Annotated in this window: 41 protein-coding genes (2 of these 41 running past the window's edge); 19 read left to right on the top strand and 22 right to left on the bottom strand. The window is 69.2% G+C overall.

Going from position 1 to position 57671, the window contains the following annotated elements:
- On the top strand, window positions 1–1697 hold the 3' portion of the coding sequence (tssF, locus tag JUB13_RS07855) for a type VI secretion system baseplate subunit TssF (protein ID WP_207478250.1). Its footprint begins 178 nt before the window's first position; the window shows 1697 of its 1875 coding nt (coding positions 179–1875); its start codon lies off the left edge, out of view; the stop codon is at window positions 1695–1697.
- The gene (gene tssG / locus JUB13_RS07850) at window positions 1661–2767 is read left to right on the top strand and encodes a type VI secretion system baseplate subunit TssG (RefSeq protein ID WP_207478249.1); all 1107 of its coding nucleotides are present in this window, start codon (window positions 1661–1663) and stop codon (window positions 2765–2767) included. Before tssF ends, tssG begins: the two co-directional genes overlap by 37 nt.
- A gap of 22 nt (window positions 2768–2789) precedes the next feature.
- Here the strand turns inward: tssG and JUB13_RS07845 are convergent, their stop codons facing one another.
- From JUB13_RS07845 to tssH, 3 genes are all read right to left on the bottom strand, one after another.
- Window positions 2790–4781 (bottom strand): type VI secretion system Vgr family protein, encoded by a 1992-nt coding sequence (locus tag JUB13_RS07845; RefSeq protein ID WP_207478248.1) that lies wholly within the window; start codon window positions 4779–4781, stop codon window positions 2790–2792.
- Window positions 4782–4811: 30 nt separating this feature from the next.
- Window positions 4812–5846, bottom strand: coding sequence for a LysR family transcriptional regulator (locus JUB13_RS07840; RefSeq protein WP_207478247.1), 1035 nt, complete (start codon window positions 5844–5846; stop codon window positions 4812–4814).
- 249 nt (window positions 5847–6095) lie between these two features.
- Complete coding sequence (gene tssH, locus JUB13_RS07835) at window positions 6096–8720, bottom strand: type VI secretion system ATPase TssH (RefSeq protein WP_207478246.1); 2625 nt, start codon at window positions 8718–8720, stop codon at window positions 6096–6098.
- 541 nt (window positions 8721–9261) lie between these two features.
- On the opposite strand from tssH, the gene JUB13_RS07830 reads away from it, so the two are divergent.
- The 3 genes from JUB13_RS07830 to JUB13_RS07820 all read left to right on the top strand — a co-directional run bounded on the left by JUB13_RS07830 (window position 9262) and on the right by JUB13_RS07820 (window position 14139).
- Window positions 9262–10857, top strand: coding sequence for an HMG-box domain-containing protein (locus tag JUB13_RS07830; protein WP_207478245.1), 1596 nt, complete (start codon window positions 9262–9264; stop codon window positions 10855–10857).
- A gap of 356 nt (window positions 10858–11213) precedes the next feature.
- Window positions 11214–11612, top strand: a complete 399-nt coding sequence (locus JUB13_RS07825) for a hypothetical protein (protein ID WP_207478244.1) — start codon at window positions 11214–11216, stop codon at window positions 11610–11612.
- 55 nt (window positions 11613–11667) lie between these two features.
- Window positions 11668–14139 (top strand): hypothetical protein, encoded by a 2472-nt coding sequence (locus JUB13_RS07820; RefSeq protein WP_207478243.1) that lies wholly within the window; start codon window positions 11668–11670, stop codon window positions 14137–14139.
- Between the two features lie 537 nt (window positions 14140–14676).
- On the opposite strand, the gene JUB13_RS07815 is transcribed toward JUB13_RS07820, so the two are convergent.
- Entirely contained in the window at window positions 14677–16173 is a 1497-nt protein-coding gene (locus tag JUB13_RS07815; protein ID WP_207478242.1) for a hypothetical protein, read from the bottom strand.
- 410 nt (window positions 16174–16583) lie between these two features.
- Between JUB13_RS07815 and JUB13_RS07810 the strand changes: the two genes are divergently transcribed.
- Window positions 16584–20342, top strand: a complete 3759-nt coding sequence (locus tag JUB13_RS07810) for a 5'-nucleotidase C-terminal domain-containing protein (RefSeq protein ID WP_207478241.1) — start codon at window positions 16584–16586, stop codon at window positions 20340–20342.
- A 152-nt stretch (window positions 20343–20494) separates the two neighbouring features.
- Complete coding sequence (locus tag JUB13_RS07805) at window positions 20495–21418, top strand: alpha/beta hydrolase family esterase (protein ID WP_207478240.1); 924 nt, start codon at window positions 20495–20497, stop codon at window positions 21416–21418.
- Between the two features lie 9 nt (window positions 21419–21427).
- Here JUB13_RS07805 and JUB13_RS07800 read toward each other — a convergent pair whose 3' ends face one another.
- Window positions 21428–22210: an SOS response-associated peptidase gene (locus JUB13_RS07800; RefSeq protein WP_236024816.1), complete on the bottom strand. Its 783-nt coding sequence runs from the start codon at window positions 22208–22210 to the stop codon at window positions 21428–21430.
- 44 nt (window positions 22211–22254) lie between these two features.
- On the opposite strand from JUB13_RS07800, the gene JUB13_RS07795 reads away from it, so the two are divergent.
- The 3 genes from JUB13_RS07795 (at window position 22255) to JUB13_RS07785 (ending at window position 26279) form a co-directional block, all read left to right on the top strand.
- A complete protein-coding gene (locus tag JUB13_RS07795; protein WP_207478239.1) occupies window positions 22255–24576 on the top strand; it encodes a xanthine dehydrogenase family protein molybdopterin-binding subunit in 2322 nt (773 codons plus the stop codon).
- A gap of 96 nt (window positions 24577–24672) precedes the next feature.
- Complete coding sequence (gene cysQ, locus JUB13_RS07790; protein WP_207478238.1) at window positions 24673–25443, top strand: 3'(2'),5'-bisphosphate nucleotidase CysQ; 771 nt, start codon at window positions 24673–24675, stop codon at window positions 25441–25443.
- Complete coding sequence (locus JUB13_RS07785; protein ID WP_207478237.1) at window positions 25440–26279, top strand: ferritin-like domain-containing protein; 840 nt, start codon at window positions 25440–25442, stop codon at window positions 26277–26279. The genes cysQ and JUB13_RS07785 overlap by 4 nt, the downstream gene beginning before the upstream one ends.
- A gap of 39 nt (window positions 26280–26318) precedes the next feature.
- Here the strand turns inward: JUB13_RS07785 and JUB13_RS07780 are convergent, their stop codons facing one another.
- The 5 genes from JUB13_RS07780 to JUB13_RS07760 form a co-directional block, all read right to left on the bottom strand.
- The gene (locus JUB13_RS07780; protein WP_207478236.1) at window positions 26319–26777 is read right to left on the bottom strand and encodes a septal ring lytic transglycosylase RlpA family protein; all 459 of its coding nucleotides are present in this window, start codon (window positions 26775–26777) and stop codon (window positions 26319–26321) included.
- A gap of 66 nt (window positions 26778–26843) precedes the next feature.
- The gene (locus JUB13_RS07775; RefSeq protein ID WP_207478235.1) at window positions 26844–27176 is read right to left on the bottom strand and encodes a hypothetical protein; all 333 of its coding nucleotides are present in this window, start codon (window positions 27174–27176) and stop codon (window positions 26844–26846) included.
- Window positions 27177–27386: 210 nt separating this feature from the next.
- A protein-coding gene (prfB, locus tag JUB13_RS07770; RefSeq protein ID WP_207478234.1) for a peptide chain release factor 2 occupies window positions 27387–28512 on the bottom strand; the annotation gives its coding sequence in 2 pieces (ribosomal slippage) (window positions 27387–28442 and window positions 28444–28512; 1125 coding nt in all).
- A 114-nt stretch (window positions 28513–28626) separates the two neighbouring features.
- A complete protein-coding gene (locus JUB13_RS07765) occupies window positions 28627–31077 on the bottom strand; it encodes a penicillin-binding protein 1A (protein WP_207478233.1) in 2451 nt (816 codons plus the stop codon).
- A gap of 68 nt (window positions 31078–31145) precedes the next feature.
- Window positions 31146–32585: an N-acetylmuramoyl-L-alanine amidase gene (locus JUB13_RS07760; RefSeq protein ID WP_207478232.1), complete on the bottom strand. Its 1440-nt coding sequence runs from the start codon at window positions 32583–32585 to the stop codon at window positions 31146–31148.
- A 504-nt stretch (window positions 32586–33089) separates the two neighbouring features.
- Here JUB13_RS07760 and JUB13_RS07750 point away from each other — a divergent pair.
- Window positions 33090–36578 carry an Rne/Rng family ribonuclease gene (locus JUB13_RS07750; protein WP_236024815.1) on the top strand — a complete coding sequence of 1163 codons (3489 nt, stop codon included), beginning with the start codon at window positions 33090–33092 and terminating at the stop codon, window positions 36576–36578.
- Window positions 36579–36685: 107 nt separating this feature from the next.
- Here JUB13_RS07750 and JUB13_RS07745 read toward each other — a convergent pair whose 3' ends face one another.
- From JUB13_RS07745 to JUB13_RS07735, 3 genes are all read right to left on the bottom strand, one after another.
- Complete coding sequence (locus JUB13_RS07745; RefSeq protein WP_207478645.1) at window positions 36686–37789, bottom strand: pyridoxal phosphate-dependent aminotransferase; 1104 nt, start codon at window positions 37787–37789, stop codon at window positions 36686–36688.
- Window positions 37790–37964: 175 nt separating this feature from the next.
- Window positions 37965–38156 (bottom strand): hypothetical protein, encoded by a 192-nt coding sequence (locus JUB13_RS07740; RefSeq protein WP_207478231.1) that lies wholly within the window; start codon window positions 38154–38156, stop codon window positions 37965–37967.
- A gap of 138 nt (window positions 38157–38294) precedes the next feature.
- Window positions 38295–39617, bottom strand: coding sequence for a gamma-glutamyltransferase (locus JUB13_RS07735; RefSeq protein WP_207478230.1), 1323 nt, complete (start codon window positions 39615–39617; stop codon window positions 38295–38297).
- A gap of 121 nt (window positions 39618–39738) precedes the next feature.
- On the opposite strand from JUB13_RS07735, the gene JUB13_RS07730 reads away from it, so the two are divergent.
- Window positions 39739–41103: a M48 family metalloprotease gene (locus JUB13_RS07730; RefSeq protein WP_236024814.1), complete on the top strand. Its 1365-nt coding sequence runs from the start codon at window positions 39739–39741 to the stop codon at window positions 41101–41103.
- Window positions 41104–41119: 16 nt separating this feature from the next.
- Window positions 41120–41869 carry a DsbA family protein gene (locus tag JUB13_RS07725; protein WP_207478229.1) on the top strand — a complete coding sequence of 250 codons (750 nt, stop codon included), beginning with the start codon at window positions 41120–41122 and terminating at the stop codon, window positions 41867–41869.
- A 53-nt stretch (window positions 41870–41922) separates the two neighbouring features.
- Here the strand turns inward: JUB13_RS07725 and maiA are convergent, their stop codons facing one another.
- Window positions 41923–42558 carry a maleylacetoacetate isomerase gene (gene maiA / locus JUB13_RS07720; protein ID WP_207478228.1) on the bottom strand — a complete coding sequence of 212 codons (636 nt, stop codon included), beginning with the start codon at window positions 42556–42558 and terminating at the stop codon, window positions 41923–41925.
- Window positions 42559–42839: 281 nt separating this feature from the next.
- On the opposite strand from maiA, the gene aroQ reads away from it, so the two are divergent.
- From aroQ to accC, 3 genes are read left to right on the top strand one after another with little or no spacing between them, the layout of a single operon-like run.
- A complete protein-coding gene (gene aroQ, locus JUB13_RS07715; RefSeq protein ID WP_207478227.1) occupies window positions 42840–43307 on the top strand; it encodes a type II 3-dehydroquinate dehydratase in 468 nt (155 codons plus the stop codon).
- A 2-nt stretch (window positions 43308–43309) separates the two neighbouring features.
- Entirely contained in the window at window positions 43310–43765 is a 456-nt protein-coding gene (gene accB / locus JUB13_RS07710) for an acetyl-CoA carboxylase biotin carboxyl carrier protein (protein ID WP_207478226.1), read from the top strand.
- Between the two features lie 13 nt (window positions 43766–43778).
- Window positions 43779–45122, top strand: coding sequence for an acetyl-CoA carboxylase biotin carboxylase subunit (accC, locus tag JUB13_RS07705; protein ID WP_207478225.1), 1344 nt, complete (start codon window positions 43779–43781; stop codon window positions 45120–45122).
- Between the two features lie 47 nt (window positions 45123–45169).
- Here the strand turns inward: accC and JUB13_RS07700 are convergent, their stop codons facing one another.
- The 4 genes from JUB13_RS07700 to JUB13_RS07685 are packed head-to-tail and all read right to left on the bottom strand — an operon-like array spanning window position 45170 to window position 48783.
- The gene (locus tag JUB13_RS07700; RefSeq protein WP_207478224.1) at window positions 45170–46360 is read right to left on the bottom strand and encodes an ABC transporter substrate-binding protein; all 1191 of its coding nucleotides are present in this window, start codon (window positions 46358–46360) and stop codon (window positions 45170–45172) included.
- A gap of 17 nt (window positions 46361–46377) precedes the next feature.
- Window positions 46378–47448 (bottom strand): phosphotransferase family protein, encoded by a 1071-nt coding sequence (locus JUB13_RS07695; RefSeq protein WP_207478223.1) that lies wholly within the window; start codon window positions 47446–47448, stop codon window positions 46378–46380.
- Window positions 47449–47480: 32 nt separating this feature from the next.
- On the bottom strand, window positions 47481–48098 hold the full coding sequence (locus JUB13_RS07690) for a TIGR04282 family arsenosugar biosynthesis glycosyltransferase (RefSeq protein WP_207478222.1): 618 nt from the start codon (window positions 48096–48098) through the stop codon (window positions 47481–47483).
- Window positions 48099–48105: 7 nt separating this feature from the next.
- Window positions 48106–48783, bottom strand: coding sequence for a TIGR04283 family arsenosugar biosynthesis glycosyltransferase (locus JUB13_RS07685; protein WP_236024813.1), 678 nt, complete (start codon window positions 48781–48783; stop codon window positions 48106–48108).
- A gap of 132 nt (window positions 48784–48915) precedes the next feature.
- Between JUB13_RS07685 and aat the strand changes: the two genes are divergently transcribed.
- Window positions 48916–49560, top strand: a complete 645-nt coding sequence (gene aat / locus JUB13_RS07680; RefSeq protein ID WP_207478220.1) for a leucyl/phenylalanyl-tRNA--protein transferase — start codon at window positions 48916–48918, stop codon at window positions 49558–49560.
- Between the two features lie 15 nt (window positions 49561–49575).
- On the opposite strand, the gene JUB13_RS07675 is transcribed toward aat, so the two are convergent.
- From JUB13_RS07675 to JUB13_RS07665, 3 genes are read right to left on the bottom strand one after another with little or no spacing between them, the layout of a single operon-like run.
- Window positions 49576–49944, bottom strand: a complete 369-nt coding sequence (locus JUB13_RS07675) for a DUF2155 domain-containing protein (RefSeq protein ID WP_207478219.1) — start codon at window positions 49942–49944, stop codon at window positions 49576–49578.
- Entirely contained in the window at window positions 49944–50525 is a 582-nt protein-coding gene (gene mlaD, locus JUB13_RS07670; RefSeq protein ID WP_207478218.1) for an outer membrane lipid asymmetry maintenance protein MlaD, read from the bottom strand. Before mlaD ends, JUB13_RS07675 begins: the two co-directional genes overlap by 1 nt.
- 13 nt (window positions 50526–50538) lie before the next feature.
- Window positions 50539–50928: an NADH:ubiquinone oxidoreductase subunit NDUFA12 gene (locus JUB13_RS07665; RefSeq protein WP_207478217.1), complete on the bottom strand. Its 390-nt coding sequence runs from the start codon at window positions 50926–50928 to the stop codon at window positions 50539–50541.
- Between the two features lie 435 nt (window positions 50929–51363).
- On the opposite strand from JUB13_RS07665, the gene JUB13_RS07660 reads away from it, so the two are divergent.
- The gene (locus tag JUB13_RS07660) at window positions 51364–55071 is read left to right on the top strand and encodes a vitamin B12-dependent ribonucleotide reductase (RefSeq protein WP_207478216.1); all 3708 of its coding nucleotides are present in this window, start codon (window positions 51364–51366) and stop codon (window positions 55069–55071) included.
- A gap of 125 nt (window positions 55072–55196) precedes the next feature.
- Here the strand turns inward: JUB13_RS07660 and rnk are convergent, their stop codons facing one another.
- Window positions 55197–55637 (bottom strand): nucleoside diphosphate kinase regulator, encoded by a 441-nt coding sequence (gene rnk / locus JUB13_RS07655; RefSeq protein WP_207478215.1) that lies wholly within the window; start codon window positions 55635–55637, stop codon window positions 55197–55199.
- 641 nt (window positions 55638–56278) lie between these two features.
- Between rnk and JUB13_RS07650 the strand changes: the two genes are divergently transcribed.
- Window positions 56279–57671 carry the 5' portion of an AsmA family protein gene (locus tag JUB13_RS07650; RefSeq protein ID WP_207478214.1) on the top strand. The gene runs 578 nt beyond the window's last position, so the window shows 1393 of its 1971 coding nt (coding positions 1–1393); it begins with the start codon at window positions 56279–56281; its stop codon lies beyond the right edge, outside the window.

The following is a 57671-nucleotide window of genomic DNA, read 5'->3' as shown; positions in this document are numbered from 1 at the left end:
TCCAGCTGAAGCTCGACGCCCGCTTCCCAGCCTTCACGCAGCATCTCCTCGAGTTGATCTACCCACACCATCTGGCGCCGACGCCCGCCATGGGGATCGCGCGGTTCGAGCCCGACCGCGAAGGCGGACGGCTGGAGAAGGGCTATCTCATCCCCCGGGGGACGGCCCTGATCGGGCAGCTCGCTCCGGACGCGATCACCCAATGCGAATTCAGGACCGCGCAGGACGTCCACCTCTGGCCGATCGCCGTCACCGGGGCCGACTACTTCGCCACCCCGTCCGAGCTGGCCGGACTGTCCGTCAATACCGGACCGCAGACGCGCGCGGCGCTGCGCCTGCGGCTGCGCACGACCAACGGCCTCGCATTCGACCGGCTGGCTGTGAAGTCCCTGCGCTTCTACCTTCCCCCGGCGGGCGGCACGGGCGGGGCGCTGATTGAGCAGATGCTAGCGGACCTGACCTCCATCCTGGCCCGCCCGGCCGGCCCGATGCGCCTCTGGAACGAGACGATCCCGGCGGCCGAGGTCCGGCATGTGGGGCTCGACGACGACGAGGCGCTGCTGCCCTTCCCTCCCCGCTCCTTCACCGGCTACCGCACGCTGCAGGAGTATTTCGCCATGCCGGAACGCGCCCTCTTCGTGGAGGTCGGCGGCCTTGCCGATGCCGTCCGGCGCTGCGACGGCGAGGAACTCGAGCTGATCTTCCTGCTGCGCCGGAGCGAGCCGCGGCTGCAGCGCGCCCTCGGCCGCGAATCCTTCGTCCTGTTCGCCAGCCCGGTCGTGAACCTCTTCGAACGGCAGGCGGACAGGATTCGCGTGAGCGATCGGGCCTACGAGCACCATCTGGCCGTCGACCGCACCCGCCCGCTCGACATCGAGGTCCACTCGGTCCTTTCGGTCCAGGGAGAGCACGACGGCGGCCAGGGCCTGGCAAGCTTCCGACCCTTCTATGCGGTTCAGGACTTCGAGCCGCGGAACCGGACCGGCGCCTACTACACCATCAGGCGCGAGCAACGGCTTCCCTCGAGCCGGCAGCAGCGCGACGGGCAGCGCACCTCCTATCTCGGCAGCGAGGTGTTCCTGTCCATCGTCGACGCGCAGGAGGCGCCCTACCGCTCGGACCTGCGGCAGCTCGCGGTGCGATGCCTGTGCACCAACCGCGACCTGGCGCTGCTGATGCCCGTCGGACGCGGGGACACCGACTTCACGCTGGAGATCGGAGCGCCCGTGGCGCGGGTGCGCTGCATCTCGGGTCCGACCAGGCCACGCCCGGCAGCGGCGGAGGCCGAGACCGCGTGGCATCTCATCAGCCACCTTTCGCTGAACTACCTGTCCCTCGCGGACAGCGACGGCGGCGGCCCCGAGGCTCTGCGCTCGCTGTTCCGCCTCTATGCCGACCCTGGCGATGCCAGCGCCCTGCAGCAGATCGACGGGCTGCGTGCCCTTCGTTCGCGGCCGGTGGTCCGCCGTCTGCCTACAGGCGGCCTGGCCGCCGTCGCGCGTGGCATGGAGATTGAGGCGACGCTGGACGAGAACGCCTTCGAAGGGCTCGGCAGCTTCGCCTTCGGCGCCGTGCTGAGCCGCTTCTTCGCCCAGTACGTCTCCATCAACTCCTTCGCCGAGAGCGTCATCCATACCCTGCAGCGCGGAGAGACGATGCGATGGCCGATGCGTCTGGGACGGCGGCCGCTGGCGTGACGGCGCACTCACTCCTCCCCGAGGCCGGAACGGAGGCGGCCGCCGGCAGGCGCCTCCAGGACCTCCTGCGCGACGCGGCGGCGGCGCCGGAAGCCTACGACTTCTTCGCCCTGCTGCGCCGGGTGGACGCCCTGTCGCGCCCCGCCCGGCGGCTGGGTGAGTCGCTGAGCCCCGCAGAGGACCCCATCCGGATCGGCCAGGTGCCGAGCACGTTCTTCGCGCCGCGCGCGATTGCCGAGGTCGCGGAGGCGCGGGATGCCGCCACGGAAGGCGACGACGACGCGGCGCGGATCGCGACTTACTTCTTCGGCCTGTTCGGCCCCAACGGCCCGCTCCCGCCCCATCTGACGGAATACGCGCACCAGCGTCTGCACAACGCCGGCGATCCGACCTTCGCGCGCTTCGCGGACGTGTTCCATCATCGCCTGGCTTCGCTCCTCTTCCGCGCCTGGGCGGTGAGCGAGCCGACGGTCAGCCATGACCGCCCGGGCGAGGACGTGTTCGCGAGCTTTGTCGGCGCGCTTGCCGGTTACGGCCTACCCGCCCTCCGCGACCGCGACCGAATGCCGGACCTGGCCAAGCTCCATTTCGCCGGGCGGCTGGGCTCCCACACCCGCAATCCGGAAGGGCTGCGCGCCATTCTTGCCGGCTTCTTCGCGGTTCCGGTCGAGATCCTGGAATTCCAGCCCACCTGGGTCCACCTGCCGGCGGACCAACGCCTCGCTCTGGGGCGGGACCGCAGCCGCGGCACCCTCGGCGTCAACGCGACGGTAGGCTCGCGGATCCACGTCTTCCACCACCGCTTCCGCATCCGCCTCGGCCCGCTGGGCCTGGCGGACTACGAAAGGCTGCTGCCCGGCGGTCCGAGCCTGGAACTGACGGTACCGCTCGCCCGCAACTATATCGGTGACGAGCTGGACTGGACGGTCCAGCTCGTGCTGCGGGCGGCGGAAGTGCCCGGCATCACGCTCGGGCAGCAGGGACGGCTCGGCTGGACGACGTGGCTCGGCCGGCGCAGGGAAGAAAGCGACGCCGACGACCTGACCCTGGCGCCCTTGGACCGTGGATAGGGCAAGCCGCTCGCGGCCCCGGTCACGTCCGGTCGCTCTCGATCTCCCTCTGCTCCTGCGCGGTCTCGGCATTCCGCGCCGTGCGTTCCAGCTGCTGCGCCACCTCGAAGGCCTTCTGCGCCGTCGGAGGCAGCGGAATGGGAATCGGCAGCGTGAAGAGCATCCCCCTGGACATGAGCGTGATCATGGTGCCGCTGAGCGTGATCCCCTCCGGCCCGAGCAGGATGCACTGCTCGCCCGCGGGGCCGCTCACCCGCAGCGAGATGCCTTGCGGCGTAACTTCGATCCGGCTGCCGATCGGCGCGCCGGGCCTCGCCGCGCTCTCCAGCACGCTGCGCGTCCGCGAGCTGAGCGTGGCGCTTCCGCCCGCCGCCAGGGCGAAGAGGTTCGACACGTCCACCACATGGTTCCGCTCCGCCCGGAGATAGACGTGCTCGCTCCCGCGACGGTCCTCGAAACGAAGCTCGTTGCACGAGGCCGCGTTCCCGCCGGGCGAGGAGCGGGTCCTGAATCCGGAGCGTGTCGCCTGCCGTGGCAGCGCCTCGGCGGGCATGTTGGTCTGGTTGTAGACGGTGCCGACCACCAGGGGGCAGTCGGGGTCGCCGCCCTCGAAGGCCACGACGACCTCCTGCCCGATCCTCGGGGTCACGATGGCGCCGAAGCCGGGACCGGCCCAGCTCTGCGCCACCCGCATCCAGCAGGAGCTGTTCTCGTCGCGGGTGCCGTATCGATCCCAGTGGAACTGCACCTTGACGCGTCCGAACGCGTCGGTCAGGACGTCCTCGCCCGACGGCCCGACCACGACCGCGGTCTGTGGCCCCGCGATGACCGGGGCGGTCGTGCGCAGCGGGGGCCGGAACGGGGTGGTGGCGAGCAGCCCCTCCACGCGGGCGCGGTAGAGGAACTGCCTTTCGCCGCCGTCGTCGCGGGTGCCGGCCTCGCCGCGTATATCGAAGGTCGCGCCCAGCACGAGATAGCGCTTCCTGTCCTTGTCGCCGAGCTGACGGTCGGTCACGTCGAAGGGATTGGCGCCCCGGAACACATAGCCGGGCTTGAGTTGCCGCATGTTGCCCGAGACCTGGACGCGCTTCTGGCGGCAGGCGATCTCCTCGGCGCGCAGGCGGGCGAGGATCTGGCCGGCAGCCGGCACCGCATACTGGCCGGGATACCGGTAGATCTCGCGCTTCCCGCTCGCGGCGTCCTGCACCGGACCGACGCGTTTGAGATCGGCGTTCGGCTTCTCGAAATCGTAGTCGTCCAGCATTACCTGGCTCGGCTGGAGGCTCGCCTCCTCCTGCCATTCCCAGATGATGTCGTCGGAGATGCCGGGATTCTCGAGGTTCAGATGGGTTGCGACATCGATCGGATCGCAGGGCCCGTGCGCGGAAGGGTCATTGACGAGCACCATCTGGTGCCGGTCCGCGAAGTGAGCGAAGTAGTAGTAGATCCCTTCGTGCTCCAGCAGCCGGCTGACGAAGGCCAGGTCGGATTCCTGGTACTGCACGCAGTAGCTCAGCGGCGGCAGTCCCGACGGTTTGGTGCGGTCGATGAAGCTGGCCTGGGGATGGTCCGCAAAGACCGTCCGGACGATGTCCATCGTCGACTTGTTCTGGAAGACCCTGGAGTTCTGCCGCTGGCCGAGCAGCCAGAGCCATGGCCGGATCTCCAGCAGGTAGTTCGTCCTCTGGGTGTCATCGATCCCGATGTAACGGCAGCGCGTGATGATCCCATGGAAATGGCGCGTCGCGCCCTTCGCCAGCTTCATGGCCGTGCAGGCCGGCTGCCCGATCAGGGGATCGAGGTCGCGGATCGGATCGCGGCTGATGATCTTGGCCTCGAACAGGAACGGCTCGCCGAGCCTCTCCTCGCCCCGGAGCCAGCGGAGCTTGACGGTCTTGGCGTTGAGGGCCGGCGACGTCAGGGCGGCGTAGCGGTTGTCCTCCAGCAGGCTGCCGGACGCGCTCGCCGCGGGACGCGCCCCCGCGGATCCGCCTAAGCCATGCGATTGCGCCATCGTTCACTCCTTGCAGGGACGGTGTCGCCCTCAGGCGGCGTCGAGACAGCTGCCGGACTTGACCTCGCCGGCCTTGGCGTTCGCCACAGCCATGGCTGCGGCGATCAGTTCCGAGCGCAGCCAGGTGAAGCGGGGATCGCGATGATGGCGCTCGTGCCAGACCAGCGAGACCGCATAGTCCGGCAGCGGGCTCGGCGGCTCGAGGATCGCGACGGGCAGCATCCCGGCGATCCGGACGGCCGTGCGGCGCGGCACCGTCAGCATGAGGTCCGTCTCCGCGACCACCATGGCGGCGGTCATCGTATCCTGCACAGCCAGGGGATTTCTGTCCGGCAGGTCGGGAAGGATCGGCATGTCGTGGAGAAGGCCGGTACGGTCCCCGGCCCCCGGGGCGATCACGACCTGTCGCAGCCCCGCGATGCGGTCCGGCGCACCGCCTCCGTCCCGCAGGACCGGGTGGCCCGACCGCAGAAGATGGACGAAGGGATCGACGTAGAGGTTGCGCCGGTAGAAGCCGAACGGCGTGCTCCTCAGCTGGCCGATGGCGAAATCGGCGTCGCCCCCCTCCAGGTCGCGCAGCACGCCGTCTCCGAGCGGGGCCGTGGTGATGTCGACCCCGGGCGCCCGCGCCCGGAGCCGTGGCAGCAGACCGGGCAGCAGAACCAGAGACTGGTGGTCCGACATGGCGATCGACACCGTCGCGGCCCAGGTCTCCGGCGTCGTGTCCCGCGTGGCCAGCAGGCAGCGCAGGCCGTTCAGCGCGCGGGGGAGCTCGGCCGCGAGCTGCTCCGCGCGCGCCGTCAGGACGAAGCCGGACGAGGACCGGACCAGAAGCTCGTCGTTGAACAGCCCACGCAGGCGGCCGAGGGCACGGCTCATGGCAGGCTGGCTGAGACCGATCCGATTGGCCGCATAGGTCACGTTGCGCTCCGCCAGCAGGGCCTCGAGCGCGACCAGAAGATTGAGATCGATCCCCGCGAGATTGACGGTCCTGGATTGCGCCCCGCGATGGCCGGCATCGGGACCTTCCGTCCCGGATGGAGACGACAGGTGTTGTACGTTCATCGTCCGAATGGTTTGCACGGCAGCCTTCTCACGTCCTGCGACGCGGTGACCGGTCTCCCGACCGGACGGTGCGCCTAGTGAGATCCGACGATCCGGGCCGGACGTTACAGGATTACTTCAGGCTCCCATGGTCTTGATTGCAGGGATAACCCAGCGTTTCACCGATAACACCCTGTTTCAAAGATAACCTCGTGGTCAGGGCACGCGGCATGGCATCGCCGCGCTCGACGCCGCTTCGACATCCCGGGCTCATTCGAACCTGCAAGCGATCTCTCCCTCCTCCACGTGGACATGAATGCGTTCCAGGACAGCCCGATCGCGCAGACGGGTCAGGATCTCGCGGCTGATCGGCGGTAGCAGGCCCGAGGTCAGGATGGCGTCGATCATGCGGCCGCCACTCTCCAGCTCACTGCAGCGCGCGCGAATGTGTTCGACGACCGCGTCGTCATAGGTGAACCGCGCATTGCCGCCGTCCTCGACCCGGCTGCGGATCCGCTCCAGCTGGAGCCGGATGATCCGGTCCAGCATCGCCGCGCTCAGCGGATAGTAGGGAACGCTCACCAAACGGCCGAGCAACGCCGCCGGAAACATCTCGAGCAGCGGCCCGCGCAGCGCGCGGGCGACGTCGTCCGGATCCGGCAGCCGCCGCGGATCGCGGCACATCTCCATGACGAGGTCCGATCCGACGTTGGAGGTCAGCAGGATGATCGTGTTCCTGAAATCGATCGACCGGCCCTCGCCATCCTCCATCACGCCCTTGTCGAAGACCTGGAAGAACAGCTCGTGCACGTCCGGATGGGCCTTCTCGATCTCGTCGAGAAGCACGACGCTGTAGGGCTTGCGGCGCACGGCCTCGGTCAGCCTGCCGCCTTCCCCATAGCCGACATATCCCGGAGGCGAGCCCTTCAGCGTCGAGACGGTATGGGCTTCCTGGAACTCGGACATGTTGATCGCGATGACGTTGCCGTCGCTTCCGAACAGGGCCTCGGCGAGCGCAAGAGCCGTCTCCGTTTTGCCGACGCCTGACGGCCCGACAAGCAGGAAGACCCCTTTGGGCTTGGCAGGATCGGCAAGACCTGCCTGCGCGGTCTCGATCCTCTTGGCGATGGCCCGAAGGGCATGGTCCTGGCCGATCACCCGCTGCCCGAGCGTGTCGGCAAGCGACAGGACCGCCTCGATCTCGTTCGCCAGCATTCGCCCGACCCTGATTCCGGTCCAGCTCTCGATGACGGCTGCCACGGACTGTCCGTCCACCGCGGGATGAACCAGCGGCGTCTCGCTTTGCAGCGCATCCAGCTCGGCGCGCATCGAGCGCAACTGGTCGAGGCCCTCGGCGGTCGGGTCGCTTCGCAGCGCGGCTTCAAGGGCGACGACCGAGTCGGCCAGCTCCGCCTCTGCGCCGTGCCGCGCCTCAAGCTCCGCCAGGATCGCGCGGTCGGAGGCGACCGCCGCCGCGAGCTGCGCCTGGCGCACGGGATCGGAATGGCCGACGCGGGCCTCGGTCTCGAGCACCGCAAGCTCGGCCTCGAGATCCGCGATGCGGCGCCGCGCATCCTCGATCGCAGCCGGGGTCGCGTGCTGGCTCAGCGCGACCCTGGCGCAGGCGGTATCGAGCACGGACACAGCCTTGTCCGGAAGCTGCCGGCCCTGGATGTAGCGTCGCGACAGGCGCACCGCGGCGACCACCGCCTCGTCGAGCACCGTGACCTTGTGGTGCGTCGTCAGGACCGGGACCATCCTGCGCAACATGGCCACGGCCTGCGCCTCCTCGGGTTCCTGCACTTGCACCGCCTGGAAGCGCCGGGTCAGCGCAGGATCCTTCTCGATGTGCCGCTTGTACTCCGCCCAGGTCGTGGCCGCGATCGTCCGCAGCGTACCTCGGGCGAGCGCGGGCTTGAGCAGGTTCGCGACATCGCCCGTCCCCGCATTGCCGCCGGCGCCGATCAACGTGTGCGCCTCGTCGATGAACAGCACGATCGGCCGCGGAGCCCGTCGGATCTCCGCGAGCAGCTGCCTGAACCGGGCCTCGAACTCGCCCCTTGCGGACGCCCCGGCCTGAAGTGCGGCGAGGTCCAGCGACAGCAGGCCCACGCCGCGCAGCGCCGGCGGGACGTCGTCCGCCGCGATCCTCAGGGCCAATCCCTCGACCAGCGCCGTCTTACCGACGCCGGCCTCGCCGAGGATGATCGGATTGTTCTGTCTGCGCCGCATCAAGATGTCGACGACCTGTCGGATCTCGCGCTCCCGGCCGGTGACGGGATCGATGCGCCCTGCCCGCGCATCCTCCATAAGGTCCGTGGTGTAGCGCGCCAGGGCGGATCCGCCAACCGGGGCCGGGCCCTCGTCCGTCGGCGACAGGCCGGCGGCACCGGCCGCGGGCACCCCATCGACGCCGTCCTCGTCGGATCCCTTCGTGAGCTCGCCGAAGCGCTGCGCGATCGACGCGGCGTCGATCTGCTTGAAGAAAGGCGAGATGTCGACGGCCAACCGGCGCAACTGCGGGTCGTCCAGCATCCCGTGCAGCAGGTGGCCGCTGCGGATCCGGGCGCTGCCGAACAGCAGGCTGGCGCTGATCCATCCGCGCTCGATCAGATGCTCGAGGTCGCGGGAGAAGTCGAGCCGGGACGACCGTCCGCCATGCAGCCTCTGAAGCGCCTCGTCCACATGCGTCTGCAGGGTCCCGCGCGGCAGGCCGAGGCGATCGAGCATCAGCGATGCATCGCTCGTCCCCGTGCGCAGCCACAGGGCGAGCCAGTGAAGCGGCTCGATGTACCCGTCACCGCGGAGCCTCGCGAATTCGAAGGCATCCTGAAGGGACTTCATCGACAGGTTGCCCAGCCGGCCGAACACAGCCTCCCGGGAAATGGTCGCCATGAGCGCTCTCTCCTGACACGAGGACATGCCGCTGCGGAAGATGGACAGCCGAAGCAATGCAGGACGACCAAGGATCGCCCTGTCCGCAGGGTTCGATGAATGCAGAATGGTTCTGGCGATATTCGGCGGGGATCGCCCCTCTACCTCGGGACGAGGCGGCTAATCCGGTTCCGGCATGGCGGGATCAGAACTCCGCATGCGCGATCCCGGCGGTCGGTTCCCATTATCGTTGAAACAAGCCCCTCGCTCTGCTGCCGGCCGAGGATCCCGAAGGCCCGCAGGCAATCGCCGGGGTCGAGGCGATCATGGACGAGCTCTCACCGGTCCCGGGCCACCCGGCAGGAGGTCGAGCGGGCTGAGAGGCATCCTGCGACGGATCGATCGTCGGGATGCCGAGAACCCGAACGGCTTCGGGGTGCCCGTCCGATCCGCGGCTCCTTGCTCCCAGTGCTCCGCACCCTGACCCAGACCATGCCGCAGGATTGACGCAGGGCGAGCGCCTGGACGGCCGATCACCGACGCTCATGAAGAAGGTCCCGCCATGTCCGACGCTCAGCAGGCCACCGGCAGCAGCGCACTCGCGAACGTTCTCAGGCGCAGCCTGACCATGCGGAAAGGACTGAGGGAGCGAAGGCGGCTGGCTGGAGACTGGTCCCGACTGGCCCAGGACGTGCGACAGAGATACCAGGATCTTCTGGATAGCCACGACGCCCGGCCGGCCATCGAACTCGACATAGCAGACGACCCCGACGTTTACATCAGGCAGTTCACCACGGCGACCGAATTTTCCGAAAAATACAAGGCCTTCCTCAAGGATCTGAGAACGCTCGAGGACGGCAATCAGCCAAACAAGACAGCGCCACGTATCGCCATGCGAGATGAACTCGACAGGCTGAAGCAGGAATTCGACGCCAACAGACTGGAGCTGACGGACCCGGCTTCCTGGGCGCTGGATGCTGACTTGGTGCCGACCATCCTCGACCCGACCGGCCAAATCTTCAAACTCCTGATATCACGCCCCGACGATCTGGTGAAAGTCGTCGGCACTCTCCCGGAAGACGTGGCCTCCGTGCAGGCGCTGGAGCAGTTCGAGGACGCGTTCTTCGCGACGGAGACCGGCATTCCTCTGGCTGTGCATGAAGCGATCTTCCGGCGCAAGACAGACATCCTGGAAACTCTGATTCACAAGAAAATCGAGGAATCCACCGATCCGCGCCTGGTCCATCTTAAAAACATACCCAAAGAGAACTATTGGAAGCTGCTTATGGATGGAAGGGAGCACGGCGAGGACGATAAACATTTATACAAGTTATCGTCAGGATATATGGCCGGTATGATGGGTGGCTTCAAGAAGATCATCGAAACGCTCGGCGATGATATGACGCCAGAATTCCTCGAGGAACTCCATGCGGAAATGACGCGCCATGTCACGAGGGAGATCAGTCAGGATCATTTGACCAGCTTCGTCCTGCAACAACAGGGCTTCAAGAAGAAATCCAATCGCTGGGGCGTCTCGCGATCCTATTCGGACGCTGGGCTTTCCGAAATCAAGGAAATGATGGAGCAACTTAATGACCTCCTAGCCCCGTTCATCGCCTCAGAAAGGGCCAAAGAAGGATCACTGTTCGCTCAGAATGTCGCCCTGGTGGAAAATGACCCGACTGGCAGGTTGGCATATCTGGACCAGACTGAAGAGGTAAACAGAACCGATGAACACGGCAACCCTATAAAAGTACTTTATTTCCGAGCAGGCATACCAACTCTCGACGCTTTCAACCAGTCATGCAGCCGCGAGCTGGTGAACCAGATTTTCAAAATCTACCACAACGACATCAAGGCAGCCGCCAGCGAGGAGCAAAAGGTCTACGTGATAATAGATTTCTGCCGCAGACTTCTTCAAACGCACCCCTTTTCGGACGCAAATGGCCGCACAATCAACTTCGGCATCCTGAACAAGCTTCTGATCGAGAACGGGATGCCCCCAACGATCCTCCATGACCAATCCTACATGATGGGGAAATCGGCCGCGGAGCTCTACGACCTCATCAAGGAAGGACAGGACGGGCTGATGAGCTTGGCGAACCCGTCGGCGGCTGACGAGCGGATGAGCCCGGGGGAGACATCCTCGCCGAGGTGATCTCCTGTGACACGGGGCTCAACGGCGAACAATGCCCAGTCTGCGGTGCAGCGGAGCTCAGCAGGCCGTCCGTGCGTCGGCACGGCCTCGATGCACGGCTGTTCGGTAGCGTTCCCTCCTCCTGGTGAAGGACCAAGCCCGGTTTCGGCATGGCGGCATTAGAGCTGCGCATGTGCATCGCCCGCGCCTCACCTCTATGGATTTGAAGCGCATGGGTCGACCTGACTGTCGCCGCATGCCGACCGGAGTCCAGAGCACCGTTCAAGGCAAGACCGGGCGGAGCGCGGGCGGTGCGACAGGGGACGATGCCCACGTGGCGACGCGTAGCCATCACCGTACGAAAGAAGCGGCCCGACATGCTCGATGACGAGAAGCGCGCCTGGGTCGAGCGCGTCCTGGGCTATCACCTGGACGCCAGCGGCCAGCACTTCGCCCAAGATGTCGCCGCTGCGCAGAAGGCTTGGCAGGCGGCATGCGCCTCCGCCCTGGCGCAGTTGCGCGGTCTGAGAGCCGCCATCGCATCGGCCGAGGATCCCGAAGGCCCGCAAGCGATCGTCCAGCTCGAGGAGATCATGGACGCACTCTCGCCGGTCCTGGGGACGCGGCAGGAGGTCGAGGGGCTTGAGCGGTACCTCGCGACGGATGCGATCGTAGAGGATGCCGAGAACCCGAATGGCTTTGGCACGCCCGTCTCGATCCGTGATCGGCTGCTGCCCGTGCTCCACACCCTGCGCCAAGCCATGCCACAGGATTGAGGATGGGCAAGCGCCCGGACGGCCGATCACCGCCGCTCACGAAGAAGGTCCCGCCATGTCCGACACTCGGCAAGCCACCGGCAGCAGCGCAGTCGCCAATGTCCTCGGGCGCAGCCTGAACAGGGCGGTTCGTGTCGCAGCTACGGCGGTGGATGCCACGCTCGACGAGTGCAGTAACCTCTTGGGCGTGCTTCAGGAAGCCGGGATCGATACGGCCGAGGACGAAGGAAGGATCGAGGATATCGCTGGTCGGACGGCTGCGATCGAGGGCATGCCCGCGAATGCAGAAACGCTTGAGGCTCTCGCCGCGATCTCAGAGCAAGCTGACGAGCTTCGGGCGACCATTCGAGCGACCATCGAGCACCAGCAAGAACGCGCCACACTGTGCGTCGAGCTGGAGGCCAGGCTCGGGGATTGCCGCGACAACTCGCATAAGCTCCGGGACCTCGGGATCAACACGGCCAAGGTCGATGAAGGTATCAAGGCGCTCGCCGACAGGAAGGCCGTGTTCGAGGGCGAGCATCCGGATGCAGACACATGTCGGGAAATCGCAGCGATCATCAACGACGCTGACGAGCTTCAGGTCACCATCGGTGACCTGATTGCCCGGGCTACCTTGTGCGGTCTGGAGAAAGGCACAATCGGCATCGATGTAGCGAACGCCCGGTCGGTGATCGCCGGGATCACCGAACCAGCCATGCGCAAGGACCTGGATCCACTTCTTGCCGAAGCGATGCGGGAGCGGGACCGGGTCTTCGCACTCGACGACGTCGACGGGCTCGAGAGGGACCTGAAGGCGCTGAAAGAGAAAGTCGATTCTGTAAGATCCCATGCGATGAAACTCTCCAAGTTAGCGGAACGGACCGGCATAGCTCGTCTGGAAGCTCCTGGATGGATTGAGCGCCACCAACGGTTGATCAGTGGAATCGGTTATTCTGGCTATCGTGCTGTACTGGAGAACGCTCTTCAGCAGATCCGGTCCGGCGTGAGTGAGCTTGACAGAGCGCCAGACTTTCGGACGCTCATGACGATAATCAGAGATCTGTCCGAACGACAAAGTGCGCTATCCAACTCTGCTAATATTATCGCGAGAGACTGCAACGATATCGAATACAAGCTATCGCTCACAGCAACGACAGTGGAGAAATACAAAGGGGATCCGAGCTTCCGGGATATCGAAGAGGATTACGAAGATATCATCGAAAACCTGAAATTGCAGCTGGACGGATCAAATGTGAACGAGGCGCAGTCCATGGCCCGGACATCCCTCAAATTTGTCGAGGCGTGCGCGCAGGAAGCGCAGTCCTACGCGATTCTCAAGGAGCTCGATTCCTGGAAGGCTGACATTGATACAATGTTGACCGAACTCGGCGACGCCGCAAACAGGATGCGCGAGGCAGGCGGCGCAGATCCCGAGATAGAGATTTTAAGGGACGGGCTGTCCAAGCTGAACACCGATCGCACGGAGCTTGAGACGATCGCCGACCGAGGCCAGCTCGCCGCCAGTGTCAAGAAGCTGCACTCAGAGGTTTCCACGCAGCTCAGGGCCGCGACGAAGCTCGAACTCGACGGGAAGCTGAAGGAGGATCTGGACGCCCTCGTAGCGGCCATGTCCGCCGAGACCTCCCGCAAGGACGAAATTATCTGCCAAGCCGCCATAGAGGCCCGCTTCGGCGTGACCCTGACGGTAGGCCAGGACGTCCGGACCCGGAGGCTGCCCAGAATGTACGCCCTGCTGCTGAAGGTGCCGGAGACGGATACGGTGACCAACAAAAAGCTGCTGGCGATCGAGTATGCAACTGGACCGGAGTCCTCGGGGAACTACCATGAAGCCACGAAGATCGTCTTCAACGCCATGCCGGAGGACGGACGCACGCAAGACTATGTGCCCGATGCCGGCAGTAATGGCGTGGCTATCTACTACGATGCTACCACGCTGCACGAGGTCGGCCACGCGGTGGACGACAACGAAGGGTTCATGGAGGCGCACGGCGGCTCGGCGGGGTACGGCCAGTGGAGGACGGAAACGCTCGACAGCGTCATCGAGGCGCATGGCAACGCTGGCACTTTCTTCAACAAGTACAGCGGCCCGGGAAGGAAGCCGACCGTTGCCGACCTGAAGCTCTATCTCAGGACGCTGCTGACCGGCGGGACGCCCACGAGGCCGAGCGACAGCACCGCCCTGCTCGGCTCGCTGGTCGACGACTGGGACGCCATCGCCGCCGATGCGACGGTGGAGCGGTGCGCCAAGAGCCTCTGCTCCGCAAAGCCATGGAACGGTGGCCGGGCGATGGCCGAGCAACTCGCCGTCGGCGGACGGGTTTACCAGGAATCTTACCCCGGCACCTGGACCAGCTATGCCCTCGGCGAGCGTGCCGCGACCGGCGTGTCGACCTATCAGTGGCGCGCTCCGGGGGAGTGGTTCGCCGAGATCTACGCGCTGTACTACCAGGGCAAGCTGAAATCCGGCCATCCCATGAAGCCATGGCTGGACGCCCACACCGGGACCATCTCGACGAGCCCCTGAGGGTGGTTCGGGACGCGGCCCGCCGCGCGGGCCATGAGCCAGGCGCTGGACGTGCGCATTGCGTTTGGCTGGCCGGCGCTGCGCGAGAAGATCCGCTGCCGCGGGCTCGGCCCCGACGACATCGCGCTGGCGCTGGTGAAGATGGCGCTCCTGTGCAACGTCTCGGGAGCGCCGGTGTCGGACGATGCCGAACTGCGCCTGCAGGGTGCCGGGGAAGAGCTGCTGGAGCTCGGCTGGGTGCGCGGCGAGGACGAGGCGCTCTTGGCAAGCTTGCGGGTTCCGCGTGACGTCTATGACCACGTGGCCGCGGACAGGAAATGTGGCAGCCCCTGCACGACCAGCTCAGCGGCCGCCCCTTCGTCGACTGCAACCGCTTCCTGGCCCAGCCCGCCGCTTCCGGGCCCAGGCCGGAGCCGGCCTCCTGAACCCACCAGCCTCGCCAGTGCACCAACGCTCCCCGCCGCCACGGCGGATCGCGCGGCGGTCCTCCGCTGCGTGGCCGAACTCGGCATCAGGAGCGGCAGGACCTTCTCGGACTCAGGCTGCGTCCAGAACCGCCTCGATCCGGAGAAGCGCCGCCGCGATCGTCTCGCGAATGGCCACCGGCTCGGCCGTCTCGAAGGGTGCCGTGTCGAGATCATCGGCAAGCCCGCCGCCAAGCCATTCCCGCTTGCCTCGGACAATCTCACGCAGTCGCGCGACTGCCTCGTCCCGTTCGGTGGCATCGACGGCAGCGTCGGCATCGAGAAGGGTGGCGAAAGTGTCCTCGGCCAGTTCGCTCTCCAGCCGCGCATCGACCTTCGACCAGGCAATGTAGGGAACACTGAGATCCTCCAGGATCGCCTTCTTCAACGCCATGACCTGCTGAAGGGCGGCCTCGCGGGCATCGCGCCAGCCGGCCAGCGCCTCGCGGGCGGACGGCGCCTCCGTCGCGGCTGTTCCCTCGATCGAGAAGCGCTGCACAAAGGCGCTGGACTCGAACGCTCCACTCAGAGTCTTGAAAAGATTGCCGATCCCGTCATTCAAATCCTCATCGGAGGCTACCTCCCAGACCTTGTCGACGTAGCGTCCGATCTGTTCGCGATCGAGGATCCGGCCGTCGGGCAGCAGGCCCCGAGCCCGCGCGACGCGGTCCCCGAGCGCGACAAGCGCATCGACGGTGTCACGGCGCCCGGTCTCGTCCTTCCTGATCCGCTCGCCCTTGATCGCATTCCGCGGCAGCGGGCCGCGCCCCAGGAAGGCGGCCAGGTTGCTGGGGTATGCCAGGGCCAGGAGGACCCGCTCGAAAGGCAGGTTCTCCAGGATCGCGGAGCATCGCGCCTCGATGTCCTCGGACGACGGGATGTCCAGCATGGCGATGCTTCTTGCCATTCGGGCCACCTGCTCCGCCAGGCGCTTGACATCGTCCGGACGGTCCTTCCCGGGCAAATCTTCGGGCATGTCCTGGCGGGGCGCCTCGGGCGCGCCGGGTTCCGCGGGTCGAAACGCGCCGTCGATCGGCGCAGCGGCGGTCGCTGTCGCAATGGCTGCGGCATCGACGTCTCCATGGCTGGGATCTTCGCCGCCGCCTGCGGACTCCGCGGCGCCTTCGTCAGAAGACGCGCCGGGCTCCGACGCCTCGTCCCGCGCCTCTTCGACCGGTTCGCCGTCCTCGGCACTGCTGACCTGAACCGTGACCTCGGTCCAGGGAACGGAAAGTCTGAACTGGGTCCTGAAATACTCCTGAAAGCCCTTCTTCAAGGTGCTTTCGCCGACCTGCTTCTGGCAGTCGAGGACCAGCACCGTGCCGTCGAGCCGTACAGTGCCCAAGGTGACGAGCTGGAAGCGGGGCTTCTTCGGCGGGTTCGGGCCTTCGTACGGCATGGACTTCAGCAGCGACGCAACGGCGCTGGGCCGTCCCTTGTCCACCGCAACGACGGACAGCGCGCTTTCGCCGAGGCGGCCGAAGGCGAATGACCGCTCGGCACCGCCCTCCGTCAGCGCGATCGCATTCTTGAACTTGGTCGCGGTGTCTTTGTTGTGGGCTAGTGCCATGGCTCGCCTGTGTCCCTGGATCTGTGGAGAGGATCCGCTCGGCATTCCGTGAAACGTACCGACCGCGCCGGAAGGAAGCGGCCCGATCGCCGTCGGGGCGCGCCATTGTGACCGGCGCCGGTGCCTGGCGTCATGCAAAGCCGGCATTCCATGATACGGCCGGGGCTGTTACGCCGATGGCCGCTTGACTGCCGTATCGGACGTCGTGCCGGGCGTGCCGAGCTCGATGTCCAGGCTACCGCCAAAGACCGGCCGGTTCGTCGCGAAGCTGTAACGCGGCCTTGCCAGCCTTGCCCGGCCAGGTGTGACCCGGCGCCATTGCGGGATCGCGATGATCGTCTCTCCCGCGGCGGCAGCGCTTGAGGGACCGCGCCTGCGCGCAACCAGCCCGAGGCCAGGAGAGCAGCACCATGTCCGACAGCATCGCCGCCGGGTCGAGCCGCCTGCAGATCTTGCACGCCTCCGACCTCGAAGGCGGGGTGGACGCGATCGGCCGCGCGGCCAATTTCGCCGCGATCGAGGCGGCGCTCGAACGGGAGGTCGAGACATCGATCACCCTGTCCGCCGGCGACAACTACATCCCCGGACCGTTCCTGAACGCGTCCGGAGACCCGAGCTTGGCGGAGCCGTTCACGCGTGCCTATGACGCGCTGTTCGGACTGCCGGAGGGCGCGGGCTTCGGGCCGCTCGGCGTCGGCGCCGGACGCGCTGATATCACGCTGATGAACCTGATCGGATTCGATGCCTCGGCGTTGGGCAACCACGAGTTCGATCTGGGCCCGGGACAGGTCGGCTCGATCATCGGCACGGAGGCCGAGGCGGACCAGGGCATCGCCGGGATCGCCTGGCCCGGCGCCCAGTTCCCCTATCTCACGGCCAATCTGGAATTCCCGGGATCCTCGCTCGAAGGACTGTTCACGCCGGACCTGCGGCCGGCCTCCAGCTTCGCGACCGATCTCGACGACCCGACGGCCGACCCGGCCAAGATCGCGGCCTCCACCATCGTCGAGGACAATGGCGAGCGCGTCGGCGTCATCGGGCTCACCACGCCGGACCTGGACAGGATCTCGTCGCCCGGGGATGTCGGCGTCATCGGGTCGAACGACGACCTGTCCACGCTGGCCGACCTCGTCAACGGCCAGGCCGAGCGGCTGGCCGCCGAGGGCGTGAACAAGATCGTGCTCGTCAGCCATCTCCAGCAACTGCAGCTCGAGGCGAACCTGGCGCCCCTGCTCCAGGGCGTCGACGTCGTCATCGCAGGCGGGTCCGACACGCTGCTGGCCGACGAGACCGATCCGCTGCAGCCCGGCGACACGCCGGACGGCGCCTATCCCCTGATCGCCACCGGCGCCGACGGGAACCCGATCGCGATCGTCTCGACCGACGGCGAATACAGCTATGTCGGCCGCCTCGTCGTGACATTCGACGGGAACGGCGTGCTCGATCCCGACAGCATCGACGCCGAGGAGAGCGGCGCCTACGCGACCACCGATGAGGTCGTGGACGACCTCTACGCGGATGGCGAGGACCCCTTCGCCGACGGCACGCCGGGCGGCGAGGCACGCCAGATCGTCGACGCGGTGGCGGCCATCGTGACCGAGCAGGACGGCAACATCCTCGGCCGCAGCTCGGTCTTCCTCGACGGCCAGCGCAGCGAGGTGCGCACCGAGGAAACCAATTTCGGGGACCTCGCGGCCGACGCCAACCTGGCGGCTGCGAAGGCATTCGACGGGACGGTGATGGTCTCGATCAAGAACGGCGGCGGCATCCGTGCACCGATCGGCGAGATCGCGGACGACGGCACCCCGCTGCCGCCCCAGGCGAACCCGGAGGCCGGCAAGGAGGCCGGCGAGGTCTCGGAGCTGGACGTCACCAACGCCCTGCGCTTCAACAACTCCCTGACGCTCGTCACCCTGACGCCGGAACAGCTGCTGGGCGTGCTCGAGCATGCTGTGTCGGGCACCGCGGAGGGGGCGACGCCCGGCCAGTTCGCGCAGATCGGCGGCCTCGCCTTCAGCTTCGATCCCGAACGGCCGCCGGGCGGGCGCGTGGAGACCGTGCGCCTGCTCGACGCCGATGGGAACCCCGGCACACTCGTCGTGGACGAAGGATCCGTCGCGGCTGGGGCGCCCGAGGCGATCCGCATCGTCACGCCCGGCTTCCTCGTGGATGGCGGCGACGGCTACCCGTTCCCCGACTACATCGCCGCCGACCCGGCATTCGCCGACCGGGTGGATCTCGACGATGCGCTGACCGAGGAGGGAGCCGCCGGTTTCGCGCCCCCCGGCACCGAGCAGGATGCCCTCGCGGAATACCTGCTGGACGAGTTCTCCGACCAGCCCTTCGACCGGACGGAGACAGCCCCGGAAGAGGACGAGCGGATCCAGAACCTCGCGGTCCGCGAGGACGGCCTCGACGAGGACGGTGATGGCGGCGGCGAGGTGTCCATCGACGAGATCCAGGGCGCCGGCCATCGCTCGGCGCTCGAGGGTCAGGTCGTGACGACGCGCGGCATCGTCACCGCCGTCGACGGCAACGGCTATTATCTGCAGGCCGAGCGGGATGCCGACGGAAACGCCGCGACCTCCTCCGGCATCTTCGTCTTCACCGGCGACGCGCCGGCCGTGTCGGTCGGCACGGAGCTGCGGATCACCGGCGAGGTCGCGGAGTTCACGCCCGGCGGCGCGGACGGAGGCAACCTGTCCACGACCGAGATCACCGGGGTCACGCAGGCCGACGTGAAGTCGGTCGGCAACGACCTGCCCGAGGCGGTGGTCCTCGGCGAAGAACGCCGCGCCCCCACCTCCGTCATCGACGACGACGGGCTGGCGCTGTTCCAGCCCTCGCAGGATGGCATCGACTTCTACGAGAGCCTGGAGGGCATGCGCGTCACCGTGGGCGACGCGCTTGCCGTGTCACCGACCAACGGGTTCGGCGAGATCGTGGCGCTCGCGGGCGGTGGCGACGCTACCGGCCTGAACGAGCGTGACTCGCTCGTGATCGCGCGCGACGACTTCAACCCCGAGCGCATCCAGCTCCAGTTCGATGCCGACGTGTCATCGGGAATCGAGACACCTTCGGTCGAGACCGGCGCCCGGCTCGGGGACGTGACGGGCGTGCTCGGCTACGGCTTCGGCAATTTCGAGCTGCTCGTGCAGGATCTCGGCCGGGTTCGGGATGGTGACCTCGCGCGCGAGAGCGCCGGGATCGATACCGGTCCCGGGCGCCTGACCATCGCGGGCTACAATGTCGAGAACCTGGATCCCAACGATTCCGACGGCGACGGCGACCTCGCCGACGGCAAGTTCGACCTGATCGCCCGGCAGATTGTCGAGAATCTCGATGCGCCGGACATCGTGGCCCTGCAGGAGGTGCAGGACGCGAGCGGTTCGGCGGACGACGGGACCATCACCGGTGCGGCTACGGCGCAGGCGCTGATCACCGCCATCGCGGCCGCGGGCGGCCCCGCCTATTCTTATGTCGAGGTGGCGCCGGAGGACGGCACGAGCGGCGGCCAGCCAGGGGGGAACATCCGGAACGGCTATCTCTTCGATCCGCTGCGCGTCGACTATGTGGAGGGCAGCACCACCGTCATCGGACCGCGCGGCGATGGCGCCTTTCTGGATGCCCGCAATCCCCTCCATGCCCGCTTCGAATTCGAGGGGCAGGCGGTGGACCTGATCAACGTCCACAACACGTCGAAGGGCGGCTCCACCCCGCTTTTCGGGACGGAGCAGCCGCCGGTCAACGGCGGGGAAGACCAGCGCACGGCGCAGGGCGAAGCCGTCAACGCCTTCGTGGACGGGCTGCTGGACGCCGATCCCGATGCCAACGTCGTCGTGCTCGGCGATTTCAACGAGTTCCAGTTCCTGGAGCCGCTGGAAGCCGTGGCCGGAACAGGCCTCGACCGCGTGCTGACGAACCTCGCCGGCACGCTGCCGGCGGGCGAACGCTACAGCTACAACTTCGAGGGCAACGCGCAGGCGCTCGACCATGTCCTGGTCACCGACAGCCTCCTGGACGATGCGCTCTACGACATCGTGCACATGAACGCGGAGTTCGCCGACCGGGCCAGCGACCACGACGCGACCCTGGTGAGCCTCGGCTTCGGCAACCGGGCTGGGAGCTCCGGCCTGCCCCTGCCGGAGGAGGTCGGCTTCATCGCATGAGCATGGCATGAGGCACGCGGGGGCTGGCCCCGAGCCGATGAGCCCGTTGGACGTCGTCGTGCGTTACGCCTTTCGGTGGCGGTCCCTGGGCCATGAGGCCCGGTGCCACCGCCGATCGGGACGACGCGCGACGACGCTCCGGGACTGGGCTCATGGACAAGCTGCGCATGCTCCGCCACGGCCTCTACGCTGCGAGCTTTCTCGCGGGAACCGTGCTCGGCTGGCCGGCGGCCGAAGCGCCCGCGCGTCCGGCGGAGCACGGCACTCATGAGCCTGCCGTATCCGAAGGGTGCCGGGCAGCGCCGCCGACGGCGCCGCCGGACCGGATCACGGTCCATGGGCGCGAGCGGCCGTTGATCGTCGCCGCACCCGAGGTGCCCACGCCGGGCCGGCCGCTGCCGCTCGTGATCGCCTTCCACGGGCGCACCAGCCCGGCAGAGCGCGTGCGCCGTTACTACGACCTCGAGACGCAGGGCCTCAACGCGGTCTTCGTCTATCCCAGCGCGCTGCCCGCGCCGGATGGAACCTTCTCGTGGCAGGATCCCGGCGATGCCCCGGGACGGCTGCGCGATTTTGCGCTGTTCGACGCCATTGTCGAGACCATGGGCAGGCACCACTGCATCGACCGGGGCCAGGTCTTCGTCGTCGGCCATTCCCTCGGCGCGACCTTCGCCAGCAGCCTCGGCTGCGCACGGGGAAACGCGATTCGCGGGGTCGCAGCCGTGGCCGGCGGGATCGCGCCCTCGCGGTGCCGGGGCAGCCCCGCTGCGCTGCTGCTGCACAATCCCGCGGATGCGCATGTCCCGCTTGCCGAAGGCGAGCGCGCGCGTGACAGCTTCCTGGCGCAGGCCGGACTCGCGGGGTACCGGGCGCTGCCGCGGCATCTCGCCGGCTTCGCCTGCCAGCAGTGGGGGGACGCCAGCGCGGCGGGTCCGGTTCTCTGGTGCCTGCACCACGAGGACGACGGCGCGGGCGGGCGCAGCTACCCGCATACCTGGCCCGATGCCGCCGGCACCGCCATCGCGGCATTCCTCGCCGCGCTCGCCCCGCCGACGCTGGCCGAGACGGCCGACTGACCGCACCCGTCAGAGCAGGCGCGGCGGATCCTCGGCCAGAGGACGGATGCAGCCTTCGTCCTCGTTGCGAACGCTGTTGACCCGCGGGTCCACGGGATAGAGCTCCAGCCAGTCGTCGGGACAGGGCCGCACCAGGGCCAGGGCGTCCTCCGCCGCTCGGGCGGGGTCGAGCCAGGCATCGCGGTCCTCGGGCCCCAGGATCACGGGCATGCGGTCATGGAGCGGACGGAGCAGCGCGTTGGCCGCGGTCGTCACGATGGTGACGGTCTCCAGCGGCTGGTCGAGCGGCGCGCCCTTGGGCCCGCGCCAGCGCTCCCACAGCCCCGCCAGGGCAAAGGGCCCGCGGTCCCTCATGACGATCCGGTAGGGCTGTTTGCGGCCGCCTTCCTGCTTCCATTCATAGAAGCCGTCCGCCAGGACCAGGCAGCGCCGCCGCCGCGCCGCCTCGCGGAAGCTCGCCTTCTCCAGCAGGCTCTCACCGCGGGCATTGATCATACGGTTGCCGATGGACACGTCCTCGGCCCAGTGCGGAACGAGCCCCCAGCGCAGAAGCGCCAGATGCCGGCCCGGCGCGCCGTCCTCTCCGGCCGACAGCCGCACCACCGGCACGGGCTGGGTCGGCGCCACGTTATACCGCGGCGGCAGGTTCGGCCTCTCGGGAAAGCCGAAGACGCGCGCGAGTTCGTCGACGGGCTTGGTCAGCGTGTAGCGTCCGCACATTCCTACAAGATGGGCCATCGCCCTGCCGGATGCCAGCTCTGCCGGCGGATGGTCTAGGCGGCGAGCCGGCATCGCTTTAAGCTCCCTGCCGACCGACAACATCCGGGGGAGCAGTGATGACGAAGTTCGGCTTCGGACAGGCCGTGCCGCGCACCGAGGACGCCCGCCTTCTGAAGGGCGGCGGGCGCTACACGGACGACGTCGGCATCCCCGGGCAGGTCCACGCCTACGTCCTGCGCTCGCCGCACGCGCATGCGCGCATCTCGGGCGTCGACGTCGAGGCTGCGCGCTCCGCGCCCGGCGTGCTGGGCGTCTACACCGGCGCCGATCTGGAAGCCGACGGCATCGGCCATCTCGCGAATCTGGTCCCCCTGCGCCAGACCGACGGAAGCCTGCTGGTCACGCCGCCGCGCCCGGCGCTGGCCCTCGGGCGGGTGCGCCATGTCGGCGACCCCGTCGCCTTCGTCGTTGCCGAGACCTACGATCAGGCCCGCGACGCGGCCGAGCTGATCGCGGTCGACTACGACGAGCTGCCGGCCGTGGTGGACCCGGCCGACGCGCTCGCCGCCGGCGCGGCGCAGGTCTGGGACCAGGCGCCGGGCAACCTCTGCTTCACCTGGGAGAAGGGCGACGCCGTCGGGGTCGATGCCGGCTTCGCGCGGGCCGCGCGCACGGTCGCGGTCGACCTCGTGAACAACCGCGTCGTGGCCAGCTCCATGGAGGGAAGGGCCTGCCTCGGGGCCGTGGACTCCGCGACGGGACGCTTGGTGCTCCACGTCTCCAGCCAGGGCGTGCACAGCCTGCGCGGCCAGCTCGCCAAGATCTTCGGGGTCGAGGAATCGGCGCTGCACGTGCTGACCGGCGACGTGGGCGGCGGCTTCGGCATGAAGATCTTCATGTACCCGGAATACGTGCTCGCGCTCTATGCCGCGCGAAAGATCGGCAGGCCAGTCAAGTGGACCTCCGACCGCTCGGAAGCCTTCCTGTCCGACGACCACGGCCGAGACAACCTGACCCGCGCCGAGCTGGCGCTGGACGCCGACGGCCGCTTCCTGGCGCTGCGCGTGCGCACCACCGCGAATCTCGGGGCCTATCTCTCCAACTACGCGGCCTATATCCCGACCGAAGCCGGCACGGGCATGCTCGCGGGCGTCTACACGACGCCGGCGATCCATGTCGCCGTGAAGGGCGTCTTCACCAACACCCAGCCCGTCGACGCCTATCGCGGCGCCGGCCGCCCCGAGGCCGCCTACGTCGTGGAGCGCATCGTGGATGCCGCGGCGCGCGCCACGGGGCTCGGGCCGGCCGAGATCCGGCGACGCAACTTCATCCCCCCGGAGGCGATGCCCTTCATGACCTCCATGGGCCTGACCTACGACAGCGGCGACTTTCGCAGGAATCTCGAGGACGCCATCGTGGCTGCGGACTGGGCGGGCTTCGAGGCGCGCCGGGCCGAGAGTCGCGCGCGCGGGCGGCTGCGCGGCATCGGGCTCAGCACCTATATCGAGGCCTGCTCCGGCGGCGGGCCCGAGCAGGCGACGATCCGCGTCCGCGGCGACGGCAAAATCATCGTGCTGATCGGCTCCCAGACCAATGGCCAGGGACACGAAACCGCCTACAAGCAGGTCGTGTGCGACCGGCTGGGGGTCGACCCCGACGACATAGAGGTGATCCAGGGCGACAGCGACCTGATCAGCTTCGGCAGCGGCACCGGCGGGTCCCGTTCCGCCCCGGTGGGCGGCGCCGCCCTGGCGGAGAGCGCGGCGAAGGTGATCGAGAAGGCCAAGGCGAAGGCCTCCGACCTGCTGGAAGCGGCGGCCGTCGACGTGGTCTTCCGCGAAGGCTCCTTCGAGATCGCCGGCACCGACCGCCGCGTCTCGTTCCAGGATGTCGCCAGGGCCGCGGCGCCGACGCCGGACGCCCTCGCCTTCGACGAGGACGCGCGCTGGACGCCGCCCTCCTCGACCTTCCCCAATGGCTGCCACGTCTGCGAGCTGGAGATCGACCCCGACACCGGCTCGGTCGAGATCCTGCGCTACACGGTGGTCGACGACTTCGGCAAGGTCCTGAACCCGATGATGGTGGCGGGCCAGGTCCATGGCGGCGTCGCCCAGGGCGTGGGACAGGCGCTGACCGAGCGGGTCGTCTTCGATCGCGGCAACGGCCAGCTCCTGACGGCGTCCTTCACGGACTACGCGCTGCCCCGCGCCGACGACCTGCCGCCGATCGCCCTGAAGCTGAACGAGGTGCCCTGCCGCACCAACGCGCTCGGCATGAAGGGCGCAGGCGAAGCGGGTGCCATCGGGGCACCGCCGGCCGTGATCAACGCTCTGGTCGATGCGTTGAACCATCTGGGCGTCACCCATGTGGACATGCCCGCCACGCCCGAGGCCGTATGGCGGCTGTGCCAGACGGGGCTCGCCGTCGCCGCGGAGTGAGGTTCGCGAGCAAGCGTCCGGGGGCAGCGCGCCTTGCCACTACCTTGCGGCGGTGCCCGCGGCTATGCTGGGACCGTCCGTAGCCCCCGAGGACCCATGCCCGACGCGTTTCTCGCAAAGTTGCTGCCGCAGGTACGGACCATAGCCCGCGAGGCCGGGCAGATCGTCCTCCGCTACTATCTCGACGGAATCCCGTCGGAGCTGAAGGCGGACGGCAGCCCGGTAACAACCGCGGACCATGCGGCCGAGGGGGTGATCATGCCGGCGCTCCACCACCTGACGCCCGACATCCCGGTAATCTCCGAGGAGAACCATGCGGCCGGGCTCTCGGCTGCGGTGAAGTCGGATTTCTGGCTGGTCGACCCGCTGGACGGAACGCGCAGCTTCGTGGACAAGACCGACGAGTTCACCGTGAATATCGGGCTCGTGCGTGGCGGGGTGCCGGTCCTGGGCGTGATCTACGCGCCTGTCAGCGGCGAGATGTTCGCTGCGGCGGGGCCCGGCACCGCGATGCAATGCGTCAAAGGACGGGACAAGCCGATCTTCGCCCGCCGGCCGCCGGCCGAGGGGCTGACTGTGGTCGCCAGCCGCCGGCATGTGGACGAGGGACGGCTGACGCAGTTCCTGGCAGGCCAGACGGTGGCGCGGGAACTGCGGTCGAGCAGCGCGTACAAATTCTGCCTGCTCGCCTCGGGCCAGGCGGACCTGTATCCGCGTTTCGGCCCCACCAGCGAGTGGGACACCGCCGCGGGCCATGCGATCCTGACGGCGGCCGGCGGCAGCGTGCTGACGCCCGAGGGCACGCCGCTGAGCTACGCGAAGCCCGATTTCCGCAACGGCGACTTCATCGCCTACGGGCTGAGATGACGGCGGGCCTCGCGGCCGCGGCGATCGAGGTCCTGGCCGCCGCGGAGCCGGCCGAGAAGATCCGCCTGACGAACCTCCACGCGGAGGCGTGGCGCGCCGGGCGCCTTGCGCCGCCCGCCCCCGGGGACCCACGCCCGCCCGAGCGGCCGGGCCGGCCCGCACGACCCGAACTCCGCCCGCCACGGGAGATGCCCGCGCGGCGCAAGGCCGGGAGCCTTGCGGGAAGGGTCGCCCTGCTCCATGCGCTGGCCCATATCGAGCTGAACGCCATCGACCTGTCCTGGGATATCGTGGCGCGGTTTGGCGCTGCAAGCGAAGGCGGAGTACCTGTCCCACGTGCCTTCTGCGAGGACTGGGTCTCCGTCGCCCATGACGAGGCGCGTCACTTCGGCATGCTGGCGCGCAGGCTCGAGGAGCTCGGCAGCGCCTACGGCGCCCTGCCCGCCCATGACGGGCTCTGGCAGGCCTCGCAGGAGACCGCCCACGACATGGCGGCCCGGCTCGCCATCGTGCCGCTGGTTCTGGAAGCGCGCGGCCTTGACGTGACTCCCGCCACGGTGGAGAACCTGCGTCGCTTCGGCGACGATCCCTCTGCCGACATCCTCCAGATCATCCATGACGACGAGATCGGACACGTAGCGGCGGGGCGGCGCTGGTTCGGCTGGGTCTGCGCGCGCCGAGGCTGCGATACGGTAACGACCTGGCAGGAGCTCGTGCGCCGGCATTTCCGCGGCATGCTGAAGCCGCCCTTCAACATCGAGAGCCGCAGCCGGGCCGAGTTCGGCCCCGAATTCTACGTTCCCCTGGTCGAGCAGGATCCGCCGCGGGGCGAATAGGCCCCGCAGCCTCCGCGTCGGATGTCGGCTGCGCGGGCGCTACTCTTCCGTAGCCTCCGCCGTTTGCGGGCCGTTGCTGAGGTCGTCGCGCCATTCCAGGGCGACCTCGGCCGTGCCGTCGTCGACGATGCCTAGCTGCCGGGCCGCGGCATGGGAGAGATCGATGACGCGGCCACGCAGATAAGGGCCCCGATCGTTGATGCGCACGCGAACGGTGCGCCCGTTCTCCAGGTTGCGCACGGTCACCATGGTGCCGATGGGAAGCGTCCGGTGGGCCGCCGTCAGGCCGTTCTGGTTGAACCGTTCTCCATTGGCGGTCTTGCGCCCGTGGAAGCCCGGCCCGTACCAGGAAGCCTTGCCATGCTGCACCCGGGGCGGCGGCTCGGGAGCCGAGGCCGCGGTTACCGGCGGCGGCTCAGGCGGCGGGGCGCCGCAGCCGCCGAGACCTAGCGCGAGCGCGAACGCGAGCGCGCCAAAGAACCTTGAGAACCCTGCCATCCGCCGGAAACCCTTCAGCCCGTTCCATCGGGCCAACGGAGCTCCGGCGCCGTGGTTTCAACGGCCTCACAGAGTACTTCCTGCGGGGCAGAGCGGCCGGCGGAGGGGTCGATCCCGCAAAAGGGTGAGACAATCCGCCGCCCCTGCGTCGGAGGCGATGCAGACAGGCCCCTCGGCGCCGTGGCGGAACAGCCGGTAGGCCCCGTCCGCACCACGCTCGAACGTCAGGATCGGCCTCGTCCCTTCGGATCCGAAGATCTCGATGCTGTCGCGGTTCCTCCCGGTGCTGCGGGCGATGCGCGCCCACTCCCCCCTTGCGCAGCGTGGCAATGCGGCGCGGAAGAACTCGATCAGGTCCGCCGGTGTGAACCGGGCTTTCGAAAAGGGGATCACGCTCATGTGACGGCCACTGGTTCATTGAGGTGACCCCAATGTACCGCGACGCGAATGGCCTCGCCTGTGAGAGTGCTCACGTTTAGGCGGGTCGACCCATTTTGGTAAACGGTGTGTTAACGACACCACAGCGTGTCGGAAGTGTCGCGCCCGGCGAGGAAAGGCTTCGCCGGAAGGGGGAGCCCGCCCGGTGCACCGGGCGGGCTCGACAGATACTCAAGCCTCCGCGAGGTCGTCGCCCTGCCCCTTGATGCGGTGCGCGAGCGCCGCCTGCAGGAACAGATCGATGTCGCCGTCCAGGACCGACTGGGTCTGGCTGGTCTCGACGGCGGTCCGCAGGTCCTTGACCATCTGGTAAGGCTGCAGGACGTAGGAGCGGATCTGGTGGCCCCAGCCGATATCTGTCTTCTGGGCTTCCAGAGCGGCGCTCTTCTCCTCGCGCTTGCGCAGCTCCATCTCGTAGATCCTGGCTCGCAGCATCTCGAAGGCCTTGGCCCGATTCTTGTGCTGCGATCGCTCCTGCTGGCAGGCGACGACGATGCCCGTCGGCAGGTGGGTGATGCGGATGGCAGAATCCGTCTTGTTGACGTGCTGGCCGCCCGCGCCCGAGGCCCTGAAGGTGTCGATCTTCAGGTCCTTGTCCAGGATCTCGACCTCGATGCGATCGTCGATCACCGGGGTGACCGAGACCGCCGCGAAGCTGGTCTGTCGGCGCGCTTGGCTGTCGAAGGGGCTGATGCGGACGAGCCGGTGAACGCCGGACTCCGTCTTCAGCCAGCCATAGGCATTGTGCCCCTTGATCTGGACCGTCGCCGACTTGATGCCGGCCTCTTCGCCGGGACTCTCCTCGAGCCATTCGGTCTTGTAGCCGTGCTGCTCCGCCCAGCGCAGGTACATGCGCATCAGCATCTCGGCCCAGTCCTGGGCCTCGGTGCCGCCGGCGCCGGCATTGACCTCGAGGAAGCAGTCGTTGGCGTCGGCCTCGCCGGACAGGAGGCTCTCCAACTCCAGCTTGGCGGCGCGGTCCTTCAGCTCCATCATGGCCGCCTCGGCGTCATCCAGGATGCCCTGGTCGCCTTCGAGCTCGGCCATCTCGATCAGCTCGGCATTGTCCCGCAGCTCCTGCTCGAGCCTGCGGTAACCGTTGACGGCCGTGTCGAGCTGGGTCCGCTCCCGCATCACCTGCTGCGCGCGGGCGGAATCGTTCCAGAGGTTCGGGTCCTCGGCGAGGGCGTTCAGTTCGTCGAGGCGTCTGACAGCGTTATCCCAGTCAAAGATGCCTCCTCAGCAGCGCCAGCGATTCCTTGATCGCATCGGCGGCTGCTTGGATCTCGGCGCGCATGCGCTCCTCCGCGACAGCAGGTTTCGTCCAATCGGGCGTCCTAATTAGCGTCCCGGGCACGCCGGGCCAAGCCCGGAATGCCCAGACGCCTCCGATACGCGCTCGACGCGCCGCTCAGTAGAGGCCGCCGGTTCCAGTCACCGCCGCCGGCGGCTCGCCCACGGGACGCCCTCCCGCGGGCAGGGCGGCGGCGCCCGTAGGATCCGCCGCGCTTCCGTCCAGGACCAGCATGTCGCCCGGCTGCGGCTCGGTGCCCGGCAGGAAGGATTCCCAGATGGCGCCCTTCTCGCCCGGCGTCGCCAACGCGCCGGTCGCAGGATTGACGCGCACCATGCGGAGCCCCGGCGGCACCCGGAAGGGAATGGCCGGCTTGTCCTTGAGCGCGGCCTCCAGGAACTCCTTGACGATCGGCACCGAGGTCGTCCCGCCGGTCTCCTTGGAGCCCAGCGGGCGCGGCTGATCGAAGCCGACATAGACGCCGACCACGAGGTCAGGCGTCATGCCGATGAACCACGCGTCGACGTTGTCGTTCGATGTTCCGGTCTTGCCGGCCAGCGGGCGGTTCAGCGAGCGCAGCGCCGCGGCGGTTCCGCGCTCGACGACGCCCTGGAGCATCGAGACCACCTGATAGATCGTGCGCGGGTCGCCGACGCGCGGCGTCTCGTCCGGAAGCTCGGGCGGATCGCCGCCGTCCCAGCTTTGGACCTGACAGCCAGTGCAGGCGCGGGCATCGTGCCGGTAGATGGTCCGGCCGGTCCTGTCCTGAACCCGGTCCACCAGCGTCGGGACGATTTTGCGCCCGCCATTGACCAGCGTCGAATAGGCGGTGGCCATGCGCAGCACCGTCGTCTCGCCGGCACCCAGCGAATAGGACAGGAGTTCCGGCATCCGGTCGTAGATGCCGAAATCGACGGCGTATTTGGAGACCTTGTCCATGCCGACGGCCTGCGCCAGACGGACGGTCATCACGTTGCGCGACTTCTCGATGCCCACGCGCAGCGGCGTCGGCCCGTAGAACTCCTCGGAGAAGTTCTGGGGCCGCCACAGCGGCAGGCCCGGCCCCTGGTCCATCACGAAGGGCGCGTCCAGCACCAGGCTCGACGGGGTGTAGCCGTTGTCCAGCGCGGCCAGGTACACGAAGGGCTTGAAGGAGGAGCCTGGCTGGCGCAGGGCCTGGGTCGTGCGGTTGAAGACGCTGATCCGCGGGCTGAAGCCGCCGCTCATGGCCAGCACGCGCCCGGTATGGGGGTCCATCGCGACCATGCCGCCCTGAACCTCCGGGATCTGCCGCAGCCCGTAGGCGGCGGTGCCCTTGGCAGCCACATCGAGCGGCTCCACCAGCACCACGTCGCCGGCCTTCAGCGCATCCGCGGGCTGCCGGATCTCGGGGCCCAGGCGGTTCTCCTCGCCGACACGGCGGGCCCATTTCAGCTCGGCCAGCGGGATCTGGCCGCGCGTTCCGTCCCGGAGCCCGATCGCCGCCGCCTGGGGCGTGGTCTCCAGCACCACAGCGAGCTGCCAGCCCTCGGACCCTGCCGGCGCCTGCGCCTGAGCGAGGCGGCCTTGCCAGTCTCGCGTGTCGGCAAGCTGCGAGACCGGCCCGCGATAGCCGTGCCGCCGGTCGTAGGCCTCGAGCCCGTCGCGCAGCGCGCGGCTGACATTGCCCTGGAGATCGGGATCCACCGTCGTCCGCACGGAAAGACCGCCCTCGTAGAGCCCCTTCTCGCCGAGCCGGCCGACCAGTTCGCGCCGGACCTCCTCGGCGAAATACTCGGCGGTGACCATGTCCGCATCGTCCCGCCTGGTGAAGGCGAGCGGCTCCGCCATGGCGGCGCGCGCCTCGTCCGGCGTGATGTAGCCGTCCTCGAGCATGCGGCCGACGACCCAGTTGCGGCGCGCCACGGCCTGATCGCGGTAGCGATCGCGATGGTAGCGGTCCGGCGCCTTCGGCAGCGCGCCGAGGAAGGCGGCCTCGCCGACCGTCAGCTCGTCCAGGGACTTGTTGAAGTAGTTCAGGGCCGCCGCCGCGACGCCGTAGGACCGGTTCCCGAGATAGATCTCGTTCAGGTACAGCTCGAGAATGCGGTCCTTGCTGAAGGCCTGCTCGATGCGCCATGCGATCAGCGCCTCGCGGATCTTTCGCGCGATCGACACCTCGTTGGTCAGCAGGAAGTTGCGCGCAACCTGCTGCGTGATCGTCGAGGCGCCGATCGGCCGCTCGTCGTTGGCGACCCGCTCCAGGTTCGTGACCATGGCGCGGCCGATCGCGACGAAGTCGACCCCGGGGTGCTTGTAGAAGTTCTGGTCCTCGGCCGAGACGAAGGCGCGCACGACGCGCTGCGGCATGGCATCGATGGGGACGAACACTCGCCTCTCCGATGCGAACTCGGCGAGCAGCCGGCCATCCCCCGCATGGACGCGGGTCACCGTGGGCGGATCGTACTTGGCGAGGTCGTCCAGCTCCGGCAGGCCCTGGCTGTAATGCCAGACGACACCGAGGGCCGCGACGACGACCGCCACGGCGAGGAACGCCAGGGCTGAGAAGAGACCGAGGATGAGGCGCATTTCTAATCCAGCAGGTAAGCTGCCGCGGCACGGGACTGCAAACGCCGCGGCCGCGACTTAGGTCCGCTTCACGAGCGGCTCAGGCCAGGCGCCGCTGCGAAAAATCCGTCGATACCTCGAACGATCGAGCGGGCCAGGCGGATCTGATGCTCCGACTGTGTCAGGAGTTTGGCATCGCGCGGGTTCGAGAGATAGCCCAATTCCACGAGCACCGACGGGACGTCCGGCGCCGTCAGGACACCGAAGCCCGCCGAGCGGTGCGGCCGCGGCAGCAGGCGCACCTGCTTGCCCATCTCGGCGACCAGCAGGTTCGCGAAGCGGCGGGAATGGTTCAGCGTGTCGCGCTGCGCGAGATCGATCAGGATCGTCGCGACCTGGTCGTTCTCCGAGGCGAGATCGATCCCGCCCAACGCATCGGCGCGGTTCTCGCGCGCGGCCAGCATCTCCGCCTCGCGGTCCGACGCCTTGTCCGAAAGCGAATAGACCGACATGCCGCTGACGTCAGACTGTCCGAGTGAGTCGGCGTGCAGCGAGATGAACAGGTCGGCTCCCTTGTCCCGGGCCCGCGACACCCGCTCGCGCAGCCGGATGAAGGAGTCGTCGTCGCGCGTCAGCGCCGCCCGGTAGCGCCCCGTCGCGACGAGCTGGTCGCGTAGCGCGCGGGCGATCTGCAGCGTGATGGTCTTCTCGTAGATGCCGCTGACCGAGATGGCGCCGGGATCCGCCCCGCCATGACCGGGATCGATCACGATCATCGGCTTTGCCCGCGACGCGCGGGGCTTCGGTACGTCCGGCGCGCGCAGCGCCGCGGGCTCCAGCGCGGCGCTCCGCTCCGCCGGCACCGGCGGGATCGCGAGCGGTGGCATTGCCGCCGTCTGCACGGCCGGCGCCGGCCGCGCGACGCCAGGCACAGGGGCTAGGACCGCCGCAGGCTCGGCAGCGGCAGGCTCGGCGGGGGCAGGCGCAGAAGCAGGCTCCGGCTGGGAGCGCGGCGGCGCGGCCGGGGCCGCGGCGGCCACCGCCACCGGCGCGGCCGCCGTGGCGGGCTGCCAGGGCCTGATGCCGGGCTCGACGACCCGGGTCGCGGTCGGCTGGTTCACCTCCTGCGCGAAGACGGCCTGCGACACGGCCTCGATGTCGAGGACGAGGCGCGCCTGCGCGACCTCCCCCGGAGGCAGCACGAAAGCCTGGCGCAGGCGGGCGGGTCCGGAAAGGTCGAAGACGATCCGCGTCGCGCCCGCCACGGGGCTGCCGTGCCGCCAGGCCCTGACGAGGCCCCCGCCCCGCGGCGTGACGCCGGGACGCCAGGCAAGCTCGGGAAGGTCCACGACCACGCGGTAGGGATCGGGCTGCACCTGGGCCTGGAAGGACACCGGAGCCCCGAGGTCAAGCACGACCCGCGTCTTTCCGGGATGCACGCCGAGCCGCAGGTCGAGCGCATCGACAGCGGCGGCGCGGGCATCGCCTGGAAGGGCAGCGGCCGCGATCCACAGGAGAGCCGCAATCAACGGTGCCAGTCGCAGGGCCGGAACTCCCGAAGCGCAGAGATGTTCGCGATGCTATACGCCAAGTGAATCAAGCGCTTCAAGGACAAGGGTGAGATGGTGCGTGATCTTTGCCTCGGCTGTTGCCGCAAGCCCACGGTCCACCCCAATTCGCCGGTTGTACATCTGCCCTGCGCCCGTTTATGGTGAAAGAGCGACAAGCCGTGATCGGCCTCTTCCGACCCCGGTCGGGAAAGGCGGCGTCGCCCCCGGGTCCGCGCCGTCACCGACAGCTTCGGCGGCGCACCGGTGCGGTGGCGCTTCTGGTCAACGGTCCCGAGGCGAAACTCGAAGCCGGTTCCGGCCTTGCCGGTCGGAGCCCGGATGCCCCGCCCTCGCCGTCCCTGGCAGCTCGAAGGATGCGCCGAAGACGGTCCCGCGGGAGGGCTCCGTTGGCTTCGCGACATTCAGTGACGCGCCACCACCCGTCCGTCGCGCGGGGGGCACGCGGCGTCATGAGGTGAACATATGGCCAAGCGTATGCTTGTGGACGCGACCCATCCGGAAGAGATCCGGGTCGCGGTTGTGAGCGGTAACAAGCTCGAAGAACTCGATTTCGAAATCGCCAGCCGAAAGCAGCTCAAAGGCAACATCTATCTCGCGAAGGTGACGCGGGTTGAGCCTTCGCTGCAGGCGGCCTTCGTGGAATACGGCGGGAACCGCCACGGCTTCCTCGCCTTCTCCGAGATCCATCCGGACTATTACCGGATCCCCGTCGCGGACCGTGAGGCCCTGCTGGCGCAGGAGCGCGCGGAGGCCGAGCGCGCCGAACGCGCCTACGCCGCCAGCGAGGAGCGCCGCAGCCGCCGCGGCCGGCGCGGCGAGACCACGGATGCCGAGGGCACGAACGGCGGCGACTACACCGCGTCCGAGACCGGCGCCGCGGACGAAGGCGCGCCGGACTACTCCAGCCGGGATTTCGCCAGCCAGGAGTTCGGGAACCAGGACTTCGAGGGCCGGGACTTCGAGGGCCAGGACTTCGAGAACCGGGACTTCGAGAACCGGGATTTCGGGAACCAGGACCTCTCCGGCCAGGACTATCCCGCCGAGGGAGAGGCGCCGACCGGCGACGACACCCCGCCGGGCTACGCGGAGGCGGGCGCCTTCGCGTCCGAGCCGCCGGGCCGGGAAACGGGCGGCAACGGGGCGGACGACGACGGGCCGAACGGCGACGAACGCGGCGGCGAGGCAATGCCCGCCTCCTACGACATGCCGGAGCGCAGCGAGCCCTGGCAGCCGTCGCGCGACGAGAGCGCCGGCGAGGAGCGCGCCGCTGCCTTCGATGACGGCCAGGCAACCGATAGCCCCGGTTCCGACGAGGCCTCCGCTTCCGCCGACGCCGAGATCCCTGCCCCCTCCTATACCGTCGAGACCGTCGGCGGCTCCGAGAACGGCGTCGTCTCCGCCGGCGCTGCAGACGCCGTCGAGGAGGAGGACGAGGAAGAGGAAGAGGAGGAGCGCCGCCGCCGGCCGCGACCGCTGCGCAGCTACAAGATCCAGGAGGTCATCAAGCGCCGGCAGATCCTGCTGGTGCAGGTCGTCAAGGAGGAGCGTGGCAACAAGGGCGCCGCGCTGACGACCTACCTGTCGCTGCCGGGCCGCTATTGCGTCCTCATGCCCAACACGGGCCGCGGCGGCGGCATCAGCCGGAAGATCACGAACCCGCAGGACCGCAAGCGCCTGAAGGAGATGCTCTCCGACCTGGACATCCCCGACGGGATGGCGGTGATCCTGCGCACGGCGGGAATGGAGCGCTCGAAGCCCGAGATCAAGCGCGACCTCGAATACCTGCTGCGGCTCTGGGACACGATCCGGGACCTGACGCTGCAGTCGACGGCGCCGGCGCTGATCTACGAGGAAGCGAACCTGATCAAGCGGTCGATCCGCGACCTTTACTCCAACGATCTGGACGAGGTCCAGGTCGAGGGCGAGCACGGCTACCGCATGGCCAAGGACTTCATGCGCATGCTGATGCCCAGCCATACCAAGAAGGTCCAGCAGTACCGCGACGAGACGATCCCGCTGTTCTTCCGCTACCAAGTCGAGACGCAGATCGACGCCATCCACAGCCCGGTCGTCCAACTGCGGTCCGGCGGGTACATCGTCATCAACCAGACCGAGGCGCTGGTCGCCATCGACGTGAACTCGGGCCGCTCCACCAAGGAGCGGAACATCGAGGAGACGGCGTTCAAGACGAACCTCGAAGCCGCCGATGAAGTCGCCCGGCAGCTCCGCCTGCGCGATCTGGCCGGCCTGATCGTGATCGACTTCATCGACATGGAGGACGCGCGGAACAACGCCGCCGTCGAGCGCCGCCTGAAGGAGGCGATGAAGACGGACCGGGCGCGCATCCAGCTCGGCCGCATCTCGCCCTTCGGGCTTCTGGAGCTCTCGCGCCAGCGCCTGCGCCCCTCGCTGATCGAGACGAACTTCGAGAAGTGCCCGCACTGCCACGGCACGGGCATGATCCGCTCGCTGGAATCGGCGGCGCTCTACGTGCTGCGCGCCATCGAGGAGGAGGGCATCCGCAAGCGGTCGAGCGAGATCACCGTCAGCGTCGCGACGCGCATCGCCCTCTACATCCTGAACCAGAAGCGCGAGGCGCTGGGGGACATCGAGCGCCGCTACGGCTTCCGGGTCTTCCTGTTCGGCGACGACAGCCTGACCCCGCCCGAGTATCGCCTCGAGCGGATCAAGGCGCGCCCCGTCGGCGAGGACGTCCAGCCGGTCATCAGCACGGAGCGGATCCTGGCCGAGACCGACCGCGCCCTGGAACGCGAGACGGTCGAGGACGAGGCCGACGAGGTCGAGGAGGATGCGGAGACCGAGGCCACCGGCTCGCAGGGCGCACCGGCCCAGGCCGAGGATGGCAACGGCGAGCGCCGTGGCCGCCGCCGCCGCCGTCGGCGCGGCCGGCGTGGCGAGGACCGCGGCGAGTTCCGCACCGAAGCGACCAATGGCCTGCCGGCCGAGCCCGCCGGCGACCAGCAGGACGGCGACGAGCCGGACGGTGAGGAGATCGAGGCCGCAGAGGACGCCGTGGCTGCGGAAGGTGATGCCGCCGGCCGCGATCAGGCCTTCGAAGAGGACGAGAACGGCCGCAAGCGCCGCCGTCGCGGCAAGCGCGGCGGCCGGCGCAGGCGCAACCGCGGGGAGTTCGAGGGTCAGGAGGAGGGAGCGGCCTTCTCTGGCGACGACGTCGGCGTTGGTGAGGGCGACGACGCCGGGGAGGCGGCCGAAGCCCCCGCCTCCGTGGCCGCTTCGGCTCCGCCCCCGCCCCCTGCCCCTGTCCCGGCACCCGCGCCGGTTCACGACGATCTCGGCGACGTCTTCGCCGACCTCTACCCGCCGGCTGAGGAAACCGCGGTCCCCGCCGCCGAAGCTGCGGTCCCGGCAGACCCCGTGCTCGGCGTGCCCGAGCCCGCCTCCGCCGCCGAGCCCGTCGCCGAAGAGGAACCTGCCAAGCCCAAGCGTCGTGCGCCCGCGCGCCGCAAGAAGGCCGAAGCCGCAGCGGATGCAGGGGCACCCGCCGTGAGCGAGGCGGCACCGCCGGCGCCCGAGCCTGCCCCGGCCGCCGAGGCAGCCGCCGCAGCCGCGGAGGCAGCCCCGGCCAAGCCGAAGCGCCGCGCTCCCGCGCGCCGCAAGAAGGCCGATGGCACCCCGGACGCGCCTGCCGCGGATGCGACCGACGCCGCGGTCGGAGCCAACGCGCCCGTCGCGTCTGAAGCTTCGCTGGCGCCCGCAGCGCCGCCGGCGGCCGAGCCGGCGCCCGCTGCCGAGGCTTCTTCCGCAGAAGTCGTGACCCCTCCGGCCCCTCCGGCCCCTCCGACCCAGCCGGAACCGCCGGCCGCGGCCGAGCCGCCCGCGGAGCAGCCCGCGCCTCCCTACGAGGTGATCCAGGATGCCCCGCGGCCCGAGCGCGCGAAGAAGGGCTGGTGGAACAAGCTGCTGGGCTGAGGCCCGGCAGCCCTCCAACGGAAAACGCCCTCGCGCGGGAAGCCGCGGGAGGGCGTTTTCATTTTAGGCCGGCACCGACGCAAGCGCCACCGTCGGCTCCGACGTCTTCAGCGGCGCCAGGCCCGGAGCCGCCGCGCGGCCTCGGCGATGGTCTCGGTGGCGCCGGCGAAGGAGAAGCGCATGTACCGGCGCCCGCGCGCGGTGTCGAAATCGATCCCGGGCGTCGCGGCGATGCCGGTCTCCGCCAGGATCCGCTTGGCCATCGCCTCGCTGTCGTCGGTCAGAGCAGAGACGTCGGCATAGACGTAGAAGGCGCCGTCCGCCGGGGCGAGATCGGTGAACCCGGCCTTCGGCAGCTCCTCCAGCAGGATCTCGCGGTTGCGCGCGTAGCGGCGGACATGCCCGTCCAGCTCCTCGGTGCAGCCAAAGGCCGCGACGGCTGCGTACTGCGAGATCGCCGGAGGCGAGATGAAGAGGTTCTGGGCGAGGCATTCGACCGACCGTGACAGCTCGTCGGGCACCACCATCCAGCCCAGGCGCCATCCCGTCATCGAGAAGTACTTGGAGAAGCTGTTGACCACCAGCACCTGCTCGGTGATCTCCAGCGCCGTCGTCTCCCGGACCTCGCCGAAGGTGATGCCGTGGTAGATCTCGTCCGAGACCACGCGCACGCCCTTGGCCGCGCACCACCGCGAGAGCCGCTCCAGGGACGCGCGGTCCAACATGGTTCCGGCGGGGTTCGACGGGCTGGCGAGGATCAGGCCGGCGGGAGGAGCCGGCAGGGCCTCCAGCATCTCGACGGTGGGCTGGAAGCGCGTCTCGGGCCCGGCCGGCAGCTCCAGCGGCACCACGTCGATGGCGTGCAGGATGTTGCGATAGGCGGGATAGCTCGGCGCCGCCATGGCGACCACGTCGCCGGGATCGAAGGCGGCCAGGAAGCCCAGCAGGAACGCGCCCGAGGAGCCCGTGGTGACGACCACGCGGCGCTCGGGCACGTCGATCCCGTGGCGGTCGCGGTACCAGCGCGAGATCGCCGCGCGCAGGGGCGGAATTCCGAGCGCGTCCGTATAGCCCAGCGTATGGCCGTCGAGCGCCCTGTGCGCGGCCTCGCGCACCAGCGCGGGCGCGCCGGTCGAGGGCTGCCCGACCTCCAGGTGCAGGACCTCGGCGCCCGTCGCTTCCCGCTCGGCCGCCGCGCGCATGACTTCCATCACGAAGAAGGGCGGGACGGCGCCCCGCTTAGCGATCTTCAAGGGTTCCAAGCCCAGGCCTCCAACGCCGCGTGTCGCGGGGAGGCAACAGCCTCCCCTCCAGCGCTGGAGACCTTATTGGGCCCGCCGCCGATCGGCAACGCCTCGACGATGCGCGCGGCGCCGGGCGGATCCCTCAGGGGCCGGCTGCCGCCCCGCCTTCGCGGATCGCGCCGGGGCCCGACGCGTCGATCTCCGCCAGAGGCAGATACGTCGTCATGGAGCCATCGGGAAAGCGCACGTCGTACAGCGTGTCGTCGGCATGGGTCCGAGCCACGACCATCCCTTCCCTGCCCTTGACCAGGACACGGGCACCGAGCTTCAGCATCACCTTGTCACCCTTGGATCGACCGCCGTTGCGGCACGCACCAAGATTGCCGCGGATCCACGAACGTTTAGTTAAAGGCGGCGCATGGGCCGGCGATAATCCCGCCGGCCCATGCGCCGCGTCCGTGCCTGGGTCTTGTCAGTCCGCCGTCAGGGCAAGCCCGAAGGCGCGCGGATCGGTGGCGGCACGGCAGCTCCGGCCGCCGTCCTCGCGGACCTTGCAGTCGACGATGTTGGCGCGCCCGATCGTCGGCACCTGCCTGGCGGCGGGGCCGAGCGAGGCCGCGACGGGCTGCGGCACGCCGCGTTCGACCAGCGCGCCACCGCCGGCGGCCGGCGCGATCCGTGCCACCGCCACCGCTTCGCGGGCGCTGGCGTCGCGGTCGAGCGCGGCCGTGGCGGTTGCGAGCAGCGCGGCATAGGGGGCGGCGGGCCCCTCGTCCGGCAGGCCGATCGTGCCGACCGCGAGGAGGCGGCCACGCTCGATATTCCGGTTGGCCACGACGAGCGGGCCGGCGATGCCGGCTCCGGCGGCCGGGGCCGCCAGCATCAGCCCCGTGCCGGGCACCATGCGTCCGGTGCCGAACGGCCCGCCCATGCTGAAGCCGCAGGCGACCGACATGCCCTGCCCGTCGAAGACCACGAGGCTCGCCGTGGGCGGCGTCGCGGCCGGAAGGGCCCCCAGCGCCTGAAGCCCCGCAAGGGCGCCGGCCCCAGGCGCGGCCATGGCGGCTTGCCACGCCGCGGCGGCGGGCTGCCCCTCGGGCAGGTCGGGGAAGACCAGCGTCTCGTTTCCGGACCGGACGTCGCGGGTGCCGCGCCAGGTGGCCTGATAGCCGCGCATTGCCTGCAGCGGAATACCGGCCGCCTCGGCCACGCGCGCGCCCAGGGGACCGTTGTAGAAGCTTGCCGAACCCGACTGGCGGACCTGCGAGAGCAGCGCCGCCAGGTCCGCCTGGGCGAGCGGCTCGGACTCGTCGGGGGGATGGCCCAGCGGCTGGACGAAGACGCGCCGCGCCTCCGCATCCGCCGTCAGCACGGGCTCGAAGTCGCCGAAATCCAGGGCGGCGGCGCGGCTGACCGCGCGGTTGCTACGGGCCAGCACCTCGGCCGGCGCCGCGACCTGCGCCCAGCGCAGGGTCCCGTGCCCGGCCTGCAGCGCATCAAGCCCGCGCAGGAGCCCGGGAACCGCGGCCGTGGCTCCCGGCCCGGCAGCGCGCGGCAGGAAGTCCAGCGTGCGCACCGTCTTGCGCGCGGGGTCATGGACGACGCAGACGCCGCCCCCGCCCACCCCGACGCGCGCCGGCAGCGTGGCCGCCATCGCGAGGCCCATGGCTGCGGCGGCATCCGCCGCCGAGCCGCCCGCAGCCAGGGTCTCGCGCCCCACCAGCACCGCCCGCGGCTCGTCCGCGGCGACGCTCGTCGCGAGGTAGCGGGGGTCGGCCGATTCGCGGCTGAACACCGCACATGCCGAAAGCGTGAGCGTCGTGATCGCAATTGCGCCACAGCGTCGCCAGATTCCGGTATAGGCTTGACCATCGGGCCGCGGAGCGAGCAATCGATCCGGGCGCCGCCGAGAGGACATGGATTTGCGCAAGGTCTTCAGATCTGTCGTGGCAGGCGGCATGGCGGCCGTCTTCCTGGTGATGGGTGCGATCGCGCCGGCGGAGGCCCAGCAACAGCGGCAGCTGCAGTTCATCCGCGACGCGGAGATCGAACACACCATCCGGGTCTATGCGCAACCCCTTTTCGAGGCTGCGGCGATCGATCCGGATTCGGTCGAGATCGCCATCGTCAAGGACCAGACGCTGAACGCCTTCGTCGCGGGCGGCATGAACCTGTTCCTGCACACGGGCCTGCTGCTTGAGGCGGAGGACCCCGGCGAACTCATCGGCGTCATCGCGCACGAAATCGGCCACATCGCCGGCGGGCACCTGGTCCGCTCGCGCGAGGCGATGGAGGGCGCGTCGGCCCAGGCGATCCTGGCCATGCTGCTGGGCGTCGGCGCGGCGCTGGCGAGCGGCGAGTCCGGTGCGGGGGCCGCGGTGATGACCGGCGGCACCGAGATGGCGCGCCGGTCCCTGCTGGCCTTCTCGCGCTCGCAGGAATCGGCGGCGGACCAGGCGGGGCTGAGCTATCTCGAGCAGGCGGGGTTCTCCGCGCGCGGCCTGGAGAAGTTCCTGGAGAAGCTCGCGAGCCAGGAGCTGCTCCCGGCGGGGCAGCAGTCCGAATTCGTTCAGACCCACCCGCTGACCCGCACGCGCATCGACGCCGTGAAGGCCGCGGTGGCGCGCTCGCGCGTCTCGGAGAAGCCCTATCCGCGCCAGTTCCAGGACATGCACGAGCGCATGCGCGCGAAGCTCGTGGGCTTCATCAACCCGGTCCTCGCGCTGCAGCGCTACAGCGCCGACGACCCCGGTATTCCCGCCCGCTACGCCCGGGCGATCGCGCTCTACCAGCGCGGCGACCTGAAGACCGCGCTGCCGATCATCGACGGGCTGATCAAGGAGGAACCCCAGAACCCGTTCTTCCAGGAGCTCAAGGGCCAGGTCCTGCTGGAGAACGGCCGGGTGCGCGAATCGCTGGCGCCGTACCGCCGGTCCGTCGAGCTGCTGCCGGAATCGGCGCTGCTGCGCTCCGCGCTGGCCCACGCGCTGATCGAGACCAACGACGACTCCCTGCTGGAAGAGGCCGTGCGCAACCTGAACGAGGCCGCCATCAAGGAGCGGCGCTCGCCCTTCACGTGGCGCATGCTGGCGACCGCCTACGGTCGCCGCGGCAACGAGGGGATGCTCGCCTACGCCATGGCCGAGGAGGCGATCGCCCGCGGCGACCGCCCCAAGGCGCGCTTCCATGCCGAGCGGGCCGAGAAGCTGCTGCCCGCCGGCTCGCCGGGCTGGATCCGGGCACAGGACATCCGGACCGCCGCCGCCAAGACCGAGCCCTGACCTCCCGGAGATCCCCATGCCCCGCCTTCCGATCCGCGCCGCTGCGTTGATGGCCCTCGCCTGCGCAGCCTTCGCCCCCCTGCCGGCGGCAGCGCAACAGCCGACTACCCCGGAGCAGAAGGCGGCGATCGAACAGATCGTCCGCGAATACCTGATCCGGAACCCCGAGGTGATCGTGGAGGCCATGCAGGCGCTGGAGCTGCGCGAGCAGAAGGCCCGGCTGGAGGCCCAGCGTCTCGGGCTGGTCGAGCACCGCAAGGAGATCTTCGAGGATCCCGAGGCGCCGGTGCTGGGCAACCCCCAGGGCGACGTCACCCTGGTCGAGTTCTTCGACTACCAGTGCGGCTACTGCAAGTCGGTCTTCCCGGACCTGCAGCGGCTGATCAAGGCAGACGGCAAGGTCAAGGTCGTGCTGAAGGAGCTGCCGATCCTCGGCCCCGCCTCGGTGACCGCGGCAAAGGCTTCGCTGGCCGCCCGGTTGCAGGGCAAGTACGTTCCCTTCCACGTGGCGCTGATGGAGCTGCGCGGCCAGCTGGACGACGCCAAGATCTTCCGGGCGGCGGAGGCTGTCGGCCTGGACGTGGAGCGCCTGAAGAGGGACATGGAGGAGCCCACGATCGCGGCCCATCTGACGCGCAACATCCAGCTCGCCGACGCGCTCCAGATCAACGGCACGCCCGCCTTCATCGCAGGCGACCGGCTCATCCCAGGCGCCGTTCCCCTCGACCGGCTCCTGGAGCTCGTGCGCGCCCAGCGCGCGGGCTGACGCGCCCCCGGCGGGTACTGGCGGCGGCGGGGCAGCGATGCCCCGCCGCGGGGTCATTCGGCGTCCGCCTGCCGCTCCGGCGCCGCATCGGCGAAGGCCGGTAAGGCGCGGCAGGTCTCGACGATCCTCCGGATGGTCGGGAAGGCCGCCAGGTCCATATCGAACCGCTCGGCATTGTAGGCCTGCGGGACCAGGACCACGTCGGCGAGGCTCGGCGCATCGCCGTGGCAAAACCGGCCCGTGCGGCCGTCGCCGACGAGCATCGTCTCGATCGCCTCGAACCCCGTGCGCACCCAGTGGCGGTACCATTCGTTCTTCTTCTCGTCGGGGACGCCGAGCGGCCCCACGAGGTATTTGAGGACCCGCAGGTTGTTCAGCGGGTGGATATCGCAGGCGACGGCCAGGGCCAGCGCCCGGATCCGCGCGCGGTCGGCGGCCGTTCCGGGCAGAAGCGGCGGCTCGGGATGGGTCTCGTCGAGATATTCGACGATCGCCAGCGACTGGGTCAGAGCCGCGTCGTCCAGCAGCGCCGGGACGAGTCCCTGGGGATTGACGGCGGTGAATGCGGGGGCGCGTTGCTCGCCCTTGCGCAGGTGCACGAAGCGCCGCTCGGCGGCGAGCCCCTTCAGGTTCAGCGCGATGCGGACCCGGTATGCCGCGGAGGAGCGGAAATAATCGTAGAGCATCATGGCCGGCGAGTCCTTTCACCGAGGCTGCTGGGTCGGCCATCATGAGCGCTGGCACCTCCCGGGCCAAGCCCCGGAAGTCGACCCGACACGTACGCTTGGGGCGGCTTCCGGCCGAATGCGATCCGCCAATGGAACCGTCGGCCGGCTGCCTTCGGCGCGCGGATCGGACGGCCGGGTGCTGCAGCCGTGACGTGCGCGCGACTTTCGGGCACGAATCATTGCCCTGGGTAACTCGCGTGCTATAAACCGCGCTGCGCGTCCTGAACCGGAAAGCCGAAGTCGTGGCCATCGAGCCCTCAGTCCTGATCCTGAACGGTCCGAACCTGAACATGCTCGGGGTGCGTGAACCGTCGATCTACGGCTCCGAGACCCTGGACGACGTCGAGGCGCTGTGCCAGGAGCGGGCGGAAGCGCTCGGCCTGTCCGTCGATTTCCGGCAGTCCAACCACGAGGGCGAGTTGGTCTCCTGGATCCAGCAGGCCCGCACGGACCATGACGCGATCATCATCAATGCCGGCGCGTACACCCACACCTCGGTTGCCATCCTCGACGCGCTGACCCTGGCCGAGCTGCCGGTGGTCGAGGTCCACCTCTCGAACATCTACCGGCGGGAAGCCTTCCGGCACCATTCCTACATCTCGGCTGTCGCCAAGGGCGTCATCTGCGGGTTCGGGTCCCAGGGCTATCTGATGGCGCTCGACGCGATCGCGCGGCTGGTCGAGACCGAGTACACGAGCGACAGGAACTGAAAATGGCGAATTTCGACATCGACGGGGACCTCGTCCGCAAGCTCGCGGGTCTCCTCGAGGAGACCGGGCTGACGGAGATCGAGTTCGCCGAGGGCGAGAAGCGGATCCGCGTCACCCGTGGCGGCGGACAGACGCTCGTCGCGGCCGCGCCCATGCATGCGCCGCCCCCGCCCGCCGCGGCCCCCGCGCCGGCCGCATCGGTCCCGGTCTCGCTGGCCGGACATCCGGGCGCAGTGACCTCGCCCATGGTGGGAACGGCCTATGTGGCGGCGGAGCCCGGCGGCTCGCCCTTCGTGAAGGTCGGCGACACGGTGAAGGCCGGGCAGACCCTGATTATCATCGAGGCGATGAAGGTCATGAACCCGATCAAGGCACCGAAGGGTGGCACTGTCACTCAGGTCCTGATCTCGGACGCACAGCCGGTCGAGTTCGGCGAAGTCCTCATGATCATCGAGTGACGGGACGAAGGCGTTGTTCGAAAAGGTCCTGATCGCGAACCGCGGCGAAATCGCCCTCCGAATCCATCGCGCCTGCCGCGAGATGGGCATTCATACGGTTGCCGTCCATTCGACGGCCGATGCCGATGCGATGCATGTCCGCCTGGCCGACGAATCCGTGTGCATCGGCCCGCCCTCGGCGCGGGATTCCTACCTGAACATACCCGCGATCCTGTCGGCGGCGACGATCACCGGGGCCGACGCGATCCATCCCGGCATCGGCTTCATGGCCGAGAACGCCCAGTTCGCCGAGATGGTCGAGGAGCACGGCTTCACCTTCATCGGACCGACGCCCGAGCACATCCGCATCATGGGCGACAAGGTCACGGCCAAGCGCACGGTGCAGTCCCTGGGCATGCCCTGCGTGCCGGGGTCGGACGGCCCCCTCGACACCGTCGAGGATGCGCTGGCGACGGCCAAGCGCATCGGCTACCCCGTGCTGATCAAGGCGGCGGCCGGCGGCGGCGGCAAGGGCATGAAGGTTGCTCTCGGCCCCGAGCAGCTGCGGGAGGCCTACCAGCTCGCCCGCGGCGAGGCGCGCGGGGCCTTCGGCAACGACCAGGTCTACATGGAGAAGTACCTGGCGAAGCCGCGCCACATCGAGATCCAGGTGCTGGCCGACACCCACGGCAATGCCGTGCATTTCGGCGAGCGCGACTGCTCGGTCCAGCGTCGGCACCAGAAGGTCGTCGAGGAAGGCCCCTCGCCCGCCCTGAACGCCGAGCAGCGCGCCCATATCGGCGGCATCGCGGCCAATGTGGTGCGCGAGCTCGGCTATCGCGGCGTCGGCACCATCGAGTTCCTGTTCGAGGACGGGCAGTTCTATTTCATCGAGATGAACACCCGCCTGCAGGTCGAGCACACGGTGACCGAGATGATCACCGGCATCGACCTCGTCCGCGAGCAGATCCGCGTCGCCGCCGGCGCGCCACTGGGGTACGGCCAGGATGCGATCCGCTTCCAGGGCCATTCCATTGAGTGCCGGATCAATGCCGAGCATCCCGACACCTTCATGCCCTCGCCCGGCAGGATCGACGGCTACCATGCGCCCGGCGGGCTCGGCGTGCGCGTCGACAGCGCGCTCTACGACGGCTACCGCATCCCGCCGCACTACGACAGCCTGATCGCCAAGCTGGTCGTGCACGGCGCCAGCCGCAACGAATGCCTGATGCGCCTGCGCCGCGCGCTGGAGGAGTTCGTGATCGGCGGCGTCGAGACCAGCCTGCCGCTGCACCGGCGCATCATCTCGGAGCCGGACTTCATCAACGGCAGCTACGACATCCACTGGCTCGAGCATCTGCTCGGCCTAAAGGGCTGAGGAGAAGCCCCGGCACCGGCCGGGGCTCCCCCGCCCCCCGGCCGGGCTCAACGCGCCGCGTAGCGCCGCATCCACTCGGCCTCGATCCGCTCCATCCAGGTGGGATGCGGCTCTGGCAGGGGCATTCCGAGCTCCTCCTCCGACAGGGTGGCCGGCCCCTGCCGAATCGCATCGAAGCGCGCCCGGTCGGCCGCCGGCAGCCTGTCCACCGCCAGCACCGTCATGTCGCCCCAGTGGGCGGGATCCGCCTTGCGGGCCTGAGCCTCCGGCGAGAGCAGGAAGTCGGCGACCACCATGGCGCCGTCCAGCGCGGACGCGTTGAACGGGATCGCCACAAAATGGGTGTTGCCGATGGTGCCGCCCTCCAGCACGAAGGTGCGCACGCTTTCCGGCAGCAGGCCCGAGGCGATGTCGCGGGACGCCTCGCCCGGGTGGAAGCTCAGGGCCATCGCGACCTCGCCGTCCGCCAGGAGCTGCTTCAGGGCCGGACCGCTCGCGGGGAATTCGCGCCCGCCGCGCCAGAGATGCGGATGCAGCGCGTCCATGTAGGCCCAGAGGGGTGCGGTCACGCTTTCGAAGTCGGCATCCTCGACGGGACGGTGCAGCCGCCTGGCATCGGGAACCGTCCCCAGCGCCACCTGCTTCAGGAAGGTGCTGCCGAGGAAATCGGGCGGCTGCGGGTATGTGAACCGGCCGGGATGCGACTGGACCCAGTCGGCAAGGGCCGCCAGTGAGCGCGGAGGCGTAGGCGTCGCGTCCGTGTCGACCATGAAGACGAACTGCGCCATGCCCCACGGGCTCTCGTAACCGTCCACCGGGATCGTGAAGTCGAGCTGCGTCGTGGGCTTTCCCTCCCAGTCGACCAGCGCCTGGTTGGGAAGCCGATCGACGAAGGGGCCGGCGAGCAGCCCGTTCTGCCTCATGGCGGCGAAGTTCTCGCCGTTGATCCAGACGAGATCCACGGAGCCGCCTTCGATGCGGCCCGCCTGCTTCTCCGCAAGCACGCGCGAGACCACCTCCGCCGTGTCGGCGACCTTCACGTGGCGCAGCGCGATGCCGAAGCGCTGGCCGACCGTCTCGGCCACCCAGGCGATGTACTCGTTGATCCGCGGGTCGCCGGCCCAGGCGTTCCAATGCACCGTCTGACCGCGCGCCCGCGCGGTGACCTCATCCCACCCCGCCGCCTGGACGGGCCCCGCCACGGCAAGGGCGAACAGGAACGGAACCAGGCGGCGCATCGGCTTCTCCTCGGAAATCAGGGCTGCGGGGCAAGCAGTTCGGTCAGGGCGTGGCGGCCCAGCCAGTCGTCCCGGATGCGGGAGATCACGGCCGGCTCCAGATAGTGCCCGACACGCTCGGCGACATGCGCGACCAGCGCGGGATCGCTGAGCGACGCCGACCAGTCCTCGGCATCGGCCCCGTCGCGCCGCGGCGGGCGCGCGGCGAGGACGCGCCACTTGGCGCACCAGGTCACCGACCACAGCCACATGATCCGGCGAAGGGGCAGCAGCCACTGCCGCTGCGCGGCGGCGAGCGCATCCGGCAGCGCGTCCAGCCAGGCCGCATAGGCCGCGGCCACCTGCTCCGGCTCCAACACGGCGGCGGTCGCCACGTCCCAGGTCGTCGAGGTGTAGAGCGTCGCATGGGCGAGATCGAAGCCGGCAGCCCCGTACCGGGCCTTCTCCAGGTCGACCAGCACCGCCCGCCCGGCGGGCTCGACGAGGAAGTTCCCGGGATGGGCGTCGAAGGAGATCAGCGTGACGGGCGGGCGCTCTGTCCGCGCGGCGAAGGACTCGGCCCAGCAGAGCTCCTCGGCAACGGCATTCATCGCCGCCGGCGCCAAGCCGGCCGCCGCGAGATGCCGGGCCTGCGCGCGCACCTCGGCCAGCGTGTCGGCAACGGGATCGGCGGGATCGCGCAGCGGCGGTCGGGCTTCCGGCGGCGGCACCGGCACGGCGTGGATCGCGGCCAGGGCCGTGGCGATCGCCGAGAGTTCGTCGGGCAGCCGCGGCGGGCGTCCCGAGATCGCCTCGACCACGAGCGCTCCGAGGGGCAGGCCCTCGCCGGGCTCCAGCACCGCCGCGAGTACCGGGACGTGGCCCGACGGGCCGGCGCGGCGGAAGCACGCCGCTTGGTAGGCAAGGTTGTCGGCGGCTCCGAATGCCATCTGGCTCTGCTTGGGAACGCGCAGCAGAAGCCCGGTCCCCTCGAGGCGCAGATGCACATGCGCCAGCCCCGTGTCCGGCATCGACACGGGCCGTACGCCGCCGAGGCCGGGAAGCCCGTCGAGCCGGCGCGCCACGGCATCGATGTCCAGGATGGTCATGGCCCATTGATGCCGTATTCCGGCGGCCCCCGTCATCCCGACGGCATTTCAAGTTTCCGTGATCGCCAGCGCCGCCAGGACGCCTCGTCGTCCACGTCGTCCATGACGGCGACGAGAGCGGCTCTCTGTCCGCGGCGCAGGCGGGCGAGGGTTTCGGCAAGCGTCGTCGCCTCGGACCAGCGCACTCCCGCGAACAGGTCGTGGGGCTCGGCCGGGCGCCGCCGCGCGCCGACGAGCCAGAAGCCGCCATCGGTCGCGGGGCCGAAGACGTAATCAGAGCGTCCGAGCGCGCGGAACGCCTCGGCGACATGGTGCGGGCCTATGCCCGGGATGTCGCAGCCGATCACGACCACCGGACCCGGCGGCAGTCCGACGGGGGGCCGCCGCATCGGCCGGCGCATGCGCACACCGAGATCGCCCTGCCCCTGCGGGATCACCGGCACCATGCCGCGCAGCCGTGCGCGGTCGGGGGTGAGCGCGACGCGCAGCGTCCAGCGGCGATCCCGGCGCAGGCGCCGCAGCAGCCGCTCCAGGGTCGTGCGGTGGAAGTTCAGGGCGCCCGCGGGCCCGATCCCGCGCGCGAGTCGTGTCTTCACGGTGCCAAGACGCGGAGCCCGGGCCATCACGACGAGATGATTGCGCAATGCCATCCGACCTCTATCCGTAGATCCGGCGCACCAGGCGCGCCGGAACGCCAGCGCAGTAAAGGCCGAGGCAGATTAGATTCCGCAGCGGCCGTGCGATCCAGCCCCCGCTGCGGTAACGCTCGGCCGAGCTGCGGAAGACCGCCGCGATCGGGACGAGCCTGCGGCGGCCGAGGCTGCGCGCCATGGCCACGTCCTCCATCAGGGGAATCGGTGCAAACCCGCCCACCGAATCGTAGAGCGTACGGTGCATGACCAGCCCCTGGTCCCCATAGGGCAAGGCCAGGCGCCGGCAGCGCCATTCGACCAGCCACTCGATTCGGCGCGCTTGGTGCGCGGGATCGTCGAGGCCGAGGATGAAGTAGCCGGCCCGGCGCCTGTTCGCGGGATCCGCCAGGAAGCTTGCGAGTGCCTGTGCCCAGCCAGGCTCCGGCACGGTGTCGGCATGCATGAAGAGAAGCCATTCGCCCGATGCGGCCGCCGCCCCGGCGCCGAGCTGGCAGCCGCGGCCGCGCGGAGCCACGACGACCCGCGCGGCCGCGGCTGCCGCAAGCGCCACGGTGCCGTCCGTGGACCCGCCGTCGGCCACGACGACCTCGACCGCGAAACCCGGAACCCCCGGCTCCAGCGCCGCAAGGGTCCGGCCGAGCGTTGCCGCGGCGTTCAGCGTCGGAATCACCACGGACAGCATCACAGGAATCTCCGCACCGGGTGCCATGCCTAGCCGAATCGTGATGCGGCAGCAACGGACGCCCACCCTTCGCGCCGTTTGGCGCCTTCCCGCGGGCGGGCTATAGTGGAGCCCCGGAAAGCAGCGAGCGGCATGATCGATCTAACGCCGCAGATCCTTCTGCGCGCCTACGCCTTGGGCGTCTTCCCGATGGCGGAGTCGGCGGAGTCCCCCGAACTCTACTGGTTCGACCCCGAGGAGCGCGGCATCCTGCCGCTCGAGGCGTTCCACGTACCGCGCCGGCTGCGCCGGACCGTCCGGCAGGGCCGGTTCGAGATTCGCATCGATTCGGACTTCGCGGCCGTGGTGCGCGCCTGCGCCGAGGCGACGGCCCAGCGCCCCAATACCTGGATCAATCCGGAGATAGAGCGCCTCTACGTCGGCCTGCATGGCCTCGGCGCGGCCCATTCCGTCGAATGCTGGCGCGCGGGGCGCCTGGTCGGCGGCCTCTACGGCGTCGCCCTCGGCGGTGCCTTCTTCGGCGAAAGCATGTTCTCGCGCGAGACCGACGCCAGCAAGGTCGCCCTCGTGCATCTGGTCGCACGCCTGCGGCTGAACGGCTTCACGCTGCTGGACACGCAGTTCGTGACCGAGCATCTGCGCGGCTTCGGGGCGATCGAGATCCCGCGCGCGGAGTATCGCATGCGCCTCGCCGCGGCCATCCAGCGCAGGACGGACTTCACGGCCCATGACGGGGCAACGGTGATGGCGGAGTTCTGGACCGGCAGCGCGGACTGACGGGCGCCGTGCCGCTCAGTGGCAGTCGACGACCCAGATGTCGTAGACGGGATGCTCCAGCGCCGAGAGTGCCGGGCTGGACGCGAACATCCATCCGCGGAAAGCCGCCTGCGGTGGCTCGTCCGGGCGGACCTCGTCGATCTCGAGAAAGGCGGCGGCCTCCGGCGCCTCGATGGGCGGATTCTTCTTGCAGGCGCGCACGACGACCGACAGGGCGCCGAAGCGCGCGGCCGTGCCCACCGGCACCTCCAGCGCACGCACGCGGGCGGTCACCTTGTCCAGCGCCTGGAGCACGGCGACCTGGTGGTTCTCCATGGGCTCGGCGCCAGCAGTCGCCGAAGCTGCCAGCACGACGCCGGCTGCCAGGATCCCGAGGACGCGCATCACTGGCTCAGCAGGCCCCCGGTCGAGCCGCCGGCAGCCCCGGGAGCGGCTGGCGCTCCGGCAGGTGCGGGCGCCAGGGGCGCCTGACCCTGCTGCCCCTGCTGCTGGCCCTGCTGCTGGCCCTGCTGGCCGCCTCCCGCGCTCTGAAGGCTGAAGATCACCTGGCCCAGGAGCTGCTCCAGCCCCGGAGTCGACTGCGTGAACTCGATCCGGCCGCCATCGGCGATCGTCTCAGGATCCCCGCCGGGCTCCAGCGACATGAACTTGCCGCCCAGAAGGCTCTCGCTCGCCACGACGGCGACCGTGTCCTTGGGCAGACGGATCGAGGGGTCGATGCTCATGCGCACGACCGCGAGAAAACTCTTCGAATCAAGCGTCTGCTCGACGACCGTTCCGACCTTCACGCCGCTGATCCGGACGTCGCTCCCGGCCTGCAGCCCACCGGTGGTGGAGAAGTTGGCGGTGACCTCGTAGCCCTCGACCCGGCGCAGGTCTGCGCTGGTGTAGGCGAAGACCAGGAAGAGCGCCGCCACCACGAGGACGACGGCGCCAAGAATGGTCTCGATTGTATTCCTGCGCATCGCAGCCTTCCGCTCAGCCCGGAGTCCAGGGCTCGTAATCGCCGGTGCCGCGCGGACGCTCGCCACCCTTCAGCACGCTGCCCTGCGGCCGGTACGCCTCGAGCGTCCCGGTCGCGTTTGGCTTGTGCGGCTTGACCCAGGGCCGGTGGTACGGGCTGTTCCGGGCCAGCGGCTCGGCATGGGTATGATGAAGCCAGGCGTGCCACTCGGGCGGCACCTTGGTCGCCTCGGGCTCCCCGGCATAGATCACCCAACGGCGCTCACGGCGGCCCTTCGCGGCCCCCTTCTCCCTGTAATAGGTGTTCCCGAACTCGTCGGTCCCGACCTGCTCGCCGTGGCGCCAGGTGAAGAACCGGATCTGGAAGCTCGAGAGGACCGAATAGAGAGAATTGCGGACGGCCATGGGTTCTCTTTCGGGCCAAAGGGCCCGCTTCTTCGGGTGTCGCGACGGCGCGGGACTATGGCATCTGGCCGTGCGCACGTCCAGACCGTGCAGGATGCCACCGATTCCCGTCCTGGCCGCCGCGAATACCGCTCCGGGCATCCCCGGCGTGCGGGCGCCCCGGAAACTTCATCCCACCTCCGGAGGCGAGGCGCAGGGCGGCTCCGGAGGGCGCTTTCCGCAGCTTTCCCGAACGATCCACAGGGTTGCGCACACCGAGCCGCGGCGATCTCCACAGCCTTACCCACAGCATTTTGTGGGGTCATGGAACACCGCCGCATAAATCTGGTTGTAGACCCAAGATCCTGTGGCACACTCCTCGCCACATACCCAATCTGGCGGAGTCCCCCGGTGCGTGAGGGATGGCCGCTGTCTTGAATAGAGGGACCGCGTCACATGCGCATCGAGCGTCGATTCACCACCGAAGGCCGGGATGCCTATGACGGCATTGAGTTCCGCAAGGCGACCAGCGAGATCCGCAATCCCGACGGCTCGGTCGTCTTCCAGGCCAAGGACATCGACGTTCCTGCCGACTGGAGCCAGGTCGCCTGCGACATCCTCGCCCAGAAGTACTTCCGCAAGGCCGGCGTGCCGGCTGCGCTGAAGGCGGTCGAGGAGAACTCGGTCCCCTCCTGGCTGTGGCGGCGAGTCGCCGACGACGCGAGGGTGAAGAAGCTCCCGAAGGAGGAGCGCTTCACGGGCGAGCGTTCGGCCAAGCAAGTCTTCGACCGGCTCGCCGGCACCTGGACGTACTGGGGCTGGAAGGGCGGCTATTTCGATGCCGAATCCGACGCCCGCGCCTTCTTCGACGAGATGCGCTACATGCTGTGCCGGCAGATGGCCGCGCCGAACAGCCCGCAGTGGTTCAACACCGGCCTGCACTGGGCCTATGGAATCGACGGGCCGTCGCAGGGCCACTTCTACGTCGACTTTCAGACCGGCGAGCTCGTGAAGTCCGCCTCGTCCTACGAGCACCCGCAGCCCCATGCCTGCTTCATCCAGTCGGTGGGCGACGACCTCGTGAACGAGGGCGGCATCATGGACCTGTGGGTCCGCGAGGCGCGCCTGTTCAAGTACGGCTCGGGCACCGGCACCAACTTCTCCAAGCTCCGCGGCGAGAACGAGAAGCTGTCCGGCGGCGGCAAGTCGTCGGGGCTGATGAGCTTCCTGAAGATCGGCGACCGCGCCGCGGGCGCCATCAAGTCGGGCGGCACCACGCGGCGCGCCGCCAAGATGGTGACGGTCGACCTCGACCATCCCGACATCGAGGCCTACATCGACTGGAAGGTCGTCGAGGAGCAGAAGGTCGCGGCCCTGGTCGCCGGCTCGAAGCTTGCCTCGCAGCACATGAACGCGGTCATGAAGGCCTGCACCGAGGCCGCGGACCTCGGAGAGAAGCGCCTGGACCCCAAGGAGAACAAGGAGCTCAAGCGCGCGATCATCGCCGCCCGCAAGGCCATGATCCCGGAGAACTACATCCAGCGCGTGATCCAGTTTGCCGGCCAGGGCTTCACCTCGATCGAGTTCAAAACCTACGACACCGACTGGGACTCGGAGGCCTATCTCACGGTCTCGGGCCAGAACTCCAACAATTCGGTCCGGATCACCAACGACTTCATCGAGGCGGTGCTGGACGACGCCGACTGGCAGCTCGTGCGGCGCACCGACGGGAAGGTCCACAAGACGCTGAAGGCGCGCGACCTCTGGGACAAGATCTCCTACGCCGCCTGGGCCTGCGCCGATCCCGGCGTGCAGTACGACACCACCATCAACGACTGGCACACCTGCCCGGCCTCGGGGCGGATCAACGCCTCGAACCCGTGCTCGGAATACATGTTCCTGGACGACACGGCCTGCAACTTGGCGTCCCTGAACCTGCTGACCTTCCGCCGTGCCGACGGCTCCTTCGACGTCGAATCCTACGAGCATGCCTGCCGCCTGTGGACGGTGGTGCTCGAGATCTCGGTAATGATGGCGCAGTTCCCGTCGAGGGAGATCGCCCAGCTCTCCTACGAGTTCCGGACGCTCGGCCTCGGCTACGCGAATATCGGCGGGCTGCTGATGGCCGCCGGCATCCCCTATGACAGCGACGAGGGCCGCGCCATCTGCGCCGCGCTCACCGCCGTCATGACCGGCGTCTCCTACGCCACCTCGGCCGAGATGGCGGCCGAGCTCGGGCCCTTCCCCGGCTATGACGCCAACCGCGAGCACATGCTGCGCGTGATCCGCAACCACCGTCGCGCCGCGTATGGCGAGACCGGCGGCTACGAGGGGCTGTCGGTCCTCCCGGTTCCGCTGAAGGCATCGGACTGCCAGGACGCGGCGCTGGTCGCGGCGGCGAAGCGCGCCTGGAACCGGGCGCTCGAGCTCGGCGAGACCTCGGGCTACCGCAATGCCCAGGCCACCGTGATCGCTCCCACCGGCACCATCGGGCTGGTGATGGACTGCGACACGACCGGCATCGAGCCGGACTTCGCCCTGGTGAAGTTCAAGAAGCTCGCGGGCGGCGGCTATTTCAAGATCGTGAACCGGCTGGTGCCCGAGGCCCTGCGCAAGCTCGGCTACACGCCGGCGCAGATCGAGGCGATCGAGCGCTATGCCGTCGGCCACGGCACGCTGAAGGGCTCGCCCGCCATCAACCACGAGCAGCTCCGCGCCAAGGGCTTCACCGACGGCGCGCTGGAGGCCCTCGAGGGCGCGCTGAAGAGCGCCTTCGACATCAAGTTCGCCTTCAACAAGTGGACGCTGGGCACCGAGTTCTGCACGGGCGTCCTGGGCGTGCCGGCCGCGCAGCTCGATGACTTCGGCTTCGACCTGCTGGCCTGGCTGGGCTTCACCAAGCCCGACATCGAGGCCGCCAACACCTTCTGCTGCGGCGCCATGACCCTGGAGGGCGCGCCGGAGCTGAAGGACGAGCACCTGCCGGTCTTCGACTGCGCCAACCCCTGCGGCCGGATCGGCAAGCGGTATCTCTCGACCGAGAGCCACATCCGCATGATGGCTGCGGCCCAGCCCTTCATCTCGGGCGCGATCTCCAAGACCATCAACATGCCGAACTCGGCGACGGTCGAGGAGTGCAAGGACGCCTATCTGCTGTCCTGGCGCCTCGGGCTGAAGGCCAATGCGCTGTACCGCGACGGCTCGAAGCTGAGCCAGCCGCTGAACGCCCAGGTCCTCGAGGACGAGGCCGATGCGGAGGATGGCGTCCAGGCGATCGTCGACGCGCCGGCCGCGGCCCGCGCGCCCATGGTGGCCGAGCGCATCGTCGAGCGGGTGGTCGAGCGCATCACCCGCCGCGCCGACCGCGAGAAGCTGCCCGACCGCCGCAAGGGCTACACGCAGAAGGCCGTGGTCGGCGGCCACAAGGTCTACCTGCGCACGGGCGAGTACGACGACGGCCGGCTGGGCGAGATCTTCATCGACATGCACAAGGAGGGCGCGGCCTTCCGCTCGCTGATGAACAACTTCGCCATCGCGGTCTCGCTGGGCCTGCAGTACGGCGTGCCGCTCGAGGAGTATGTCGAGGCCTTCACCTTCACCCGCTTCGAGCCCTCGGGGATGGTCCAGGGCAACGACAGCATCAAGATGGCGACCTCGATCATCGACTACCTGTTCCGCGAGCTCGCGATCTCGTACCTGCAGCGCACCGACCTGGCCCATGCGACGCCCGACGACCTCTCGCCGGACACGCTGGGCTCGGGCGAGAAGCAGGCCGAGCTGCCGATGGTGGCCCAGCAGATCACGCAGCAGACCATCGACGCCGCGAAGCGGGTGGTGAGCTCGGGCTACGTCCGCAACAACCTGCGGGTCCTGCAGGGCGGCGCCGTGGGCCGGGTGGCCGCGGTGGCGGTCGGGGCCGAGGCGACCGCCTTCGCCGGCGGCGCCGAGGCGACGGCCCGTGCCTACGACGCCTCGGGCTCGGCCGCAGTGGCCGTCTCGGTGACCACCGGCGACGTGCCGACCACCAAGATGGACAAGATCCGCGAAGCCCGCGCCAAGGGCTACGAGGGCGACCCCTGCGGCGAGTGCGGGAACCTGACGCTGGTCCGCAACGGCACCTGCCTGAAGTGCGACACCTGCGGCGGCACCACGGGCTGCTCGTAAGGGCGGCATCGGCCCCAGGGCCACAGGCTGATGAAGGGGGAGGCGACAGCCTCCCCCTTTCCTTTTGCGCCCAGGCCGCTCCGTCGCGGGTGGCTTGGGATCTCCAGGACGCCTAGCCGGCGCGCTTAGCCCGGCTCGCCTCGCTGGACGTCTAGCACCGTGAGGCGCCGCTCGTCGCCAGTGCGCGTCTCCCAGAGGATCGACTGGCCGACGCCGAGGCCGATCAGCGCTGTGCCGATGGGGGTCAGCACCGAGACCCTTCCCCGTTCGATGTCGGCCTCGTCGGGGTAGACGAGCGTGGCCGTGCGGACGGTGCCTGTCGTCTCGTCGCGGAACCGGACCAGGCTTCCCATGCGCACGACGTCGTCGGGAATCCGTCCCGCCGGCAGCACCTGGGCCCGGTCGAGCTCGTCGACCAGGCAGGAGGCGATGTCGGGCATGATGTCCATGGCGGCGCGGGCGAGCGTCGACAGGCGCTCGTTGTCCTCGGCGGTGATCCGGATCCGCGGCTTCGCCTGGCCACCCGCGGAAGCTGGCGAGACCTGCCTCGTGGCTGCGTTCTGCATGGTTTGTCTCCTCTCGTTGGATCGGTGATGGATGCGGTGCGTGTGCCCTTAGGCGGCGGAGGGCCCCGGGTCGGAGCCGTCGTCCTCTCCGTCGGAGGGGGATGCCGGGGGCACGGCCCGCGGCGTGGGCCGCCGCAGCGGCCTCAGCCGCACGACCTCCGCTCCAGGCTCCCCGGTCCTGTGGGAACCGCTCGGGTCTGCGGGCGAATTCGGCTTCGTCGGCATGGACGGAACTCCTCTGGACGACAGGCGCCGGCACGGATGCGCATGGGCGATAGCCGCGGCATGACGCTGCCGCGCCGTCCTGGTTCACGCTGGATGCTTGGGATGCCGCCGTTGGACGCCGGGCGTCCGATACTTGGTGGTGGCCTGACGACCAGGCCTCCGCGGGCCCCGGGCTCGGGGCGCGGCGGCGCGTCGAGCTCGGGGCTAACTGCCCGCGATCAGATTGCCAGCGCGATGCTGACCACGGCGAAAGGTTGCGTTGCTCGACATGCGAATCATCTTAGCCCCCCCGCCGCGGATGTCAAACCGAGGGGCTTCCCGCCGGCGTCGCGGCCGCGCAAGGACATCCAAGCGGGAACGTCCGATCCTCCGAGATGTTCGAGAATTGTTCCGACACGTCCGGAGTCCCGCCCCCGATGCCGCGTGCCCTCAAATGGACAGGGATCATCCTCGGCGGCCTGGTCCTGCTGGTGGTCGGCGCAGCCCTGGCGCTGGAGACCCGCTGGTTCCGGGATTTCGCGGCCGGGAAGGCGAGCGCCGCCCTGGGCCGCGAGGTCACGATCGAAGACATCGACTTCCGCTGGTCGCCGCCCTGGAGGCCCGTCGTGCGCGTCGAGGGGCTGCGCATCGCCAATGCGGACTGGGCGGGATCCGAGCCCATGGCCGATGTGGGGGCCGCCTCCGTCCGGATCGACCTTCCCAAGCTGATCGGCGGGCGCATCGTGCTTCCCGAGGTGGAGATCGACCGGCCCGTCCTGCGCCTTGCCCGGAACGACCAGGGCGCCGCCAACTGGGACCTCGGCGGGGACGGCGCGGACGACGGCGGCACCGACCGTCAGGCAGGGCCCGACACGCCGCCGACCGTGCCGGAAATCGGGCGCCTGGTGATCCGGAACGGCGACGTCGCGGTCAGGGATCCCCAGACTCAGCTGGACGTGCGCACCAGCGTCGACACGGTGCCGGGTCCCGACGGCACTGACCGCCTCAAGGTCGCGGGCGGCGGCACCTTTACCGGCAAGGAGGTCGCGCTCGACGTCACCACCGGGTCCCTGCTGGCCCTCGCGAGCGCCGAGAACCCGTTCCCGGTGGATGGCACGCTGAGGGTCGGGGATACGACGGCGAACCTCTCGGGCACCGTCGCCGACCCCATGCGCCTGGCCGACACGGACCTTACGCTGCGCATCGAGGGCCAGGACCTGGCCGAGCTCTTCCCGATCTTTGGTTTTCCGTCGGCCCAGACGCCGCCCTTCCGCGTGTCCGGCAAGCTCAACCGGCGCGGCAGGGTGTATGACGTCGACGACCTCCAGGGCCGCGTTGGCGACAGCGACATCGCCGGATCCGTTCACATGGACCTCAGCGGGGAGCGCCCCCTCGTCACCGGCGATCTGGTCTCGAAGCGGCTCGATCTCGACGACCTCGCGGGGTTCATCGGCGGCACGCCGGGCACGGGCCCCGGAGAGACCGCCTCGCCCGAGCAGCGCGAGGCGCGCCGCCGGCAGGAGGCGGAGGGGCGCCTCATCCCGAACTCGCCTGTCAACCTCAAGACGCTGAACGCCGTGGACGTGCGGATGCGCCTGCGCGGCGAGAGCATCGAGACGCCGGGCTTCCCCGTGCGCGGCCTGGATGCCACCGTGAACCTGGAGCGCGGCAAGCTGCGGCTCGATCCGCTGTCCGTCGAGATCGCCGGGGGGAAGCTGCAGGGCAACGTGACGCTGGACGGCAGCGGCGACGTGCCTTCCACCGACTTCGACCTGAACATCAGCCGGATCCAGCTCGCCTCGCTGTTCCAGGGGACCCGTTTCGAGAAGG

Origin of the sequence: Arenibaculum pallidiluteum (assembly GCF_017355985.1) — a bacterium.
Lineage (GTDB): Bacteria > Pseudomonadota > Alphaproteobacteria > Azospirillales > Azospirillaceae > Arenibaculum > Arenibaculum pallidiluteum.
The sequence above is the reverse complement of the archived record's forward strand: the minus strand, read 5'-3'. Positions and strand labels throughout refer to the sequence as shown.

What these genes read in the sequence shown, in the direction of transcription:
- JUB13_RS07745 (WP_207478645.1), bottom strand. Translation starts at nt 37,789, where the DNA reads ATGGAAGTCATGCGCGCGGCGGCCGAGCGGGAAGCGACGGGCGCCGAG.
- JUB13_RS07750 (WP_236024815.1), top strand. Translation starts at nt 33,090, where the DNA reads ATGGCCAAGCGTATGCTTGTGGACGCGACCCATCCGGAAGAGATCCGG.
- maiA (WP_207478228.1), bottom strand. Translation starts at nt 42,558, where the DNA reads ATGATGCTCTACGATTATTTCCGCTCCTCCGCGGCATACCGGGTCCGC.
- JUB13_RS07685 (WP_236024813.1), bottom strand. Translation starts at nt 48,783, where the DNA reads ATGCTGTCCGTGGTGATTCCGACGCTGAACGCCGCGGCAACGCTCGGC.
- tssG (WP_207478249.1), top strand. Translation starts at nt 1,661, where the DNA reads ATGGCCGATGCGTCTGGGACGGCGGCCGCTGGCGTGACGGCGCACTCA.
- JUB13_RS07800 (WP_236024816.1), bottom strand. Translation starts at nt 22,210, where the DNA reads ATGCCGGCTCGCCGCCTAGACCATCCGCCGGCAGAGCTGGCATCCGGC.
- JUB13_RS07785 (WP_207478237.1), top strand. Translation starts at nt 25,440, where the DNA reads ATGACGGCGGGCCTCGCGGCCGCGGCGATCGAGGTCCTGGCCGCCGCG.
- JUB13_RS07690 (WP_207478222.1), bottom strand. Translation starts at nt 48,098, where the DNA reads ATGGCATTGCGCAATCATCTCGTCGTGATGGCCCGGGCTCCGCGTCTT.
- JUB13_RS07700 (WP_207478224.1), bottom strand. Translation starts at nt 46,360, where the DNA reads ATGCGCCGCCTGGTTCCGTTCCTGTTCGCCCTTGCCGTGGCGGGGCCC.
- JUB13_RS07825 (WP_207478244.1), top strand. Translation starts at nt 11,214, where the DNA reads ATGCTCGATGACGAGAAGCGCGCCTGGGTCGAGCGCGTCCTGGGCTAT.
- tssH (WP_207478246.1), bottom strand. Translation starts at nt 8,720, where the DNA reads ATGGCGACCATTTCCCGGGAGGCTGTGTTCGGCCGGCTGGGCAACCTG.
- JUB13_RS07845 (WP_207478248.1), bottom strand. Translation starts at nt 4,781, where the DNA reads ATGGCGCAATCGCATGGCTTAGGCGGATCCGCGGGGGCGCGTCCCGCG.
- JUB13_RS07665 (WP_207478217.1), bottom strand. Translation starts at nt 50,928, where the DNA reads ATGGCCGTCCGCAATTCTCTCTATTCGGTCCTCTCGAGCTTCCAGATC.
- aat (WP_207478220.1), top strand. Translation starts at nt 48,916, where the DNA reads ATGATCGATCTAACGCCGCAGATCCTTCTGCGCGCCTACGCCTTGGGC.
- JUB13_RS07815 (WP_207478242.1), bottom strand. Translation starts at nt 16,173, where the DNA reads ATGGCACTAGCCCACAACAAAGACACCGCGACCAAGTTCAAGAATGCG.
- JUB13_RS07660 (WP_207478216.1), top strand. Translation starts at nt 51,364, where the DNA reads ATGCGCATCGAGCGTCGATTCACCACCGAAGGCCGGGATGCCTATGAC.
- rnk (WP_207478215.1), bottom strand. Translation starts at nt 55,637, where the DNA reads ATGCAGAACGCAGCCACGAGGCAGGTCTCGCCAGCTTCCGCGGGTGGC.
- JUB13_RS07725 (WP_207478229.1), top strand. Translation starts at nt 41,120, where the DNA reads ATGCCCCGCCTTCCGATCCGCGCCGCTGCGTTGATGGCCCTCGCCTGC.
- JUB13_RS07675 (WP_207478219.1), bottom strand. Translation starts at nt 49,944, where the DNA reads ATGCGCGTCCTCGGGATCCTGGCAGCCGGCGTCGTGCTGGCAGCTTCG.
- JUB13_RS07775 (WP_207478235.1), bottom strand. Translation starts at nt 27,176, where the DNA reads ATGAGCGTGATCCCCTTTTCGAAAGCCCGGTTCACACCGGCGGACCTG.
- accB (WP_207478226.1), top strand. Translation starts at nt 43,310, where the DNA reads ATGGCGAATTTCGACATCGACGGGGACCTCGTCCGCAAGCTCGCGGGT.
- cysQ (WP_207478238.1), top strand. Translation starts at nt 24,673, where the DNA reads ATGCCCGACGCGTTTCTCGCAAAGTTGCTGCCGCAGGTACGGACCATA.
- JUB13_RS07840 (WP_207478247.1), bottom strand. Translation starts at nt 5,846, where the DNA reads ATGAACGTACAACACCTGTCGTCTCCATCCGGGACGGAAGGTCCCGAT.
- JUB13_RS07765 (WP_207478233.1), bottom strand. Translation starts at nt 31,077, where the DNA reads ATGCGCCTCATCCTCGGTCTCTTCTCAGCCCTGGCGTTCCTCGCCGTG.
- JUB13_RS07740 (WP_207478231.1), bottom strand. Translation starts at nt 38,156, where the DNA reads ATGCTGAAGCTCGGTGCCCGTGTCCTGGTCAAGGGCAGGGAAGGGATG.
- JUB13_RS07830 (WP_207478245.1), top strand. Translation starts at nt 9,262, where the DNA reads ATGTCCGACGCTCAGCAGGCCACCGGCAGCAGCGCACTCGCGAACGTT.
- JUB13_RS07730 (WP_236024814.1), top strand. Translation starts at nt 39,739, where the DNA reads ATGGATTTGCGCAAGGTCTTCAGATCTGTCGTGGCAGGCGGCATGGCG.
- JUB13_RS07820 (WP_207478243.1), top strand. Translation starts at nt 11,668, where the DNA reads ATGTCCGACACTCGGCAAGCCACCGGCAGCAGCGCAGTCGCCAATGTC.
- JUB13_RS07810 (WP_207478241.1), top strand. Translation starts at nt 16,584, where the DNA reads ATGTCCGACAGCATCGCCGCCGGGTCGAGCCGCCTGCAGATCTTGCAC.
- JUB13_RS07795 (WP_207478239.1), top strand. Translation starts at nt 22,255, where the DNA reads ATGACGAAGTTCGGCTTCGGACAGGCCGTGCCGCGCACCGAGGACGCC.
- JUB13_RS07805 (WP_207478240.1), top strand. Translation starts at nt 20,495, where the DNA reads ATGGACAAGCTGCGCATGCTCCGCCACGGCCTCTACGCTGCGAGCTTT.
- JUB13_RS07695 (WP_207478223.1), bottom strand. Translation starts at nt 47,448, where the DNA reads ATGACCATCCTGGACATCGATGCCGTGGCGCGCCGGCTCGACGGGCTT.
- JUB13_RS07780 (WP_207478236.1), bottom strand. Translation starts at nt 26,777, where the DNA reads ATGGCAGGGTTCTCAAGGTTCTTTGGCGCGCTCGCGTTCGCGCTCGCG.
- mlaD (WP_207478218.1), bottom strand. Translation starts at nt 50,525, where the DNA reads ATGCGCAGGAATACAATCGAGACCATTCTTGGCGCCGTCGTCCTCGTG.